The organism is Nocardia concava NBRC 100430 (assembly GCF_000308815.1).
GTDB lineage: Bacteria > Actinomycetota > Actinomycetes > Mycobacteriales > Mycobacteriaceae > Nocardia > Nocardia concava.
Genome location: NZ_BAFX01000080.1, coordinates 1 through 55,351 on the forward strand (window position 1 = coordinate 1; position 55,351 = coordinate 55,351).

The 55,351-nt window shown below is 68.3% G+C and carries 58 protein-coding genes (1 of these 58 cut by a window edge); 22 read left to right on the top strand and 36 right to left on the bottom strand.

What is annotated here, in order from left to right:
* Both ON43_RS18005 and ON43_RS18010 read right to left on the bottom strand, forming a co-directional pair.
* On the bottom strand, window positions 1–763 hold a 763-nt coding region (locus ON43_RS18005), incomplete at its 3' end, for an NrtA/SsuA/CpmA family ABC transporter substrate-binding protein (protein WP_040808954.1).
* 28 nt (window positions 764–791) lie between these two features.
* A complete protein-coding gene (locus ON43_RS18010; RefSeq protein ID WP_040808956.1) occupies window positions 792–1,808 on the bottom strand; it encodes an ABC transporter substrate-binding protein in 1,017 nt (338 codons plus the stop codon).
* 106 nt (window positions 1,809–1,914) lie between these two features.
* On the opposite strand from ON43_RS18010, the gene ON43_RS18015 reads away from it, so the two are divergent.
* Window positions 1,915–2,718 carry an IclR family transcriptional regulator gene (locus ON43_RS18015; protein ID WP_040808958.1) on the top strand — a complete coding sequence of 268 codons (804 nt, stop codon included), beginning with the start codon at window positions 1,915–1,917 and terminating at the stop codon, window positions 2,716–2,718.
* A gap of 12 nt (window positions 2,719–2,730) precedes the next feature.
* Here ON43_RS18015 and ON43_RS18020 read toward each other — a convergent pair whose 3' ends face one another.
* A complete protein-coding gene (locus ON43_RS18020; protein ID WP_040808960.1) occupies window positions 2,731–4,107 on the bottom strand; it encodes an ABC1 kinase family protein in 1,377 nt (458 codons plus the stop codon).
* Between the two features lie 102 nt (window positions 4,108–4,209).
* On the opposite strand from ON43_RS18020, the gene ON43_RS18025 reads away from it, so the two are divergent.
* Entirely contained in the window at window positions 4,210–4,857 is a 648-nt protein-coding gene (locus ON43_RS18025; RefSeq protein WP_040809123.1) for a TetR/AcrR family transcriptional regulator, read from the top strand.
* 20 nt (window positions 4,858–4,877) lie between these two features.
* On the opposite strand, the gene ON43_RS18030 is transcribed toward ON43_RS18025, so the two are convergent.
* Window positions 4,878–5,999 carry an esterase/lipase family protein gene (locus ON43_RS18030; protein ID WP_040808962.1) on the bottom strand — a complete coding sequence of 374 codons (1,122 nt, stop codon included), beginning with the start codon at window positions 5,997–5,999 and terminating at the stop codon, window positions 4,878–4,880.
* Window positions 6,000–6,251: 252 nt separating this feature from the next.
* Between ON43_RS18030 and ON43_RS18035 the strand changes: the two genes are divergently transcribed.
* Entirely contained in the window at window positions 6,252–7,265 is a 1,014-nt protein-coding gene (locus tag ON43_RS18035; RefSeq protein WP_040808964.1) for an FAS1-like dehydratase domain-containing protein, read from the top strand.
* Here ON43_RS18035 and ON43_RS18040 read toward each other — a convergent pair.
* Window positions 7,237–8,487, bottom strand: coding sequence for a PucR family transcriptional regulator (locus ON43_RS18040; protein WP_040808966.1), 1,251 nt, complete (start codon window positions 8,485–8,487; stop codon window positions 7,237–7,239). The genes ON43_RS18035 and ON43_RS18040 overlap by 29 nt on opposite strands.
* A gap of 307 nt (window positions 8,488–8,794) precedes the next feature.
* Here ON43_RS18040 and ON43_RS18045 point away from each other — a divergent pair, with 307 nt between their 5' ends.
* Window positions 8,795–10,489 (top strand): FAD-dependent oxidoreductase, encoded by a 1,695-nt coding sequence (locus ON43_RS18045; RefSeq protein WP_040808968.1) that lies wholly within the window; start codon window positions 8,795–8,797, stop codon window positions 10,487–10,489.
* Window positions 10,490–10,499: 10 nt separating this feature from the next.
* Here ON43_RS18045 and ON43_RS18050 read toward each other — a convergent pair whose 3' ends face one another.
* On the bottom strand, window positions 10,500–11,378 hold the full coding sequence (locus ON43_RS18050; protein ID WP_051178618.1) for an alpha/beta fold hydrolase: 879 nt from the start codon (window positions 11,376–11,378) through the stop codon (window positions 10,500–10,502).
* A 146-nt stretch (window positions 11,379–11,524) separates the two neighbouring features.
* On the opposite strand from ON43_RS18050, the gene ON43_RS18055 reads away from it, so the two are divergent.
* The 5 genes from ON43_RS18055 (at window position 11,525) to ON43_RS18075 (ending at window position 16,991) form a co-directional block, all read left to right on the top strand.
* Window positions 11,525–12,907 carry a TIGR01777 family oxidoreductase gene (locus ON43_RS18055; protein ID WP_040808972.1) on the top strand — a complete coding sequence of 461 codons (1,383 nt, stop codon included), beginning with the start codon at window positions 11,525–11,527 and terminating at the stop codon, window positions 12,905–12,907.
* Between the two features lie 186 nt (window positions 12,908–13,093).
* A complete protein-coding gene (locus ON43_RS18060) occupies window positions 13,094–13,954 on the top strand; it encodes a MerR family transcriptional regulator (protein ID WP_040808974.1) in 861 nt (286 codons plus the stop codon).
* The gene (locus tag ON43_RS18065) at window positions 13,951–14,760 is read left to right on the top strand and encodes a helix-turn-helix domain-containing protein (RefSeq protein ID WP_051178620.1); all 810 of its coding nucleotides are present in this window, start codon (window positions 13,951–13,953) and stop codon (window positions 14,758–14,760) included. The genes ON43_RS18060 and ON43_RS18065 overlap by 4 nt, the downstream gene beginning before the upstream one ends.
* A 45-nt stretch (window positions 14,761–14,805) precedes the next feature.
* Window positions 14,806–15,741 carry an SMP-30/gluconolactonase/LRE family protein gene (locus ON43_RS18070; RefSeq protein WP_157514097.1) on the top strand — a complete coding sequence of 312 codons (936 nt, stop codon included), beginning with the start codon at window positions 14,806–14,808 and terminating at the stop codon, window positions 15,739–15,741.
* 71 nt (window positions 15,742–15,812) lie between these two features.
* On the top strand, window positions 15,813–16,991 hold the full coding sequence (locus ON43_RS18075; RefSeq protein WP_083913507.1) for an AI-2E family transporter: 1,179 nt from the start codon (window positions 15,813–15,815) through the stop codon (window positions 16,989–16,991).
* A gap of 7 nt (window positions 16,992–16,998) precedes the next feature.
* Here ON43_RS18075 and ON43_RS18080 read toward each other — a convergent pair whose 3' ends face one another.
* Window positions 16,999–18,084 (bottom strand): NAD(P)H-dependent amine dehydrogenase family protein, encoded by a 1,086-nt coding sequence (locus ON43_RS18080; protein WP_040808978.1) that lies wholly within the window; start codon window positions 18,082–18,084, stop codon window positions 16,999–17,001.
* Window positions 18,084–19,085 (bottom strand): Rieske 2Fe-2S domain-containing protein, encoded by a 1,002-nt coding sequence (locus tag ON43_RS18085; protein ID WP_051178621.1) that lies wholly within the window; start codon window positions 19,083–19,085, stop codon window positions 18,084–18,086. Before ON43_RS18085 ends, ON43_RS18080 begins: the two co-directional genes overlap by 1 nt.
* Window positions 19,086–19,195: 110 nt before the next feature.
* Here ON43_RS18085 and ON43_RS18090 point away from each other — a divergent pair, with 110 nt between their 5' ends.
* Window positions 19,196–19,810: a TetR/AcrR family transcriptional regulator gene (locus tag ON43_RS18090; RefSeq protein ID WP_040808980.1), complete on the top strand. Its 615-nt coding sequence runs from the start codon at window positions 19,196–19,198 to the stop codon at window positions 19,808–19,810.
* Window positions 19,811–19,893: 83 nt separating this feature from the next.
* Here ON43_RS18090 and ON43_RS18095 read toward each other — a convergent pair whose 3' ends face one another.
* Together ON43_RS18095 and ON43_RS18100 are read right to left on the bottom strand one after the other, a co-directional pair.
* Window positions 19,894–20,214 (bottom strand): DMT family transporter, encoded by a 321-nt coding sequence (locus tag ON43_RS18095; protein WP_040808981.1) that lies wholly within the window; start codon window positions 20,212–20,214, stop codon window positions 19,894–19,896.
* 38 nt (window positions 20,215–20,252) lie between these two features.
* The gene (locus tag ON43_RS18100) at window positions 20,253–20,615 is read right to left on the bottom strand and encodes a DMT family transporter (protein WP_040808983.1); all 363 of its coding nucleotides are present in this window, start codon (window positions 20,613–20,615) and stop codon (window positions 20,253–20,255) included.
* A 137-nt stretch (window positions 20,616–20,752) separates the two neighbouring features.
* Between ON43_RS18100 and ON43_RS18105 the strand changes: the two genes are divergently transcribed.
* Window positions 20,753–21,202 carry a MarR family winged helix-turn-helix transcriptional regulator gene (locus ON43_RS18105; protein ID WP_040808985.1) on the top strand — a complete coding sequence of 150 codons (450 nt, stop codon included), beginning with the start codon at window positions 20,753–20,755 and terminating at the stop codon, window positions 21,200–21,202.
* Between the two features lie 39 nt (window positions 21,203–21,241).
* Here ON43_RS18105 and ON43_RS42585 read toward each other — a convergent pair whose 3' ends face one another.
* A complete protein-coding gene (locus ON43_RS42585) occupies window positions 21,242–22,126 on the bottom strand; it encodes an alpha/beta fold hydrolase (RefSeq protein ID WP_157514098.1) in 885 nt (294 codons plus the stop codon).
* A 65-nt stretch (window positions 22,127–22,191) separates the two neighbouring features.
* Complete coding sequence (locus tag ON43_RS18115; protein ID WP_083913508.1) at window positions 22,192–22,674, bottom strand: nitroreductase family deazaflavin-dependent oxidoreductase; 483 nt, start codon at window positions 22,672–22,674, stop codon at window positions 22,192–22,194.
* 407 nt (window positions 22,675–23,081) lie between these two features.
* Here ON43_RS18115 and ON43_RS18120 point away from each other — a divergent pair, with 407 nt between their 5' ends.
* Window positions 23,082–23,591 (top strand): hypothetical protein, encoded by a 510-nt coding sequence (locus ON43_RS18120; protein WP_157514099.1) that lies wholly within the window; start codon window positions 23,082–23,084, stop codon window positions 23,589–23,591.
* On the opposite strand, the gene ON43_RS18125 is transcribed toward ON43_RS18120, so the two are convergent.
* Window positions 23,588–24,853: a bifunctional cobalt-precorrin-7 (C(5))-methyltransferase/cobalt-precorrin-6B (C(15))-methyltransferase gene (locus ON43_RS18125; RefSeq protein WP_051178649.1), complete on the bottom strand. Its 1,266-nt coding sequence runs from the start codon at window positions 24,851–24,853 to the stop codon at window positions 23,588–23,590. The two genes, ON43_RS18120 and ON43_RS18125, sit on opposite strands and share 4 nt — an antisense overlap.
* Window positions 24,850–25,611: an SDR family NAD(P)-dependent oxidoreductase gene (locus ON43_RS18130; RefSeq protein ID WP_040808987.1), complete on the bottom strand. Its 762-nt coding sequence runs from the start codon at window positions 25,609–25,611 to the stop codon at window positions 24,850–24,852. The genes ON43_RS18125 and ON43_RS18130 overlap by 4 nt, the downstream gene beginning before the upstream one ends.
* 67 nt (window positions 25,612–25,678) lie before the next feature.
* Between ON43_RS18130 and ON43_RS18135 the strand changes: the two genes are divergently transcribed.
* Window positions 25,679–26,107, top strand: a complete 429-nt coding sequence (locus tag ON43_RS18135; RefSeq protein WP_040808989.1) for a PPOX class F420-dependent oxidoreductase — start codon at window positions 25,679–25,681, stop codon at window positions 26,105–26,107.
* Between the two features lie 125 nt (window positions 26,108–26,232).
* A complete protein-coding gene (locus tag ON43_RS18140; RefSeq protein WP_040808991.1) occupies window positions 26,233–27,390 on the top strand; it encodes a serine hydrolase domain-containing protein in 1,158 nt (385 codons plus the stop codon).
* Window positions 27,391–27,404: 14 nt separating this feature from the next.
* Here the strand turns inward: ON43_RS18140 and ON43_RS18145 are convergent, their stop codons facing one another.
* Window positions 27,405–28,535 (bottom strand): M24 family metallopeptidase, encoded by a 1,131-nt coding sequence (locus ON43_RS18145; RefSeq protein WP_040808993.1) that lies wholly within the window; start codon window positions 28,533–28,535, stop codon window positions 27,405–27,407.
* Between the two features lie 241 nt (window positions 28,536–28,776).
* Here ON43_RS18145 and ON43_RS18150 point away from each other — a divergent pair, with 241 nt between their 5' ends.
* The gene (locus ON43_RS18150; protein WP_040808995.1) at window positions 28,777–30,351 is read left to right on the top strand and encodes a deoxyguanosinetriphosphate triphosphohydrolase family protein; all 1,575 of its coding nucleotides are present in this window, start codon (window positions 28,777–28,779) and stop codon (window positions 30,349–30,351) included.
* A gap of 46 nt (window positions 30,352–30,397) precedes the next feature.
* Entirely contained in the window at window positions 30,398–31,366 is a 969-nt protein-coding gene (locus tag ON43_RS18155) for a 5'-3' exonuclease (RefSeq protein WP_040808997.1), read from the top strand.
* 20 nt (window positions 31,367–31,386) lie between these two features.
* Here the strand turns inward: ON43_RS18155 and ON43_RS42590 are convergent, their stop codons facing one another.
* From ON43_RS42590 to dop, 13 genes are all read right to left on the bottom strand, one after another.
* Window positions 31,387–31,794 (bottom strand): hypothetical protein, encoded by a 408-nt coding sequence (locus ON43_RS42590; protein ID WP_051178627.1) that lies wholly within the window; start codon window positions 31,792–31,794, stop codon window positions 31,387–31,389.
* Window positions 31,795–31,947: 153 nt separating this feature from the next.
* A complete protein-coding gene (locus ON43_RS18165; RefSeq protein WP_040808999.1) occupies window positions 31,948–32,658 on the bottom strand; it encodes a DUF4333 domain-containing protein in 711 nt (236 codons plus the stop codon).
* Window positions 32,659–32,712: 54 nt separating this feature from the next.
* Window positions 32,713–35,406, bottom strand: a complete 2,694-nt coding sequence (locus ON43_RS18170) for a DEAD/DEAH box helicase (RefSeq protein WP_040809001.1) — start codon at window positions 35,404–35,406, stop codon at window positions 32,713–32,715.
* Between the two features lie 3 nt (window positions 35,407–35,409).
* Complete coding sequence (gene tatC / locus ON43_RS18175; protein WP_040809141.1) at window positions 35,410–36,384, bottom strand: twin-arginine translocase subunit TatC; 975 nt, start codon at window positions 36,382–36,384, stop codon at window positions 35,410–35,412.
* A gap of 119 nt (window positions 36,385–36,503) precedes the next feature.
* Window positions 36,504–36,776 carry a Sec-independent protein translocase subunit TatA gene (gene tatA / locus ON43_RS18180; protein WP_040809003.1) on the bottom strand — a complete coding sequence of 91 codons (273 nt, stop codon included), beginning with the start codon at window positions 36,774–36,776 and terminating at the stop codon, window positions 36,504–36,506.
* Between the two features lie 87 nt (window positions 36,777–36,863).
* Complete coding sequence (locus ON43_RS18185) at window positions 36,864–37,883, bottom strand: 2-dehydropantoate 2-reductase (protein WP_245568653.1); 1,020 nt, start codon at window positions 37,881–37,883, stop codon at window positions 36,864–36,866.
* Between the two features lie 8 nt (window positions 37,884–37,891).
* A complete protein-coding gene (locus ON43_RS18190; RefSeq protein WP_281033322.1) occupies window positions 37,892–38,869 on the bottom strand; it encodes a helix-turn-helix transcriptional regulator in 978 nt (325 codons plus the stop codon).
* A gap of 149 nt (window positions 38,870–39,018) precedes the next feature.
* Complete coding sequence (locus ON43_RS18195) at window positions 39,019–40,011, bottom strand: helix-turn-helix transcriptional regulator (protein WP_040809145.1); 993 nt, start codon at window positions 40,009–40,011, stop codon at window positions 39,019–39,021.
* Window positions 40,012–40,232: 221 nt separating this feature from the next.
* Window positions 40,233–41,591, bottom strand: a complete 1,359-nt coding sequence (gene pafA, locus ON43_RS18200) for a Pup--protein ligase (RefSeq protein WP_187703011.1) — start codon at window positions 41,589–41,591, stop codon at window positions 40,233–40,235.
* Between the two features lie 224 nt (window positions 41,592–41,815).
* The gene (gene prcA / locus ON43_RS18205; protein ID WP_040809007.1) at window positions 41,816–42,586 is read right to left on the bottom strand and encodes a proteasome subunit alpha; all 771 of its coding nucleotides are present in this window, start codon (window positions 42,584–42,586) and stop codon (window positions 41,816–41,818) included.
* Window positions 42,583–43,443: a proteasome subunit beta gene (gene prcB / locus ON43_RS18210; RefSeq protein WP_040809009.1), complete on the bottom strand. Its 861-nt coding sequence runs from the start codon at window positions 43,441–43,443 to the stop codon at window positions 42,583–42,585. Before prcB ends, prcA begins: the two co-directional genes overlap by 4 nt.
* Window positions 43,440–43,634, bottom strand: coding sequence for a ubiquitin-like protein Pup (locus ON43_RS18215; RefSeq protein ID WP_040809011.1), 195 nt, complete (start codon window positions 43,632–43,634; stop codon window positions 43,440–43,442). Before ON43_RS18215 ends, prcB begins: the two co-directional genes overlap by 4 nt.
* 193 nt (window positions 43,635–43,827) lie before the next feature.
* On the bottom strand, window positions 43,828–45,327 hold the full coding sequence (dop, locus tag ON43_RS18220; protein ID WP_040809012.1) for a depupylase/deamidase Dop: 1,500 nt from the start codon (window positions 45,325–45,327) through the stop codon (window positions 43,828–43,830).
* A gap of 219 nt (window positions 45,328–45,546) precedes the next feature.
* On the opposite strand from dop, the gene ON43_RS18225 reads away from it, so the two are divergent.
* On the top strand, window positions 45,547–46,764 hold the full coding sequence (locus ON43_RS18225) for a DUF418 domain-containing protein (protein ID WP_083913520.1): 1,218 nt from the start codon (window positions 45,547–45,549) through the stop codon (window positions 46,762–46,764).
* A gap of 12 nt (window positions 46,765–46,776) precedes the next feature.
* Here the strand turns inward: ON43_RS18225 and ON43_RS18230 are convergent, their stop codons facing one another.
* Both ON43_RS18230 and ON43_RS18235 read right to left on the bottom strand, forming a co-directional pair.
* Window positions 46,777–47,100, bottom strand: coding sequence for a hypothetical protein (locus tag ON43_RS18230; protein ID WP_040809014.1), 324 nt, complete (start codon window positions 47,098–47,100; stop codon window positions 46,777–46,779).
* Complete coding sequence (locus ON43_RS18235) at window positions 47,093–47,821, bottom strand: TetR/AcrR family transcriptional regulator (protein WP_245568654.1); 729 nt, start codon at window positions 47,819–47,821, stop codon at window positions 47,093–47,095. The genes ON43_RS18230 and ON43_RS18235 overlap by 8 nt, the downstream gene beginning before the upstream one ends.
* 94 nt (window positions 47,822–47,915) lie before the next feature.
* Here ON43_RS18235 and ON43_RS18240 point away from each other — a divergent pair, with 94 nt between their 5' ends.
* Both ON43_RS18240 and ON43_RS18245 read left to right on the top strand, forming a co-directional pair.
* A complete protein-coding gene (locus tag ON43_RS18240; RefSeq protein ID WP_040809016.1) occupies window positions 47,916–48,836 on the top strand; it encodes an AurF N-oxygenase family protein in 921 nt (306 codons plus the stop codon).
* A complete protein-coding gene (locus tag ON43_RS18245; protein WP_083913510.1) occupies window positions 48,833–49,183 on the top strand; it encodes a DUF4873 domain-containing protein in 351 nt (116 codons plus the stop codon). The genes ON43_RS18240 and ON43_RS18245 overlap by 4 nt, the downstream gene beginning before the upstream one ends.
* A 21-nt stretch (window positions 49,184–49,204) precedes the next feature.
* Here the strand turns inward: ON43_RS18245 and ON43_RS18250 are convergent, their stop codons facing one another.
* Entirely contained in the window at window positions 49,205–49,894 is a 690-nt protein-coding gene (locus ON43_RS18250; protein ID WP_040809018.1) for a TetR/AcrR family transcriptional regulator, read from the bottom strand.
* Between the two features lie 126 nt (window positions 49,895–50,020).
* On the opposite strand from ON43_RS18250, the gene ON43_RS18255 reads away from it, so the two are divergent.
* Window positions 50,021–50,476 carry a nitroreductase/quinone reductase family protein gene (locus ON43_RS18255; RefSeq protein ID WP_040809020.1) on the top strand — a complete coding sequence of 152 codons (456 nt, stop codon included), beginning with the start codon at window positions 50,021–50,023 and terminating at the stop codon, window positions 50,474–50,476.
* 195 nt (window positions 50,477–50,671) lie between these two features.
* Here ON43_RS18255 and ON43_RS18260 read toward each other — a convergent pair whose 3' ends face one another.
* From ON43_RS18260 to ON43_RS18280, 5 genes are all read right to left on the bottom strand, one after another.
* The gene (locus tag ON43_RS18260) at window positions 50,672–51,034 is read right to left on the bottom strand and encodes an ArsC/Spx/MgsR family protein (RefSeq protein ID WP_040809022.1); all 363 of its coding nucleotides are present in this window, start codon (window positions 51,032–51,034) and stop codon (window positions 50,672–50,674) included.
* Window positions 51,035–51,080: 46 nt separating this feature from the next.
* A complete protein-coding gene (locus tag ON43_RS18265; protein ID WP_040809024.1) occupies window positions 51,081–52,574 on the bottom strand; it encodes a hypothetical protein in 1,494 nt (497 codons plus the stop codon).
* 275 nt (window positions 52,575–52,849) lie between these two features.
* Complete coding sequence (locus tag ON43_RS18270) at window positions 52,850–53,287, bottom strand: hypothetical protein (RefSeq protein ID WP_040809026.1); 438 nt, start codon at window positions 53,285–53,287, stop codon at window positions 52,850–52,852.
* Complete coding sequence (locus ON43_RS18275; protein WP_040809028.1) at window positions 53,269–53,553, bottom strand: hypothetical protein; 285 nt, start codon at window positions 53,551–53,553, stop codon at window positions 53,269–53,271. Before ON43_RS18275 ends, ON43_RS18270 begins: the two co-directional genes overlap by 19 nt.
* Before the next feature lie 72 nt (window positions 53,554–53,625).
* Window positions 53,626–54,405: a helix-turn-helix domain-containing protein gene (locus ON43_RS18280; protein WP_051178630.1), complete on the bottom strand. Its 780-nt coding sequence runs from the start codon at window positions 54,403–54,405 to the stop codon at window positions 53,626–53,628.
* A gap of 97 nt (window positions 54,406–54,502) precedes the next feature.
* On the opposite strand from ON43_RS18280, the gene ON43_RS18285 reads away from it, so the two are divergent.
* Window positions 54,503–54,913 carry a carboxymuconolactone decarboxylase family protein gene (locus ON43_RS18285; RefSeq protein WP_040809030.1) on the top strand — a complete coding sequence of 137 codons (411 nt, stop codon included), beginning with the start codon at window positions 54,503–54,505 and terminating at the stop codon, window positions 54,911–54,913.
* Between the two features lie 10 nt (window positions 54,914–54,923).
* Window positions 54,924–55,351, top strand: partial view of a nuclear transport factor 2 family protein gene (locus ON43_RS18290; RefSeq protein ID WP_040809032.1) — the 5' portion only. The gene runs 46 nt beyond the window's last position; 428 of the gene's 474 nt are visible here — the first part of the coding sequence; it begins with the start codon at window positions 54,924–54,926; its stop codon lies off the right edge, out of view.

Genomic DNA, 55,351 nt, shown 5'->3' on the forward strand with positions numbered 1-55,351 from the left:
GCTTCAGGCCCGCCTCGTGCAGATAGTCGTAGAACGCCTTCACCACGGCGGGATGCTGCTGCACGAACTCGTTGCGCACGGCCCAGATCGCGTAGTTCTGTGAGCCGATATCGCCGCCGCTGACCAGGAAATGCTCACCGGAATTGGCGCGCTCGGAAATGGAATAGGTCGACCAGGTCGCCCACGCGTCGACCTGCCCGGAGTGCAGCACCGCGGCACTCTGGTTGGGCTGCAGGTAGACCCGGGTCACCGCGGAGGCCGGGACATTGTCGCGGGCGAGGGCCTTGAGCAGCAGATACTCACTGGATCCGCCGTGCCACACGACGACCTTCTTGCCGGCCAGATCCGCGACGGTCTTGATGCCCGAGGAGTCCTTGACCAGGATGCCCTCCGCGACCTTGTCCGGTGCGACGGCCGCGAACAGCTTGAAGCCGGGCTTCTGCGCCAGCGCCGCGATGGCCGAAGTGATCGATCCTTGCGCGACGTCGAGCTGATTGTTGTCCAGTGCCTGCGCCGCCGGGGCGAACGGGCCGGAGGTGCCGGTCCATTCGACCTTCGCGCCGACCTTGGCCAGCGCGGCGTCCAGGCTGCCGTCCTTCTTGCCCAACGCCAGCGCGCCGGAGTTGCCCGGATCGGGAATTCGGATGGTGATGGCCGCATCCGCGGCGCCGCCCTTCGAGTCGTGCGCCGTGGAGCACGCGGAGGCGACGGCGGTGAGGGCGATGGCGGCCAGGACGAAGGTGCGTTTGACGAGTGCGGCCATGGGATTCTCCGAATAGTCGTGGGGCGGTTCAGCGTTCGGCGGCGCGGGCGCGCACCAGGGCGCGGGCGGCGGCCAGGGGTTCGGCGGCGGTCCAGGCGGCGATGTCCACCGGGTTCGCCAGGAAGCCGTGCTCGCGCAGGAACCTCTCCTGCCGGGAGAGCAGTTCCAGGCGGTCCTCGGACAGGTCCAGGCGCAGGTCGGCGCTGTCGGTCCAGGCGTAGGCCCCGGCGACTCCGGTTGCGCCCGCGCCGGTTTCGGCGGCCAGGATGCGCGAGACGTCGGCCGGATGCGCCGCGGCCCACTCGGCGGCCTCGATCAGTACCGCGAGGAAGCGCACCACGATCTCCGGATGCTCGTCGAGCAGGCGCTGGTGCACGGTGACCGGGCGCGGGGTGCCGTTGTTGATCCGGACCGTCCGATCCGGGAAGGAGTCCAGGTCGATCGCGATCACGGCGTCGTAGCGCGCGGCGGTCTCGACGGCCAAGGCGCCCTTGACATATACCGCGTCCACCCGCCCGGCGGTGAGCGCTTCCAATTCCGCGACCCACTGCGGCGCGTGCGGTGCCGCCTCGATATCGACGGGCACCACGTCGCCGAGTGTGAGACCGGCGGCCCCGAGCGCCCCGGCGAATCCGGCCAGCGCCATGGCCCGCCAGAAGTCGATGGCGATGGCGCGCTGCGGAATCGCGACCCGCGCGCCCGCCAGCTGTGCCGGTGCGGCGATGGCGCTGTCGCGGCGCACCAGGATCGCCTGCCGCTCCTCGATCCAGGTCAGACCGATCAACCGGGTCGGTTCGCCATTGCCGCGGGTCCACAGCGCCGGCACATTGCCGCCCTCCCGGAACAGGCCGGTGAGCGCATGGGTGAAGTGATCCTCGGGCGACCGGCCGCCACCCGCGTCCTGCAGCGAGCGCACCTGGATCCCGTCCGGAGCGAACTCCTCGGTGAACCAGCCACGATCCGCGGCGATACCGGTGGCGGTCGGCACCGGACAACGGGTGAACCACAGGGTGTCGAGCGTCGATGACAGAGCGGAAGCGGACATGGGGACGATGGTGCCATGCAGGCCAGATAATCCACGATATGGAATCAGTGGGATTCTTACTGCGAGACGGTTTTTCAATCCTTCCACATTGTGGAAGGATTGCGGCGTGACCACAGATACGGCCAAGCCCCGTGAGGGTGCCCAGGCGGTCCATCGGACGCTCGCGCTGCTGCGCGCGTTCGGGGACAGCCCGAACGACCTGTCGGCGTCGGACCTGGCGCGCCGCCTGGGGCTGGCCTTGTCGACGACCCACCGTCTCCTGCAAGCGATGACCTCGACCGGATTCCTCGAGCAGGACACCGACACCGCGCGCTACCGGCTCGGGCCGACCGTGGCCGAACTCGGCCGCGCCGCCTACTACCGTCGCGGATTGCACCGCGCCGAGCCGGAATTGGCCGAGCTGTCGCGCCGCACCGGCGTCGTCGCCGACCTCGCCGTGCGCGTCGGCGCACATGCGGTCATCCTGGTCGGCGGTTCGCTCGAGGGCGACAATCGCCGCACGCTGCGCCGCCCACTGCATTCGACCGCCCTGGGCAAGGTGCTGCTGGCCTGGTCGGATCTCACCGACGAACAGATCGCCGCCCTCTCACCGCTAACCGCGCTGACCGACCGCACCATCACCGATCCGCGGACCCTGCTCGACGAACTGACCACCGTCCGCGCCAACGGCTTCGCCCTCAACGACGGCGAATCAGCCTCGGGCGTCCGCTCGATCGCCGTCCCCGTCCTCGACGCCGACAACCACGCCCGCTTCGCCCTGGCACTGCGCTCCTCACCGGAAATCCTGATCGACACCCGACTGGACTGGTTCATCGAACAGGCCGCCGCCTGCGCGGCCGCCCTCGAAGTGGTCCTGCTCTCCCCCGGCCAACGCCGTTCCACCTCGCGCGTCCCGCTCACCCCGCACTGACCAACCGCAAGGTCAGCGGTCGCGATCGTTGCGCCATTGCTTGGTGACGCGGCCGATTTCGGTGACCGGGTCTTCCCCGTAGAGCCATTCGCGCGCGATTCGATGCCAGTTGTTGGTGGTGCGCAACTGGCCGAGCGCGGCGAAGGTGAAAAGGTCTGCGCGGCGGGAGAAGACGTGTTCGGGTGGCAGCAGTTGCCGACGCATGCCACGAAATTCGGCGGCTCTGGGGTCGATGGCCATGACCACCGCGCCGGTCGCCAGTTCCGGGGTGACCGTGATCTCCTCGTCCAGCAGATGCCATCCCGCTGCGGCCCAGACGTATTCGAGGCATTCCTCGGGTGTGACGCCCGAGGCGGGATCGATGATGCCGCGGCGTACCCAGTGTTCGAACAGGTCGTCGGTGCGGCGTTCGCACGCGGCGCGCAGGCCGGTGCGCTCGTATTCCACGTCGACAGCATCCATCCGGTGGTACAGCCCGAAATCGACGAAACCCACACGGCCACCGGCATCGAGCAGGATATTGCCGGGGTGCGGGTCGCCGCAGAATTCGCAGTCGGTGAAGAGTGAGGTGACATAGAAGCGGTAGACGAGTTCACCGATGTGATCGCGATCGGCGTCCGGCAGGGCTCGAATACCGTCGAAGGACTTCCCTTCCAGGAACTCGGTCACCAGAACGTGGTCGCCGCAATACTCTTCGACGCTGTCGGGCACCACGATGAACGGATGGTCGCGGTAGCGTGCCGCGACCCGATGCTGTGTCGCGGCCTCGCGCGCGTAATCGAGTTCACCGTTGATATTGCGGGCGATCTCGTCCAGTACGGCGGCGTCCCCGGCGCTGGGCAGCACCGATCTCAGTAGCCCGCTGAGCATTTCGAGATTGCGCATATCCGCCCGCACCGCGGCATCCACGCCCGGGTATTTCACCTTCACCGCCACCGCGCGCCCGTCCCGCAGCCGCGCCCGGTACACCTGCCCGATCGAGGCCGCAGCGACCGGTGTCTCGTCGAATTCGGCGAATACGCGCGCGAGCGGGCCCAAATCGCCCTCGAGGACCTTGCGCATCCCGGCGAACGGCACCGCCGGCGCACGGTCGCGCAGTTCGGCGAGCTTGGCGCGGAACAACTCCCGATGCGATTCCGGCACCAGGTCCAGGTCCAGTACCGACAGCATCTGGCCCAGCTTCATGGCCGCGCCCCGCATGCTGCCCAGCACGGTGACCAGCTGCTGCGCGGCCTGCAGGGCCGAGCGCTCCGCGAGAATCCGCCGAGCCTGTTCGGGCTGGCCGATCATCGACAGCCGCGTCCCGACTCCCCGGGCCGCCTGCCCGGCCGCCAGCCGTCCCAGCCGACCGCCGCGCGCGATCCGGCCCTTCGGCATCCTGTCGGCCATCCGAACCTCCCGGCCTTGTCGCGCAACAAGATACCCGACCGGGTTCGATCTTCGGTCGCTAAAATGAGGATCGCTCATTTTCTTCGCAGCAAGGAGGCCGCGATGCCGCCGAAGGCTGTGCGCCAACGCCGCCGACCCACCCAGGAACGGTCCAAGGCGACCCGGGATCACATTCTCGACACCGCCGCCAGGCTTTTCGGGGAGCGCGGCATCGCCGACACCTCGACCAATCGGATCGCGGCCGAGGCGAAGGTGAGCATCGGGACGCTGTACCGGTATTTCTCCGATCGCGGCGTCATTGTCGAGGAACTGCTCGACCGGCTGCTCGAGAACATCGAAATCCGCTTCACCCAATGGGTTTCGGGCGTCTCGCGGCAACCGCTGCCACAATTGCTGGCGTCGAAGGAGCAGGTCTTCACCGAATTGCTCGAGGTGTTCACCGAGGAACTGGTCGCGAACGCGAAACTGGTGCGCGCGCTGGTGGCGGGCGTGCAGTTCTACAGCAGCGGCCTGCCGGAATTCGAACCCCGCCTGCGGCTGCTGGTCAAGGTCCTGCTGATCCAGATACTCGGCCCGGGCGACGACCACAAATACGACACCATGACCTTCGTCCTGATCAACACCGGTTTCGCCAGCGTCCTGCGCGCCTCGGCACTCGAGGTCGGCAGCCAGGAGCGGCAGGACGCCATCGCCATGACCGCCCGGATGATCAGCACCTGGATCGAGGCCGAGCTGCGCGCGGCGGGGTGAACCCGCGACAGCCGGTGCGGTCAGAGCGATCCGCCGCCGCCCATGAGCCACGGGTTGAAGGTGCACTCCAGATTCGGATGCCCCGCCGGATCCAGGGCCCGCAGCGCGATCGACAGCGCCCGTGGCGAATACATCATCGTCAGGTGATCGGACAGGTCCTGCTCGCAGCCGTCCTGCAGCAGGATATTGGTGACCCGCGCACCCGGGCCCGCCTTCAGGAAGGTGAGGTCGACCGGGTTGGTGACCTCGTCGTAGCGGGTGCCCACAATGGTGTAGTCGATGCCGGGCACCGTATCCCCGTTGGCATTGAGCTTGTTCACGAAGTCCGAGCCGATGGTCTGCTGAATTCCCGCATGCCCCACGAAGATCTCGACGAACCCGAGCACGTCGATCCCGAAGTTGTTGATGGCCCGGCCCAATGCGCCGATGCCGTCGAGCGAGGTGCCGTGATGGGTCGCGCCGAAGGTGACCAGACTGTGCACCTTGGCCGCGCCGCCCTCGAACTTGGTGTACCAGTTCGACATCGCACCGCCTTGGGAGTGCGCGACCACATCGACCTGGGCCCCGCCGGTGGCGGCCAGCACCCGATCGACGAAGGCGGCCAGCTGTTTCGCCGAGTCCTGGATGTAGCCGGTGCCCATGGTGCCGGGCAGCACCGAGCCAAGGCCGCCGCCCTGGACCAGGTTGGAGCGCCCGTAATTGAAGGTGAAGGTGCAGAACCCGGCGTCCTTGATGGGCTGGCCCATGTAGGCGAAGCCGTTGTAGGCGTTCATCCAGGTGCCGTGGACCAGCACCACCGGCCGCGGGTGTTCGGCGCTGGGCTTGCAGTTCCAGTCGTTCGTACCGGGCGGCGCGGCATCGGGATTGAACAGCCCGTACGCGAAGGCCGCCAGCCACGAGGTCATGGCCGGTCCGGACCCATTGGTATCGGAGGCGTAGCCGCCCGAGAGCCCGGAGCTCGAGCCGGAGCCGCCGAAGCAGTCGCCGGAACCGTTGCCCGATCCGGCGCCGCTGCCGGAGGTACAGGCCGATCCCGAACTGGGCTCCGCGGTGGCGCCGGCGCCGGCGAATCCGACCGCCAGTAGCGAAACCCCCGTCAGGACCGCGGTTCTGACCGTCCTGCGGCGCGTACTTTGTCTCATTTCGTGCCTTCCTTCAGCGCGAGCTGGATTCGAGTTCCGCTGCCGCCGAATGTTTTCCGGCACCGAAACCGGGCTCAAACTAAGCCGCTCCCGGAAGGCCTCAGAAGGGCTCGCGCCGAACCCTGGATCAGCTCACCAATTTCGAGGCCGATATTCCGTGAGAACTTCCAGATATCGGTCGAATTCCGCGCACCCGGAAGCAGGGCGGAAAGACTCGGATCCGGAGAGGAAAGACTCCGGAGAGGAAAGACAATGAACCGTGACACCCTCACCGCCGGAGCCGAGCAGGCCCTGGCGCTCGTCGGACGGCATTACCGCTGCGCGGAACCCTTCCCGGTGGAGCGGGCCCGCATCCGCGAATTCGCCCGCGCCGTACAGGCCTTCCATCCCGCGCACTGGCAGGAGGCGGCGGCCGCGCGCCTGGGATTCGATGCCGTGGTCGCCCCGCCCACCTTCGCCGCCGTGGTGTGGCAGCGGGCGCGGCGCGAGGTCCTGGAGAAGCTGATCACCGGATACCGCCTCGACCGCGTCGTGCACGTGGACCAGACCCTCGACCTCGGCCGCCCGCTGCTGGCCGGGGACCTGCTCACCTGCGACGTGTACTTCGAATCCTTCCGGCATTTCCGATCTTTCGACGTCCTCACCCTCACCGCCGTCCTCACCGACCGGCACGGCGTCCAGGTCCAGACCGGCTCCACCGCGCTGCTGGCGCGCACCGGCAATCACGAGGACACCGGGGCCCGCGAGGCCTTCGCGCGCCCGGGCCGCACCGAGGCCGACGCCATGCTCACCGCCGCGCTGCGACACACCAGGCCGCCGCGCACCCGCATCGACTTCGACCGGCTCACCGAGGACACCCGGCTGCCCGCCGGGGGCGCCACCCTCAGGGCGCGCGATCTGGCGAATTACGCACGCGCCGTGGGTGGCCCGCACCCCGAGGACCTCCTGGTCCCCGATGCGCACGACCACCCGCGGACCGTGGTCGCACCCGGCATGCTGGTCCTGGCGCTGGCCGCCGGATACGTCACCTCCTGGACCCGGGACCCCGCCGCGGTGACCAAATATCGCGCCGAATTCGCCAACCACGTCCACTACCTCACCGTCCCCTGGGACGAGGACGCCGAGATCGAATTCACCGGCCGGGTCGTCGCGCGCGATGAGCGCCGCCGCACCGCCACCGTCGCGATCGAGGCGAAATCCCAGGGCCGCAGGCTCTTCGGCTACGCCAGCGCCGAGGTCAGCTTCGCGCCGCCGGTCGCGCGCTGACCCCGCGATCGGAGAACGAGCGCGCGATGAGCGCCGACCGCAACTGCCACAGATCGGCGGTGCGGGTGGGATCGAAACCGGTCAGCTGGCCTATGCGTTTCAGCCGATAGTCCACGGTGTTGGTGTGAATGTGCAGGACGCGGGCGGTGCGCTGGCGATTGAGATTGTTGCTGATATGGCATCGCAGGGTCTGCAGCAGTTCCGGATGCGCGTCCAGCGGATCCAGTACCGCGCCCAGGGTTTCGCGGCCCGGGCCCGGCCGGGTGAGCTGATATTCCAGGGCCATATCGGTGAACCGGTAGAGCCCGGCCACGCACTCGAGCCGCTGCACCATGTCCAGCAGTTCGTGCGCGCGGTCGGTCGCGGCCGGTATCGCCTCCGGGGCGGCGACCACCAGCGCGGCGGTGACGGGCACCCGCGCGGCCGCGGAGAGCCTGACGATCAGATCGTCCAAGCGCTCATCGGCGAGGGTCGTCGTGGGGATGAGGATGGTGCCGCCGTCCACGCTCAGCAGCGCCAGCGGCGTCTCACCGCAGCGGGTCGCGAGTTCGGCCTGCAGGCGGCGCAGTTTGCGGCGGGCCACCACCTTGCCGTCGAGCATCGGGTGCTGTTCGTCCGGATGCCCCGGAATCGCAAGGGCCAGCACGTAATACTCGGCCGCGATCTCGAGACCGCATTCGCGGGCCATGGTCGAGGTCGGATGCCCGCCCAGCAGCGCCGAGGTGAGCGTGTGCACGGCGGTGTGGTGCTCGCCGACCACGGCCTTGTGCTCGCGCACGTAGGCGCGGGCGACGGTCGCGCTGATCGTATCCAGCAGTGTCACCACGAGTTTCGCGCCGTCGATCAGATCCTCGTGATCCTGCGCGGTCGCCCGGGACATGACCCGATCCATGCCGATTTTGAAGCCCTCGTGGATGGAGTGCAGGACGGTGTCGATGGGCACGCCCTCGCGCGCCCATCCGGCCGCGGCCTCGGACAGCCTGCCGGTCTTGGCCGGGATGTCCCGGCCGTCGAGCATGCTCACCGCCAACTCCAGGCACACCCGGGTGACGGTGGTGACCTCACCGGAGATGAGGTCGCCGGGCAGGGTGGCGCACGGGATGACATGGTCGACGAAATGGCCTACCAGCTGCCGGGATACCGTTCGCACATCTTGCAGCGGGGTGGACATCGGCCGGCCGGAGACGGTCAGGCCCACCCGCGGCGTTCCGTCGGTTGTCATCGTCGACTTCCTTCCGATCTACGCACTTCATCGGTGGTTGCCGAACTCTAAGATGATCACGGGCTCACCTTCCACTCTCTTTCGCGGCGAGCGGTGCGCGACCGTGAATCGGCCGGATGAGCTGCGTGAACAAGCGATTGGTGTAACCGTCGGCGAACGGGCATCGACGAGTGTTGGTGAGATCCGCTCACTTTTCGGGAGAAGTCTCCAAAGCCGTGTCGCCGCGGCTGGTATCCGCCACAAAGACGTCCGGGAAACGCATCGGACCTCGAATTACGCTGTTACCGTCCGGGTTCGGAGGTGGACCATGGGTACATGCGAGGCCGACTACGACGTCGTGGTGGTCGGGTCGGGATTCGGCGGCAGCGTCACCGCGCTGCGGCTGACCGAAAAGGGCTACCGGGTCGGCGTCCTCGAAGCCGGACGCCGTTTCGCCGATGACGATTTCGCCCGCACGAATTGGGATTTCCGCCGGTATCTGTGGGCACCGCGGCTGGGCTGCTACGGAATTCAGCGGATTCACCGGCTGCGGGACTGCTTCATTCTCGCCGGGGCCGGAGTCGGCGGCGGATCGCTGAATTACGCGAATACCCTCTATCAGCCCGGCCCGGCGTTCTTCCGGGACCGGCAGTGGGCCGAAATCACCGACTGGGAGGCCGAGCTCGGCCCGCATTACGAACGCGCCCGGCGCATGCTGGGGGTCGTCACCAACCCGCGCCGCACCGACCCGGATCGGATCATCGCCGCGGTCGCCGAGCAGATGGGCGTCGGCGACACCTTCGTGCCGACACCGGTCGGGGTGTATTTCGGGGAGCCCGGAAAGACCGTCCCGGACCCGTATTTCGGCGGCGCCGGACCCGCGCGCACCGGCTGCCTCGAATGCGGCGAATGCATGACCGGGTGCCGGCACGGCGCGAAGAACACTCTCGTCAAGAACTACCTCGGGCTCGCCGAACGCGCCGGGGCCCGGGTGCATCCGATGACGACGGTCACCGCGCTGCGGCCGCGGCCCGACGGCGGCTGGCACATCGAGACCCGGGACACCGCGGCGCGAATTCGAGGCCGCCGCAGCGTCTTCACCGCCCGGCACGTGGTGCTCGCCGCCGGGACCTGGGGAACGCAACGACTGCTGTTCGCCATGCGCGACGCCGGGGTGCTGCCGGAGCTCTCACCGCGACTGGGCGTGCTGACCCGCACCAATTCCGAGGCCATCCTCGGGGCCGGGCGCACGACGGTCGATCCCGCCGTGGACCTCACCGGCGGGGTCGCCATCACCTCGTCGTTCCATCCCACCCCCGACACCCATATCGAACCGGTGCGCTACGGCAAGGGTTCCAACGCCATGGGGCTGTTGCAGACCTACATGATCGACGGCGACGGCCGGGTGCCGCGCTGGGTCAAGGTCGCGATTCCCGCACTGTCACACCCGATCCGGACCATGCGGCTGCTGCGCACCAAGCAGTGGAGCGAGCGGACGCTCATCCTGCTGGTCATGCAGAGCCTGGACAATTCGCTGACCACCTCCACCCGGCGCGGGCTCTTCGGCCGCCGCCGTTTCACCAGTGAACCCGGTTACGGCGCACCGAATCCCGGCTGGATCCCGGTCGGGCACGAGGTCACCCGCCGTGTCGCCGACCAGCTCGGCGCGACACCCGGCAGCACCTGGCCGGATCTGTTCAACCTGCCCATGACCGCGCATTTCATCGGCGGCTGCGTCATCGGATCGAATGCCGAGCAGGGTGTGATCGATCCGTATCACCGGGTGTACGGGTATCCAACACTCAGCATCGCCGACGGCTCGGCGATCTCGGCGAACCTGGGCGTGAATCCGTCGCTGACCATCGCGGCCCAGGCCGAACGCGCGGCCTCCATGTGGCCCGACAACGGCGACGCCGACCCGCGCCCGGAAATGGGCCAACCGTACCGGCGCATCGCACCGATCGCGCCCGGGCACCCGGTGGTACCCGAGCACGCACCGATCTTCCTTCCGATAGTCGGTTAGACCCCGGCCGTCAGCGGAAATGCTCGATCAGCAGCCGGCTGAGCGGTTCGGGGGCCTCCTCCGGAATCCAGTGCGACACACCGGGTAGCACCTCGAGTCGGAAGGGACCGTCGACATACCGGTCCGTCAATTTCACACCCGTGTCGAGGACCGCGGTGTCGCGGTCGCTCCAGATCTGCAGCACCGGGACATCGACGCGGCCGCGCAGCAGGCGCGGAGAGGTGAACGGCATCCCGCGATACCAATGCAGTCCCCCGCGCGCGATCACCCTGTCGCGCAACCGATCCGAGTCGCGACGGGCCACCTCCGGGGACTGTCCGGTCCGCCGCAGCAGTGTCGGGAACGCGGCCGTCCGCATCATGAATTCCGGAATCAGCGGCAGCTGAAACAGATACATGTACCAGGAGGCCACCCCTTGGCGGCTGGTGAGCATCGACCGCAGGAACGCGCCCGGATGCGGGACCGACAGCGCGGTCAGCGACCGCACCTGGCCCTGTGCGTGGATCGCCGCCGCCCAGGCCGCGGCCGCACCCCAGTCGTGGCCGACCAGGTGCACCGGCCGCCCGATCTGCCCGATCATCGACAGCACATCCCGGGCCTGTTCGTCGAGCCGATACTCCCAGCGCCAGCGGGGAGCCGCGGTGGCGCTGGCGCCCCGCAGATCCGGCGCGAAAGTCCGGAATCCGGCCTGGTTCAACAGTTCCGCCGTCGCCGCCCAACTGCGCGCGTCCTGCGGCCAACCGTGCAGCAGCAGGACCGGTTCACCCGCGAGCGGGCCGGAATCGACCACCGGAAATTCCAGCTCACCGCGGCGAAACGTGGCGATCCGCCCCGGATCGCTCCACACGCCACCGGACCCACCGGCGGATACGTTCGCCGTCGTCGACATCGGTACCTCCTGCGATCGCGCCATTGCCGCTCCAGCGTGTCACAGCGCCCACATTTCCGCTACCGACAGTTACACATAAATGGATCGAACGCATTGAACGATGCACAATCGTGGCACCCTTTTCTATGGGGGCCTAGAGTCAAGGCATGGGCATCGAGTGTTCGAGCGTCGTCTCCGCACCGCTGACCGACGTCTTCGACTGGTTCTCCCGTCCCGGCGCCTTCGCACGATTGGCACCACCCTGGCAACCGATCCGGCTGCTCGAGGAAACCCGTTCCCTCGCCGACGGACAAGCGGTACTCGGTTTGCCAGCGGGTCTGCGCTGGGTCGCCCGCCACGACCCGGCCGCCTACGATCCGCCGCATCGTTTCGCCGACGAGGTCGCCGCGGCGGGTCCCGCTTCCCGGCCCGCGGCGCTGTTGATGCGCTGGCGCCACATCCACGAGTTCGAAGCGGTGGACGCCGAGCACACCAGGGTGATCGACCGGGTGCACACGCCGGTGCCCGCCGCATTGCTGCGGGCCACCTTCGACTACCGCTATCGCCAGCTCGCCGAGGATCTCGCCGCGCACCGGCGAGCGGCCCGGGCCGGACTCGGTCCCCGGACCATTGCCGTCACCGGGGCCGGCGGGCTCGTGGGGTCGGCGTTGACGGCCTTCCTGAGCACCGGCGGCCACACCGTGGTGCGGCTGGTCCGCCGCACGCCACGCGAACCCGATGAGCGGCAATGGAATCCGGCCGCACCCGATCCCGCGCTGCTCGACGGCGTCGACGCGGTGATCCACCTGGCCGGGGCGTCGATCGCGGGCCGGTTCACCGAACGGCATCGCCGCGAGATCGCCGACAGCCGCGTCGGACCCACCCGAGCCTTGGCCGAGCTCGCCGCGCGCGCCGGGATCGGTGTCTTCGCCAGCGCCTCGGCGATCGGCTACTACGGATTCGACCGCGGCGACGAGGAATTGACCGAGGACAGCGGCCGCGGCGAGGGCTTCCTCGCCGATGTCGTCGCCGACTGGGAGGCCGCCACCGACCCCGCGGCCGAGGCCGGGATCCGGGTCGTCCGGGTGCGCACCGGCATCGTGCAGTCCCCCGCCGGCGGCACGCTGCGCCTGCTGCGTCCGTTGTTCGCGCTCGGGCTCGGCGGGCGCATCGGCGATGGCCGGCAGTGGATGTCCTGGATCGGCATCGACGATCTGGTCGACGTGTATCACCGTGCGCTGTGGGACGATTCGCTGTCGGGCCCCGTCAATGCCGTGGCACCCGCGCCCGTACGCAACAGCGATTACACCGCGACGCTGGCGGCCGCGCTGCACCGGCCCGCGCTGCTGCCGGTCCCCGGGTTCGGCCCCGCGCTGCTGCTGGGTTCCCAGGGCAACCGGGAACTCGCCGCCGCCAGTCAGCGCGTACTGCCAGCCGCGCTGACAGCGGCCGGGCATCACTTCCGCAATCCCGATCTCGACTCCGCCCTGCGCCACCTGCTGGGCGAGAATCCGCCCGCCGCACCCGAATCCGATACTGCCCAGCGGTGACCATCGCCCGCTACGCGCTCTCCACCGAAAGTCGCATCGTTAGTGCATCGTTTTGCTAGAATCGATCCGGTCCCAGAACACGGCGACTCCGGGAAACACGAGTAACGGCTGGGTGCCCGAAGCGTCGACGGTGTCGCAGCAGCGCCGCCCGCACATCGTCGACGCGGCCCGGGCACAATCAGGGTCATGTCACCACGCCCGACGACCACCCCGGATCAGGCCGGTTATTCCGTCCGCGTGGTCGCCGAGCGCCTCGGCATCCCGACCGCCACCCTGCGCAGCTGGAATCGCCGCTACGGCATCGGGCCTCGCCAGGATCGGCCCGGACGGCATCGGCTCTACTCCGAAGGCGATATCGCGGCGCTCGTGCGGATGCGCGAACTGCTCGACACCGGCATGAGCGCGGCCGCGGCGGCGGCCGCCATTCGCGGTCCGGCCTTGCCGCGCGGCGACCGGGCGGCGCTGCTGGCCGCCGCGTTCGCGCTCGACGAGCAACTGGTGTGCGGTCTGCTCGAACAGCATGTGCGCGCCCACGGCGTGGTCGAGACCTGGAATGGGTTGTGCCGCCCCGCCTTCGCGGAGGTCGTGGACCGTCAGCTGGGTGGCGACCGGTGCATCGATGTGGAGCACCTGCTGTCGTGGTGCCTGATCGCCACCCTGCACCGGCTCACGCCGCCGGTGCCCTCGCATCCCGCCCCGACGCTGGTGCTGGCCTGCACGAGCGGTGAAACCCATTCGCTGCCATTGGAAGTGCTGCACGCCGCGCTGTCCGAACGCGGGATCGGCGCACGCATGCTCGGCCCGGACGTCCCGACCGAGGCCTTGAGCGCGACACTGGACCGCATGCCCGCTCCCGCCACCGTCATGCTCTGGTCCCAGCGGGAGGCGACCGCGCTGACCTCGGCCGTGCGCGCCTGCCTGGCCGCCGACGCCCGCGTCCACGTGGGCGGGGACGGCTGGCAGGACGTGCTGCTGCCCGACTCGGTGGTCCGCCTGACCAGCCTCACCGACGCGGTCGAACGACTCGGCCACCCGGCGGCGCGATGACACGGCAACGCTCCGTCAACGAACTCGGCGAGTTCCTGCGCGCCTGCCGCGCGGCCGTGCGACCGGAAGAAGCCGGGCTGGTCGCGCACGGCCGCCGACGGGTCGCGGGATTGCGCCGCGAGGAAGTCGCGGAACTCGCGGGTGTGAACACGGACTACTACACCCGGCTCGAACAGGGACGCGAGCGCAACCCGTCGGCGCAGATGCTGGCGGCGTTGAGTTCGGCGCTGCGGCTGAACGAGGCGTTGCGCGAGCATCTGTATCGGCTCGGGGGCATCGCCGCGCCCGCGCGGATCGCCAGTGAGACGGTCGGTCCGACGGTGCGCGGCCTGCTCGACTCCTATCCGGCCGCACCGGCTCTGGTGTTGAATCCGGCGATGGACATCCTCGCCGCCAATGCGGTGGCCGAGGTCTTCTTCTCCGGATTCCCGCGCCTGGACAACCTGGCGCGCATGACCTTTCTCGAACCGGCGGCCCGCCGGTTCTGCATCGAGTGGACCTGGACCTGCCAGGCGATGGTCGCGGGCTTCCGGCAGGCGGGCGCGCTGTTTCCGGAGGACCGGCGGCTGCGGCAGGTGGTGGCCGAACTCCTCGACGCCAGTGCCGAATTCGCCGAGCTGTGGCAGTCGTACACGCTGTGCGTCGCGACGAGCGAGGCCAGGCGGTTCCGTCATCCCGAGCTCGGCGCGCTCGCGCTGACCTACGAAACCTTCGATGTGCGCGGCGCGGCGGGTCAGCGCCTGATGGTCTATCGGGCCGAGCCCGGCAGCGCCACCGCCGCGGCCCTGGCCGGTGCCGGGGTGTAGCGCACCCAGGCAACCGGGCGGCGCCGGTGCTTACCATCACCGACCGTGAAAACCTTCCCCCACAATCGCACTCGGTCCCGTCGCGGCGTGGCGGCGGGCGCGGCCCTGCTCGCGCTGGCGGCCGTCGGTGTCGCCGCACCGGCAACCACACTGGCGCAATCGGATTCGTGCCCGTCCGTCACCGTGTCCACGGTCGCCACCGCGGTGATCCCGTTCGTGGACTGGGCCGAGAATCTCGGGTTCGACGGGCAGGGCAATCTGTGGGTGGCGCGGCTCTACCGCAACGAGGTGCAGCGTTATGACTCCGCGGGCCGGGTCACCGCGACGGTGCCGGTGCCCTCACCGGGCGCGATTCGCCTGGGTCCCGACCAGCTGCTGTATGTGGTCTACGGCGACAACTCGCTGAACTTCGCACCCGGCGTGCACGACAGCGGTGTCGTCCGCTTCGATCCGGCAGCCGCCACGCCCGTCGCCGAACCCTTCGTCAGCGGTTTGACCATGGCCAACGGCGCCGCGTTCGATACCTCGGGCAATCTGTACGTCGCCGACACCGGAATCGGGGTACTGCGGGTCCGGCCCGACGCCACGATCGACACCGAGTGGTCCGCGCAGGCCAGGATGTTCGGCGTCAACGGCCTTGCCGTCCACGGCGATTCGGTCTACACCACCGTCTACCTCACCCCGCAGGGCCGACTGCTGCGCATCCCGATCGCCGACCCCGCCCGGCAGAGCACCACCGTGGAGACGGCGCTGGCCGACGATCTCGCGGCGGGCCGGGACGGATTCCTCTATGTGGCCTCCACCTCCGGCGCTCTCCTGCGCGTGGATCCCGATCCCGACACCCGCACCACCTGCACACTGCTGAACCGCGACCCCTTGGCGGCGGTGGCCGCGCTCCCGAACTCCGGCGACCTGATGGTCGCCACCGGCCGCGGGGACGTCCTCCGGGTTCACTTGCGAACCAGCGGCTCCGGCTCCTGAGCACCCGCCGACCGCGCAACACGCCCGATCCGGGCTGACGGATCGGGCCGCGACGCCGCTACGTTGGCGGTGTGCCAGACGAGACGACCACCAGCGCAGCGGACGAGCCAACTCCGGACGACGGCCCGCCGCCCCCGGACACCAAGGACGACACCGCGATCACGCCCGACCGGCTGGCCGCGGCGGTGCTCCCGGCCTGGCTGCCGCGCGCCTACCTGCTGGCGGCGGCCACGGTGGCGGGGGTCGTCATCACCTTCTGGGCATTGATGCGACTGCACGGGCTGCTGACGGTGCTGGTGGTGTCGCTGTTCCTGGCCTTCGCCATCGAACCCGCGGTGAACTGGCTGGCGGCGCGCGGCTGGAAGCGCGGGGCGGCGACGCTGTCGGTCTTCGTGGTGGTGACCGGGGTGCTGGTCGGATTCGTCTGGACCATGGGCGAATTGGTGGTCGGGCAGGTGACCATGCTCATCAAGAATCTGCCCCAGTACACCGAAAACACGGTCGTGTGGGTCAATACCTCGTTCCACACCGAAGTCTCGGTCACCGATCTGACCGATCGCTCCTCGGATCTGAGTTCGAAACTGCAATCGTGGGCGCTGAACCTGGCCGGGGATGTGTGGGGTATCGGCACCACCGCACTGGGCGTGCTGTTCCAGGGCCTGGGCGTGCTGCTGTTCACCTATTACTTCGCCGCCGATGGACCGCGCTTCCGCAATGCGGTGTGCTCGCTGCTGCCGCCGCGTCGCCAGCAGCATGTGCTGCGCGCCTGGGACATCGCGGTCGAGACGACCGGAGGCTACCTGTATTCACGTGCGCTGCTGGCGTTCTGCTCGGCGGTGGCGCACTTCGCCGCCATGCGGGTGCTGGACATTCCGTCGGCGTTCGCGCTCGCGCTGTGGGTGGGTGTGGTGTCGCAGTTCATTCCCACCGTCGGCACCTACCTCGCGGGCGCGCTCCCGGTGATGGTGGCGCTGGCGCACAATCCGCGGACGGCGCTGTGGATCCTCGGTTTCATCGTGGTGTATCAGCAGTTCGAGAATTACGTCCTGCAGCCGCGCATCACCGCCACGACCCTGGATATGCATCCCGCGGTCGCCTTCGGCGCGGTGCTCGCGGGCGCGGCGCTGTTCGGCGCGACCGGTGCGCTGCTGGCGATTCCGGTGACGGCCACCGCGCAGGCCTTCCTGTCGGCCTACGTCCGCCGCTACGACGTGCAAGATCCGGCGGTGGCGGCATCCGGCAAGGGGTGATCGGCGGTCAGCGTTTGAAGCGGCCGGCGAAGGCGCGCAACGGCAGATCGGCACTGGTGATGATGCCGGGGCGCGCCGCGACAACGGATTTGATCGCGTTCAAAGCCGGAAGGCCGGTGACGGTCATGCCGATGGAGGCGAAGTTCTCCGGATCGGACAGGTCGAAACCCTTGGGCGGCAGGATCATATGCTTGCTGTAGATCGTCGGATCCCCGATGACCTGGGTGATGTAGCAGCCCTTGATGTTCCACGACGGTTCGGTGTGCGGGGTCATCTGCCATTCGAGGTGGGTCTCCACGCGCGGCACGCCGTCGACCATGCCCTGGTATTTGATGTAGTTCGCCCCGAGTGAGCCCTTGGGCAGGACGTACCAGCCGAGATCGATGTCCTTGGTGCAGGCGCCGAGCTCGTAGCGGAAGGCCACCTCGTCGAGTTCGAGACCGAAGGCGTCGGCCATCAGGTAGACCGAGTCGGCGAAGACCGCGGTGTACTTGTGCAGTGACTCCGGGATGGTCGGATCGTCGATCGGGCGGCCGTAGCCCACGGCCTTCCAGGTGTCGACCGAATGGTGGCAGGACACGTCGACCGATTCGGTGACGGTGACATTCTCGATATCGGCGACGTCGGCGGTGTGCACGATGCTCAGGATCTGAGCCAGACCGGGATTCATGCCGGTTCCGTAGAAGGTGGAACCGCCACGCTCACAGGCGGATTGGATGACCTCGCTGACCTTGCGGCCCGAGGGATGCGGATGGTTGGTGTCGCGGTGGAAGCCGGTGATCCAGTCCGCGGTGGTGACCACGTCGATTCCGGCTTCCAGCACCCGCTCGTAGAGGTCCTCGTCGGGGAACACGCCGTGGAAGGTCAGGACATCGGGCCGGGCGTCGATGATCTCCTGCACCGAGCCGGTCGCGACCACCCCGATCGGACCGATGCCCGCGATCTCACCCGCGTCGCGGCCGATCTTCTCCGGCGAATAACAGTGCAGCCCGACCAGTTCCAGGTCGGGGTGATTGCGGATGCGGGCGATCATCTCGCTGCCGACATTGCCGGTGGCGACCTGGAAGACCCGGATCTTTGCCGCGTTGCTCATCAGGACAGGGCCTTTCGATCCTCGGTGGGGTAGAACTGGCTCGCCCAGGCGCGCAGCGCGGTGAAACCCTCGAATTCCTTGCGCGACAACGCCGGTGGGTCCGAGTAGCGCTGGTGCGCCCAGATGCGGATATCGGCTTCGAACTGCTCGATCACGTAGTCGGCCATCGCCTTGCCGTACGGGCCGAGTTCGAGGGAGTCGTCGCCGGGTTTGCGGCCGATCCACACGGTGAATCGGACATCGCAGGTGTGCTCGTCCACCGGTGTCACCGCCGGCATGGTGCGGTTGTCGACCATGCCCCAGCTCTTGGTGATCGAGCAGCCCAGCCCGGCATTGATCGATTCGACACCGCTGTGCACGTCATCCTGCGTCACCCCGGCGTCGAAGGCGATGGTGAAGTCGACATAGGACACCGGCCCGGAGAAGTCGTGGCGGGTGAACTCCGGCACGAACGGCGTCTTGTGCACGAATTTGAAGTGCGCGAAATCGACGCCGTTCTCGAGCACGTACTGCGGATGCAATTCCAGCCCCGGCCGATACAGCGTCGCCGTCGGGACCGGCGGATAGTAGTCGGCGGCGGTCTTGCCGTCACCGAAGGCCATGAACAGGTCCGGCACCTCGAAATACGGTGGCCTGCCATCGATATCGAACCAGATCCACACCGCCTCATTGCGTTCGACGACCGGATAGGAGCGAATGCGGCGGCCCTTGTTCGGGTGCGTCTCGTACGGGATGCAGACATTGCGTCCCTCGCGATTCCACTCCCAGCCGTGGAACGGGCACACCAGGTTCTCGCCCTCGACGTGGCCGCCGTAGCCGAGGTGCGCGCCGAGATGCTCGCAGTAGGCATCGAATACGGCGACCTGCCCCGAATGCGTTCGCCAGGCGACCATTTCGCGCCCGAAGTACTTCATGGAGTGCACGGCCCCGGCCGAAATCTCACTCCCCCAGGCCACCTGGAACCAGCCGGTCGGCTGCATCGGCAGCGGCGGTTTGGCCATTCGATCCTCCCGGGCCCATCGGTGTGATTCACGGTAGAAGCCGCGAACACGAAATACAAGAGCCTTCTATCAAACTTGATCTCCCAGGTCAGCGGCTACAATCTGGCCTCGTGACAGAGGCGGCAGGTACGCGGCGCGCGAACCGGCGCGGCATCCGATCCCGGGAGAGCATGCTCGAGGCGGCCATCGCCTCGCTCGCCACCGGTGATCCGGCGGCGGTGTCGGGCAACCGAATCGCCCGCGATATCGGCGCGACCTGGGGTGTCATCAAATACCAGTTCGGCGATATCGACGGCCTGTGGGCCGCGGTCCTGCGCCACACCGCCGACAAGCGCGGCGACCTGCCCGCCCGGCTCGCCCGCGAAGGCACCTTGAACGAGCGGGTGCGTGCCCTGATCCAGGCGATGGCCACCGGTCTGCGCCAGCCCGAATCGCTGGCGATCGAAACCCTGCGCGCCGCATTGCCGCGCGATCACGCCGAACTCGAACGCGACTTCCCGCTCACCGCTACCGAGCTCGCCTCCTGGAAACCCAACTGGGACAACGCCTGCCAGCACGCCTTCGCCGACCTCGAACTCGACTCGGTCAAGATCCGCAAGGTCGCCGCCCTCATCCCCGCCGCCATGCGCGGCATCACCTCCGAGCGCACCCTCGGCACCTACGGCGATCTCGACGACGCCCTCGACGCGCTCGTCGGCGGCATCGTCTCCTACCTCGAGCACTGACATTTCGACCCCGGATACGCCGAATCCGCGGCGGTGCGCCCGAAGGCAGTGCACCGCAGCGGATTCCCCGGCGGGTTCGGCGATCAGGCTCCGGCGGCCAGGCGCAGGACGAGGGCTCCGGCGATGATCGAGGCGAAGGCGACGACCTTCGGGGCGGTGATCTTCTCCTTGTAGATCAGCGCGCCGAGGACGACCGTGCCGATCGAGCCGATGCCGGTCCAGATCGTGTAGCCGACACCGACATCCAAGGTGCGCAGGGCCAGGCTGAGGGTGAAGATGCCGCCCGCGGCGGCGAGCAGGGTGAAGACCGAGGGCCACAGCCGGGTGAAGCCCTTGGTGGCGTTGGTGCCCAGCGCGAAGGCGATCTCGAAGACGGCGGCGATCAGCAGGTAGATCCAGGACATGATGGTGCTCCTCGAAACAGATTCGGGTGGAACGGATTTCAGGCGACGGGTGCGGCGTCGAGCTGCTCGGCGGGCGCGGCGGAGAGCTTGTCGGCGATCTTCAGGCCCAGCACTCCCCCGATGATCAGGACAAAGGCCAGCGCTTTGGCGGGGGTGACGGCCTCATGGAACACCACCGACCCGAAGACCACGGTGCCGACCGAGCCGATACCGGTCCACACCGTGTAGCCGACACCCACATCCAGCGACTTAAGCGCCAGGCTGAGGAAGAAGATGCCGCCCGCGGCCGCGGCGGCGGTCAGCAGCGACGGCCCGAGGACGGTGAAGCCGTGGGTGGCATTGGTCGCCAGCGCGAAGACGACCTCGAAGACGGATGCGATGAGCAGGTAGACCCAGGCCATGGGAATCGATCCCCTCAGTAGTTGTATGTATGTGCAAGTACTTCCTTGCGAGAAAGATCATGCATGTACATGTAAGCTTGTGTCAAGGCCGGTCCCGGAATCCCGTCGGGCCGCCCGTCAGTTCGAGGAGTGAGTCGATGTCATCGCAGGTAGAGGCCACGACCGTGCATGCCGACGCCACCGTGTGGAATCGCATGCTGATCCTGCACGCGCACGTGGAGAACCGGCTGTCGACCGCGTTGCAGCGTCGGCACGGGCTGGGTTTATCGGAGTATCGGGCGCTGAGCGCCCTCGACCAGGCCGAGAACGATGAGCTGCGCATGCAGGAACTGGCCGACAAGATCGGCCTGAATCAGAGTTCGGTCACCAGACTGGTCGGCCGCCTGAACGCGGCCGAGTTCACCTATCGCGACCTGTGCCCCGATGACAAGCGCGGCGTCTACACGGTGATCACCGACGCCGGGCGCACCCGCTATCAGCAGGCCCGCGACACCTACAACGAGACGCTCACCGCCGCCCTCGACGAGATCGCCGCCACCGATCCGGCAATCGCCGCGATCCTGGCCGCCGCGCGCGAAACAGCCTGATCCGCAGGCTTTTCCGACGACACCCGGCCGGCCGAGCGTTCAGTGCCGGTCGGTGCCGAGGGATGCCAGGATGTCGGCGGGGCGGTCGACGAAGAGGAGATGACCGGCCCCGGGGACGACGTGCAGACGGTTGTTCGGCAGTGCTCCGGCCAGGCGGTGGGCGTCGTCGACAGGGACGTTGCCGTCGGCGTCGCCGTGCCAGATCTGTACGGGGACAGCCACATCCGAGAGTTCGAAGCCCCAGTCGCGGGTGAAGACCAGGCGGATGTCGGTGGCAAAGCCGCGGCTGCCCTGTTCGAAGCTGCGGCGCAGGTTGTCCTCGAGTTTGGCGGTCAGTTCGGGATCGCTCTCGACGCGTTCGCGGTCGACGGGGGCCATCTGGGCGACGAGACCGGCGACGCCCTTGTGGCGGCGGATGACCAGGGACATCTCCATGGCCATCGGGTGGACCAGGAAAGGTACGCGGCGCAGGACATTCAGTCCTCGGCGACGCCTGCGCGCCACGGGATCCAGCTCGGCGGCATCGGTCTGTTCACCGGCCGGGGCGGGCGCGGAGACGAGCGCGACACCGGTGACCCGTTCGGGCAGCCGGGCCGCGATGGCGAGCGCGTACGGCCCGCCGCCGCTGACCCCGATCACCGAGAAGCGCGGCAGCGCCAATCGATCCGCCAGCGCGGCCACGGTGTCGACCCAATCGGCCACCCGCTCCCCCGCCGGGAGCGAGGATTCGGCCATTCCGGGCCGGTCCACCGCGATCACCCGTATACCGGCGGCGATCCCGGCTTCGTCGAAAGCCTCACCCTCCAAATGTGTTCCGGGTACGCCGTGGCAGTACAGCACCGGCATTCCCTGTCCCGCACCGTACTCGGCGTAACTCACCCGGCAGTGCGGCAAAGCAATCGTTCGCGACGCGGCGGCACTCACGCCGACCACCCTAGGCGAAACCGGCCGCCAACAGGTCAAACAACCATGTTCCAAACGTGGTGGCGCTAGCGCGGTTCCAGAATGACGACCGGTATGGTCCGCGACGCGGCACGCCGCTGATAGAACTCGAAGTCGGGCACCATCGCCACGAATCGCGGCCACAGCCGGTCGCGTTCGGCCTCGTCCGCCACCCGCGCGCGCACCGCCCGCACCTCACCACCGAGCTCGATGGTGGTCTCCGGATGCGCGAGCAGATTGTGATACCACCCCGGATGCTCCGGTTGTCCCGCCTTCGACGCCGCGACCGCCACCGTCGCCCCGTCGGCCACGTACATCAGCGGCGAGGTCCGCCGGATCCCGCTCTTGGCTCCCACGTGCTCGAGCAACAGGATTCGCCCCTGCGGGTGCCCGGGCATTCGTCCGCCCAGCCGCCCGCGACTCCAGCGATACACGCGCGCATGAATCTTGGTCGACCGCCGCCCCGCGTACACGCCCCGGCTGTTCGCGAATTGCGAGACAGCCGAGACGAACCGGCCCAGTAATGCCATAGAGCCAGTAAACCGCACCGGGGCCTGTTCCATGGGCGAGAGTCGTGCGCCGAAAGAGTGCTCAGACCAGTCGGTCTTGATAGAGCGATCGCTCGGCTACGCCGCTGCGACCGTCTGACCAGTGTCGTTGCCAGGGTGCGCGAATTTCTGGAGTATCGAAGGGGATCGGCTGCGGCCGATCGAGATGTGTTGGGGCAGGGTGGCCGACGGTGGTCGTGTGGCGAACATCGATGGGCCGCCCTGTGTGTCGCGCTTGCGCTGGGCCATGGCGTGGACACACAGTGAAAAGGTCGCGTCGCCAGATTGAGCGAATACACGGCAACCGTCGTGGGAGGGCTTCCTTCTCCGGTTCGCTCCGCGCCCAACACCGATTCCAGATGGATTTCGGCACGGAAGGATCGAAGGCGATGACAGACCTGATGATTGACCCGGCGGCCGCCCGGACGCAGTTCGCCCAGACCGCGGCCATCCCGGTACCGCAACCGCGGCAGTATTCGCCCGCGGCGCGGATGTGGCTCGAAGCCAAGACGGTACTGGTGACCAGAGCCGTCGGCCCGCGGCAACTGGTGACCACGCCGCGGCTGGTGGTGCCGATCGGCGACAACGGGCTCGCGTTCCGGACCTCCTCGTACGCCGCGGAATCCGAGCAGCTTGCGCACGACGGCCGGGTACTGGTGCAGCCCGGGGACTGGCGGGGCAATCCCGTGGTCGGGTCCCGTCAGTTGCAGGGGCTGGCGCGGCTGGTCAGCACGGGCACACTCGTGCCGCGTGTGCAGGCCGAGATCGAGGCGAAATACAGGTGGCGCACCTCGCTCGCGCGCATGGCGCACCGAATGGCCAACGGCTCGGCCCCCTATGGCAACCTCGTGGTGCTGGTGACGGTATTCGAACCCGGTCCCCTCGCCCTCCCCTATTAGCCCTGCGCCATCGGCTGTTTCACCACCGACCACTGGGTGACCGGCAGCTGCGGACGCCAGGCGGTGAATCCGCCCAGCGGCTCGGCGCGGTAGATCTGGAAGCGGCGCAGCGCACCGCCGTGGCGTTCGGCCAGGCGCAGCAGCAGCGCATCGGATTCGGCGGTGACCGCGCTGGCGACCAGTCGCCCGCCGGGCCGCAGCCGCTCCCAGCAGGCCTCGAACATGCCGTCCTGGGTGAGCCCGCCACCGATGAAGATCGCGTCCGGCACCGGAGCTCCCGCGAACGAATCCGGCGCACCCTCGCGCACCTCGATACGCGGCACGCCGAGACTCGTGGCGTTGGCGGCGATCTGCTTGCGGCGCGCCTCCATTCGCTCGAAGGCAATGGCGTGGCAGGCAGCATTCGTGCGGCACCATTCGATGGCGATGGTGCCCGACCCACCGCCGACATCCCAGAGCAGTTCCCCGGGCGCGGGCGCGAGCGCCGACAGCGTGAGGGTGCGCACCTCGGATTTGGTGAGCTGGCCGTCGCCGCCGTACGCCTCGTCGGGCAGGCCGGGAATCCGCGTCAGCCGCGGTGCCGCCGGGTCGGCGACACAGTCGACGGCGACGATGTTGAGGGCGTCCCCGGGCGCGTGGTCCCAGCCCGAGGCGGTGCCGCTCAGCATGCGTTCACCCGGCCCGCCGAGCTGCTCGAGCACCGTCAGCGCCGAGTCGCCGAACCCGTTGCGCACCAGCAGATCCGCCAATTGCGCGGGCGTGTGCTCATCGGAGCTCAGCACCAGAACCCTGCGCCCGCCGGACAATTCGGGAAGCACGGTCTCCACGGGACGGCCGACCGCGCTCACGACCGGTGTCTCGTTGAGCGCCCACCCCAGCCGCGCGCACGCCAGCGATGCCGAGGAGGGTTGCGGCAGCACCCGCAGTGCCTGCGCGCCAACCAGTTTCGTCAGTGTGACCCCGATGCCGAAGAACATGGGGTCGCCGCTGGCGAGCACACCGATCCGGCGTCCGGCGTAGCGTTCGAGCAGTCCCGGCAGTGCGGGCACCAGCGGCGAGGGCCACGGCACCGGCTCGGCCGACGTCATCCCCTCGGGAATCAGCGCCAATTGCCGTGCGGAGCCGAGCAATACCTCGCAGTCGGCGATTTCGCGCCGTGCCGCGCCGCCCAGGCCGTCCCAGCCGTCGGCCCCGATCCCGACTACGACCAGCGGCCGCTCGGGTCCGTATCCGCCGACAGCCTGTCTCGGGGTACCGCTCATCGCCGCGCCCGCCGCCACAGCGCGTACGGCGTGAACCGCATCGCCGTGAACAGCAACCGAATCCGGCGCGGCACATCGACATTTCGCGCCCGCCGGTACAGCCCGGACACCACGGCGTCAGCGACCGAGTCCGGGGTGCTGGACATGATGGCCGGCTTCATCCCCGCCGTCATGCGCCCGATCACGAATCCCGACCGCACCATCAGCAGGTGAACTCCGCTGCCGTGCAATGCCATCTGCAGCCCGGACGCGAACCCGTCCAATCCGGCCTTGGCCGAGCCGTACACGTAGTTCGCGCGCCGCACCCGCACGCCCGCGATGGAGCTGAACACCACGATCTGCCCGTCGCCCTGCTCGCGCAGCAGATTCGCCAGGCTGGTCAGCACGCTCACCTGCGCCACGTAGTCGGTGGTCACGATCTCGACCGCGTGCGCCGGATCTTCCTCGGCGCGCGCCTGATCGCCCAGGATCCCGAACGCCACCACCGCGACCCCGATGCGCCCGTGCTCGGCGACGATCTTCTCCAGCAGCGGCTGATGGCTGCCCATATCGTCGGCGTCGAACTCCACGCAGTGCACCGCCGCCGCCTCGGCGATCACCAGTTCGCGCGCCTGCTCCTGTAACCGGTCGCTGCCCCGCGCCGCCAGAATCACCACCCGGCCGGGCGACAACCGTCGCGCCACCTCGAGGCCGATCTCACTGCGTCCACCCAGCACCAGCACGACGCCCTTGTCGACGTCCCGCGATCCGAAACCCATGGCCCACAGTGTGCCACCCGGGCACCGCCGTCCGGTGCGCCCGACCGGGGATTGCTAGCGTCGAATCATGACCAGCACCGCCGCCCGCCCCGAACTGTCCCCCGCCGCCGCCGACTTCGTCACCGAGCGTCACCTGGCCACCCTCACCACCCTGCGTGCCAACGGCACCCCGCACGTGGTCGCGGTCGGTTTCACCTGGGATCCCGAGGCCGGGATCGCGCGCATCATCACCAACGACGGCTCCGTCAAGGTCAACAATGTCCGCCGCTCGGGCTACGCCGCGGTCAGCCAGGTCGACGGTCCGCGCTGGCTCACCCTCGAGGGTCCCGCCACCATTCTCGAGGATCCGGCCTCGGTCGCCGACGCCGTGGAGCGCTACGCGGGCCGCTACCGCCAGCCCCGTGAGAACCCGACCCGTGTCGTCATCGCCATCGACGTCCAGCGCGTGCTGGCCAGCAGCGTCTTCAAGACCGACGCCCCCGCCGCTGATCACTGACCCCCGCCCGGAATCGGTTGCGCCGATCAGTTTGCGGCGCAACCGATCAGTTCGGGGTGCTGCCGATGAGTTTCGGGCGCAGAGATCGTCACCTCTCCCGAGTGCGCACGAGGGAAGGTAGAACCATGTCCACGCTTCGAGAGGTGTTGCAGGCACACGTCGACGACGGTGGCGTACCGGGTGCGGTGGGGCTGCTCGCGCGCGGCGATCGAGTCGAGCTCGCCGCGGTCGGCCTCGCCCACACCGGTGGCACGGTGCCGATGGCGGCCGATTCGCTGTTCCGCTGGGCGTCGATCACCAAACCGCTGACCGCGGCGGCCCTGCTCATGCTGGTCGAGGACGAGGTCCTCGGCCTGCACGATCCGGTCGCGCCCTGGCTGCCCGAGCTCGCGCACCCGATGGTGGTGCGCACCCCGGACAGCCCGATCGACGAGGTGGTGCCGGCGCATCGCCCGATCACGGTCTTCGACCTGCTCAGCTCCCAGGCCGGGTACGGCTGGGCCTCCGATTTCGAACTCCCCGCGATCCAGGCGCTGTTCCCGGTGCAGCGCGACGGGCGCGAACCGCGGAGCTATCCGGCGATGGACGCGTGGCTGCGCGAACTCGCCGCGGTGCCCATGCTGGCCCAGCCGGGCACCGCGTGGCTCTACGACACCTGTTCGGTGCTGCAGGGCGCGCTCATCACCCGCGCGTCCGGCCGCGCTCTGCCCGAGTTCCTCACGGAGCGGATCTTCGAGCCACTGGGCATGTCCGACACCGGTTTCAGCGTTCCCGACGCCAAGCGCGATCGCTTCACCAGCTACTACCGCCGTGCTGCCACCGGCTTCGAACTCGCCGACGCGCCCGATGGCCAGTGGAGTACTCCGCCCGCGTTCGCCCTCGGCCACGGCGGTCTCGTGGGCACCGCTGTGGACTGGCTGCGCTTCGCCCGCATGCTGCTCGCCGACGGTGCCACCCCGGACGGCCGGAAACTGCTCTCCGCCAACTCCGTTCGCCTGATGACCACCGACCACACCACCCCGGCCACGCGCGCCTACGGCGACCTGTTCCTGGGCGGGCAGGGCTGGGGCTGCGGCGGCACGGTGGATATCGCCACGATCGAAGCGTGGAACGTCCCCGGCCGCTACGGCTGGGTCGGCGGCACCGGAACCTGTGCGTACCTGGTCCCGTCCACCGGCAGCGTCGCCATCCTGCTCACCCAGGTGGGCGTGGACAGCCCGACCCCGGACACGACCATGCGCGACTTCTGGCGCTACGCGGCCGATTTCGACGCGAGCGCCTGAAGTCCCCGTGCGCGTCAGCCCAGGCGGGTCAGCCCATGCGGCCGCTTGTTCATCGATTCGCAGCCGTCCTCGGTGACGATCACGATGTCCTCGATGCGCGCACCCCAGTTGCCCGGGAAGTAGATGCCCGGCTCGATGCTGAACGCCATGCCCGGCTCGAGCACCAGGTCATTGCCCGCGACGATGTAAGGCTCCTCGTGCACAGACAGGCCGATGCCGTGGCCGGTGCGGTGCACGAAGTAGTCGCCGAGACCGGCGGCCACCAGCACGTCGCGGGCGGCGGCGTCGATGGATTCGGCGGTGGCGCCGGGCCGGACGGCGGCGACCGCGGCGGCCTGGGCACGTTCCAGCTCCGCGAACTGGGCCGCGACCTCCTCATCGGGCTCGCCCAGCACGTAGGTGCGGGTGGAATCGGAGAAGTAACCGGGCTCGACCGGGCCGCCGATATCGATGACCACCACATCACCGGACTCGATCACGCGATCCGACACCAGGTGGTGCGGGTCCGCGCCGTGCGGGCCGCTGCCCACGATGACGAAATCGGCCTCGGTGTGGCCCTCCTCGACAATTGCGGCGGCGATATCCGCGCCCACCTCGGCCTCGGTGCGGCCGGGGCGCAGGAACTCACCCATCCGGGCGTGCACCCGGTCGATCGCCGCGCCCGCGCGCCGCAGCGCCTCGATCTCGCTGGGATCCTTCACCATTCGCAGCTCCCGCAGCAGCGGGGTGGCCGAAACCGGCAGCGAGCCAAGCTGTTCGGCGATGGGCAGCAGGTGCAGGGCGGGCATCACATCGGTGACCGCCACGCGCGCACCGGCATTGAGCACGCCGCGGACGATGCGGTAAGGGTCCACCCCGTCCACCCAGTCCACGATCTGCAGCCCGAGCTCCCCGGCGGCCGACCCCTTCAGGGAGGCCAGCTCCAGCTTCGGGATCACCACCGAGGGCGTCTCCCCGCTCGCCGGGATCACCAAACAGGTCAGCCGCTCGAAGGATTGGGCCCGCGATCCCATCAGGAACCGCAGGTCAGGCCCCGGTGTGATGAGTAGCGCGTCCAGATGGGCATTGCGCGTCAACTCCGCCGCCCGCTCCAATCGCGCCCCGTAGACCTCCGCCGCGAACCGTGACTCGTCATGAGAGCTCATGCCGTCCGACGCTACTCCCCGACCCCCGCCACCCTCCAGCCACCGACGAACTTCGCACCCCCACTGCCGAGTCACCCACCCTGACAGCGCACCGACCCCACTGCGCCACAGAACCTTTCATCACGGCGTCCCGAACACTGTGTCCTTCACCGCAGCACCGCACCGCGACAACCTCGCGCCAGGCGAGCACGCTCGCCCGAGCAGCCACTTCGGAGCGACCCGATGCGGCTAGGGTCGAACCATGATTGGTGATAGCCCGGACCCACGGACAGTTCGGCGCTGGCGCGGCTCCGCCGATTCCGCGCACCCGACGACCGCTGATCTCGCCGCGAGCCCGTATCGGGTGGATCGCGACCGCATCGTGGCCTCGCCCTTCTTCGCCCGGCTCGGCGGCGTCACGCAGGTGGTGAGCGCCAGCGGATCCAGCCTGCTGCACAACCGTTTGACCCACAGCCTCAAGGTCGCTCAGGTGGCGCGGGCGATCGCGGAACGCCTGTCGGCCGACGACCGGCTGACGCCGCTGCTGGACGCGCTCGGCGGCTGCGATCCGGACGTGGTCGAGGCCGCCGGACTCGCGCACGACCTCGGTCATCCACCGTTCGGACACCTCGGTGAGCAGGTGCTCGATCGCCTGGCCAGGCACCGATTCGGCCTGCCGGACGGTTTCGAGGGCAATGCCCAGAGCCTGCGCATCGTCACCACCGCCGATACCGGCGGGCCCAGCGGGATCGGGCTCGACCTGACCGCCGCGGTCCGCGCTGCGATCCTGAAATACCCGTGGACTCGCCTGACGCATCCCGACCCGCACCCCCGTCACCTGGCCGAACCGCCCCGGGGCGCGTCCGAGCCCAGCGATGCTCCGGGCACCGGCTCGAGCAAGTTCTCCGTCTACATCACCGAGTGGGACGAGATGGCGCAGGCCAGAGCCCCGTTCGACGGGAAACTCGCCTCCTGGCAGCAGACGGTCGAGGCATCGGTCATGGATATCGCGGACGACATCGCCTACGCCATCCACGATCTCGAGGATTTCCACCGCATCGGGGTGCTGCAATACGCGCCCATCGCGGCCGAGCTCGACCAATGGCGTTCCAGCCGTGGCGAACTCGCCGAACTCGACCGCGCCGAACTGGCCAAGCGGTCGCGGCGGCCCGGTTGCTCGCTCGAACTGCTGCGCCGCCGGCTCCACCACCGCGATTCCTGGATCGTGGACGACGACGCCTTCGCCGCCGCCGTGGCGCGGGTGTCGGCCGAACTGGTCGACGGGCTGCTCGCCACACCCTTCGACGGGTCGGCCGAGGCCGAGCAGACCGTCGGCAGGTTCTCCGCCGGTTGGACAACGAGATTGGTATCCGGCATCACCGTGGTGCCGGACCCGCCGACTCGATCCGGGCATGTGATGCTCGGTCCCGCGCAGTGGCACGAAGTCCAGGTGCTCAAGTTCGTCCACAAGCAATTCGTCTTGCTCCGACCGGATCTCGCGCTACACCAGCGCGGGCAGGCCCAGCTGATCACCGCCCTCGTCGAGGCCCTCGACCACTGGCTCGAAGACCGCTACGAGGCCAAACGGCTGCCGCACCGGCTGCAGGACCTGGCCGAACGCGCCGAAGAGGAATACAGCGCCCTCGCCGCCACCGACCTGTCCGTCATCGGCCTCGCGGATGAGATTCCGCGCGGCATGGAGCGAATCCGCAAGCTGGCGCGGGGACGCGCGGTCATCGATTTCGTCGCCTCGCTGACCGACGGCCAGGCCGCCGCGCTGCTCGACGCCCTGTCCGGCCGCAGCTCCCAACCGTGGTCGGACATGTACGTGCTCTAGCCGCCGTGCGCCTGGATGTCGGCCGGTCCCGGTAGGGTCGTGCGCTATGAGCAACCCTGCCGCCGGTCCGCTGTTGCTGCTCGATGGGGCGAGTCTGTGGTTCCGGGCGTTCTACGCGATCCCGGACAAGATCACCGCACCCGACGGGCGACCGGTGAATGCCCTGCGCGGCTTCACCGATATGGTCGCGGCCCTGGTCAAGCAGCATGCGCCGAGCCGGTTGGTGGTGTGCCTGGACCTGGATTGGCGGCCGCAGTACCGGGTCGATCTGGTGCCCTCCTACAAGGCGCATCGCGTCGCCGAGGAGGGCGGCGTCTCGGCCGACGGGGTGGAGCTCGAGGAAGTGCCGGACACGCTGACGCCGCAGGTCGACATGATCATGGAGGTGCTGGAGGCCGCCGGTATCGCGACCGCCGGGGCCGTGGGCCTCGAGGCCGATGACGTGATCGGGACGCTCGCCACCCGTGAGAGCACCGACGAGGTGATCGTGGTCAGCGGCGATCGGGACCTGCTGCAGCTCGTACGCGATACCCCGGCCCCTCCGGTGCGCGTGTTCTACGTCGGCCGCGGCCTGGCCAAGGCGGAGCTGTGGGGCCCGGCCGAGGTGTCCGCGAAATACGGTGTGCCCGAACAGAACGCGGGCCCGGCCTACGCCGATATGGCCACGCTGCGCGGCGACGCCTCCGACGGCCTGCCCGGTGTCGCGGGCATCGGCGACAAGTCCGCCGCTCAGCTGATCTCCAAATACGGTTCTGTCGAGGACTTGCGCGCCGCGGCCGCCGACCCGGACTCGGATATGGCCAAGGGCGTGCGCGCCAAACTCATTGCCGCCGATGATTATCTGAAGGCCGCGGCTCCCGTGGTCCGGGTGGTCCGCGATGCCCAGGTCGACTACTCCGGCCCGGACCTATTGGCCCGCCTCCCGGCCGATCCGGATCGACTGGCGCAGTTGGCCGTTGCCTACAACGCCGAGAGCCCGGTCAAGCGCCTGATCACCGCCCTGGCCAAGCGCTGAGGACGACACCCGAGGGCCGGTCAGTGCCGTAGCGGCCCGACCGGCCAGGTTTCAGGCTTGCCGTCGAGATCGGTGATGGCCGCCTCGGTGAAGAATCCGTCCTGCAATTTCCGCAGCGTGATGTGGGTGCCGCCGCTGGCCAGCTTCCCGGCCGCGCAACTCGGCTGACAGACCCGCCGGTACTCGGTGCCGTCGCCCTCGGCGGTATCGGGTCCCCAACTGCTCCAGGTGATATCGCGGACGCTGAGCCCGCCGTCCCCGCAGGCCAGCACCATGCTCGACGGCTGCACGTCGGTCTTGCCGCTGATGCAGTCATTGACCATCGGGGTCGCACCCTCGGCCCCGGCGAACGGTGCCGACGCCAGTCCGGCGGCGGCCACCGCGGCCACGGTCGCGGTCCAGCCGATGGTTCGAACTGTCAGGTTCATAACTCCCCCCGATCACGATCAAGTAGAGAATTTCCGCCCACTGTACTCGCGACAGGAAACGAGACAACCCCCGGCAATCGCGAAGGCCCGGCCGCGATCTCATCGATCACGCCCGGGCCCAACACAATTGGCCGTCAAGCTACCGGCGAGAAATCAGCTCGGACGGCCGACCTCGTAGGTGCCGTCATCCTTGGTGATCTTGATGGTCACCTTCTTGGCCTCGCCGCCCACCTTGAGGGTGCAGTCGAAGGTCTTGTCGACCTCGACCTTCTCCCCCGACGGGCAGCTCACGTCCTGGACGTCGTCGATGCCGTAGGAGTCCTTGAGCACCTTCTGCACACCGGTCGCCACGGCCTTGTTGTCCAGCTGGTCCTTGCTCAGCAGCCAGGCCAGACCACCACCGGCCGCGGCCAGCACGACCACGACGGCAGCCACGATGCCGATGATCAGGCCGGTCTTCTTCTTGGCGGGCGCCTGCTGCTGCGGCCACTGCTGACCGGGCTGCTGGTTCCAATCCTGCTGACCGGGCTGACCCTGCTGCGGCCACTGCGGCTGCGACTGCCCCCACTGCTGCACCGGCTGCTGCGGCTGGCTCTGACCCCAGGGCTGCTGGACCGGCTGCTGCGGCTGGGACTGTCCCCACGGCTGCTGCTGCGGTTGCTGCGGCTGGCTCTGCCCCCACGGCTGCTGTTGCGGCTGTTGCTGGGACGGATCGCCCCACTGCGTGGTCGGCTGCGCGGGCTGCTGGCCACCCCATTGCTGAGTCGGTCCGGCGCCGGGCGCGGGCTGCTGCCCACCCCACTGCTGCGTCGGATCGTTGCCTCCCCCTTGAGGGGCGTCATTCGGTCCGTACGGGCCGCTCATTGCTTGCCTCCACTCGCAAATCCGTTGCTCTTTATCAAAGCACAGTCGTATCTACTACGCCGCGTCCACGGCAACGACACCCCGGCGGATGGCCCGCACGGCCTTGCTCGCGGTGGCCGCCACCTCGACATCGTCGGCGGTGCTGTGAATCTGGTCCAGCAGATCGATGACCTGACGGCACCAGCGCACGAAATCGCCCGCCGAGAGCGGGTTTCCGCGATCACCGCTGGCGAGCAGCGCATCAGCTAGATCGTCGCCGCGCGCCCAGGTGTAAACACCGGTGACGAAACCCAGGTCGGGTTCGCGGGTGGGCGCCAGCCGGTGCCGCGACTCGTCGGCGCGCAGCTGCGACCACACCCCGATGGTGGCGTCCACGGCCCGGCGGATCGGCGCGGTCGGTCCGGAGGCGCCCAGGTAGCCGCCCTCCTGCCGCGATTCGTACACCAGGATCGACACCACCGCCGCCAGCTCGGCCGGTCCGAGCCCGCGCCACAGTCCCTGCCGAAGCGCCTCGGCCACAACCAGATCCGCCTCGGCGTAGATGCGCGTCAGCCGGCGACCGTCCTGGGTGATCTCGCCGTCGGCGACGTAGCCGCGTTCCTCGAGCAGCCCGATGATCCGGTCGAAGGTGCGCGCCAGGGAGTTGGTGGTGGCCGCGACCTGCTGGCGCAGGTGCTCGGTCTCCCGGTCGATGCGGTTGTAGCGTTCCCCGATGCGCGCCAGCTGTTCTCGATCCGGCCGCGAGTGCGCGGGATGATTGCGCAGCGCGCGCCTGAGCGTTTGCAGATCGCGGTCGTCGGCGGCCTTGGACTTGCCGCCCTGGCGGCCGCGCCGGGGCGCGGTGATGCCGGTGCTGCGCAGCGCCGAGGCCAGATCCCGGCGCACCCGCGCGGTGCGGTGGTCGACATGCTTCGGAAGCCGCAGCCGCCCCAGCGATTCGGCCGGGGTCGGGAAGTCGGCGGCCGAGACGCGCCCGGCCCACTTGTCCTCGGTGAGGACCAGCGGACGCGGATCGCCCGGTGTCTGATCGGGTTCCAGGATCACGGCCAACCCCTGACGGCGACCCGACGGGATCGCGACCACGTCACCTCGACGCAGCGCGGTCAACGCCGCCACGGCCGCCTGCCGGCGGTCGGTGCGACCCTGCCGTTCGATGTGCCGTTCGCGTTCGCGAATGCGTTCGCGCAGTTGGATGTACTCGAAGAAGCTCTCGTCGCCGAGCTGCGAGCGCAGCTTGCGCATCTGGGCCTCGTTGCGTTCGATGCCCCGCACCAACCCCACGACCGACCGGTCGGCCTGGAACTGGGCGAAGGACCGCTCCAGCAACGCCCGGGATTCCACCGCGCCCATGCGATCGACCAGGTTGATCGACATGTTGTAGCCCGGCCGGAACGAGGACCGCAGCGGATAGGTCCGCGTCGAGGCCAGGCCCGCCACCGCGCTGGTGTCGACCTCGGGCTGCCACAGCACCACCGCGTGGCCCTCGACATCGATGCCGCGTCGGCCCGCGCGGCCGGTGAGCTGCGTGTATTCCCCCGGCGTCAGCTCGGCGTGGCTCTCGCCGTTGAACTTCACCAGCCGCTCGAGCACCACCGTCCGCGCGGGCATGTTGATGCCCAGAGCCAGTGTCTCCGTGGCGAATACCGCGCGCACCAGCCCGCGCACGAACAGCTCCTCGACCGTGTGCCGGAACGCGGGCAGCATGCCGGCGTGGTGCGCGGCGAACCCGCGGTGCAGCGCCTCGCGCCATTCCCAGTACCCGAGCACCTCGAGGTCGCTGCGCGGCAGGTCCCCGGTGTGCTTCTCGATGATCGCGTCGACTTCCTCGCGGTCGTCGTCGCGGGAGAGATCCAGCCGGGAGCGCACGCACTGGGCAAGCGCCCCATCGCATCCCGCGCGGCTGAAGATGAACGTGATCGCGGGCAGCAGCCCCTCGTCGTCGAGTTTGGCGATCACCTCCGGCCGCGGCATGGGCCGGAACGAGCGCCGCGGCCCGCCCCGCCCGCGCCCGGGCACGGCCCAATTGTCCATCCGGTCAACGGATTCGCGGTGCTTGATGTAGCGCACCAGATCCCCGTCCACGATCACCTTGGCATCGCTGGACTTGGAGTCGAACAGGTCGAACATGCGCTTGCCGACCATGACGTGCTGCCACAGCGGCACCGGCCGGGTCTCGTCGACGATGACGGCGGTGTCGCCGCGCACGGTCTCCATCCACGCGCCGAACTCCTCGGCATTGGAGACCGTCGCCGACAGGCTGACCAGGCGCACCTCGGGCGGCAGGTGCAGGATGACCTCTTCCCACACCGCGCCGCGGAAGCGGTCGGCCAGGTAGTGCACCTCGTCCATGACGACATACGAAAGCCCGCGCAGCGCATCCGAACTCGCGTAGAGCATGTTGCGCAGCACCTCGGTGGTCATCACCACCACCGAGGCGTCGGGATTGATGGACTGGTCGCCGGTCAGCAAGCCGACCTCGTCGCGACCGTAGCGTTCGGTGAGATCGGCGAACTTCTGATTCGACAGCGCCTTGATCGGCGTCGTGTAGAAGCATTTGCTGCCCGAGGCCAGCGCCAGGTGGACGGCGAATTCGCCCACCACGGTCTTGCCCGCGCCGGTGGGCGCGCAGACGAGCACACTGTGCCCGCCCTCGAGCGCCACACACGACTGCCGCTGGAACGGATCGAGCTCGAATTTCAGTTCGGCGGCGAATGCCGCCAGTTCGCCAGTAAGCGACCTTGATGTCACTTTTCAGAGAGTATCGGAGTAATCCGACACAGTTCCCGTGGTTTTCTCCACCGGTGTGGCGGCCACCGGTTCAGCGGTCGGCACCGGAGTCGGGGCATCGATGCCGCCGGGTGAGGTATCCAAAGGCGATGCCTGGTCGTCGGTGAGGTTGTCCCAGTTCTCGGCATTGCGGGCGCGCCGCTTGTCGTTGAACCGCGCCACCTGCACCGCGATCTCGAACAGCAGCGTCAGCGCGAGCGCCAGCGCCAGCATGGAGATCGGGTCCTGCGGGGTCACGATGGCCGCGAACACGAACAGGCCGAAGATCAGCCCGCGCCGCCACTTGGTGAGCCGCGCGTAGGTCAGCACCCCGAGGAAGTTCAAACCCACGATGAGCAACGGTGTTTCGAAGCTCACACCGAAGATCACCAGCAGCTTGATGATGAAGCTGAAGTATTGCGCACCGCTCAGGGCGGTGATCTGCACGTTGTTGCCGATGGTCATCAGGAAGCTGAGGGCATGGGCGACAACCCAGTACGCCAGCACCGCACCCGCGACGAACAGCGCCGCGCCCGCGGCCACGAAGGAGATCGCGTACTTGCGCTCCTTGGCGTACAGGCCCGGGGTGATGAACGCCCACAGCTGATACAGCCAGAACGGGCTGGCCACAACGACACCCGCGGTCGTACCGACCTTCAAGCGCAACGTGAACTGTTCGAACGGCGCGGTCGCCAGCAACCGGCAGGCGCCGTCGGCGCTCAGATTGGCCCGCGAGGACGCGGGCAGATCACAGTATGGGCCGCGCAGGATCTCACCGAGGCTCTCGATCCCGAAAAAGGAATGCGAGTACCAGAAGAACCCGAACAGGGTGCCGATCGCGATCCACGCCAGCGCGACGAGCAATCGCTTGCGGAGCTCCGACAGGTGATCCACCAGGGACATGGTGCCGTCGGGGTTCGTGCGGCGCTTGCTGCGCCGGGGATCGAACGGGATGCGTATACGCATGTGTGTGTGACTGCCTCCGCCTTGCGGCCGACAAACCGGAGCCTTGCGGCCACCCGGACCCGGACAACGACCGACCCGGGATGAGACCACTCATCCCGGGCAAAAACGTGGTCTCAGGCCTTCTGCTGGTCGTTCGGCTGCGGCGCGGGCTGCGGCGCCGGCTGGGCCGGGGGCAGTTGGGCCGGCGGCTGCACCGGCTGGGCCTGGGCCTCGGGAGTGGCCTCACCCGTCTTGCCCTCGTTCTGCATCTGGCTGACCTCGGTCTTGAAGATGCGCATCGAGCGTCCGAGGCTGCGGGCAGCATCGGGCATGCGCTTCGAACCGAAGAACAGCAAGAAGATCAGCACGACGATCAGCAAGTGCCACGGGCTGATGGCGCCTGTCATTCCATTACCTCCAAAGACTCTGGTGAGTCCGACTCTACCGGACCCGCATATCGCGAAGCTTCTTGTCAACCCTTGTTCGCCGCGCCGTCACCCGCGGCCGCCGCTCCGGTTGGTCGCCGCGGCCGTGAGTTGTGCGAGCAATTCCGGGCCCGACCAGGTGCGCCGGTCGCCGTTCTCCGCGGCTGTCACGAGGTCGATCAGCTTTTGGTTCACCGGCGTGGGTATTCCTACCATGGCGCCGAGGCTGACGATTTCACCGCACAGCCAAGGGATTTCGGTTTTGCGCCCGGCGGCGAGGTCGTCGGCCATGGACGAGCGGGCCACCGGATCGACTGCCAGCACTTTCGCGGCAACCCTGCGGAACACGCCGTCGGGGACGGTCAGCAGCCGGGCCATCGCTTCCGGGGGCAGCGGGGTGAGCCGGGCCGGGCGGATGCGGGCCGCAGCCATGGCCGCGAGGGCCTCGCGCTGGGCCAGCGACAGGCAACGGCGATAGTCGCGGGCGCCCAGTTCCTCGCGCAGCGGGCGGCCCGAGAGCGCGTTGATGGGATTGTTCAGGTTCAGCAGCAGCTTGGCCCATTGCACGGGCAGCAGGTCCGGGTGCCGTTTGAAGCCGAGACCGGACTTGCCGAGGATCGGGGCGAAGCGGTTGAGGACCGGGTCGTCGGCGATGTCGACGGTGCCCGCGGTGCCGCGGTGGAAGCGGCCCTGGCCGTGGTGGACGACATTGAACATGACCATGCCCGCGAGCACCACGCAGGTGGGCAGGATCTCCCGGATGACCGCGTCGTTGCCGATGCCGTTCTGCAGGCTGACCACGACCGTGCCGGGCTTGACCAGACCGGCCAGTTGCGCGGCGGCGGTCGCGGTGCCCGCGGATTTCACCGTGATCAGCACCAGATCGGTGTCGCCGGTCGGCTCGGTCGCGGTGTGGAAGGCGCTCGGCTCGATCGTCGCGCTGTTCCCGTCGAGATCGGTGAGCCGCAGGCCGTAGGTGCGCAGTTCGTCGAGCACGCGCGGGCGGCCGACGAAGGTGACCTCGGCCCCCGCCGCGGCCAGCCTGCCGCCCACATAGCATCCGATACTGCCCGCTCCCAGTACGGTCACGCGGAAACTCAAGCGGGACCGACCCCCTCGAGGCCCGGGGTGAAGGCATTGTCCTCGGCGGCCGCGGCATAGGCCGACAGCGCCGAGCTGGAGCGTTCCCGAACCGCGGTGACCAGTTCGGCCGGGCCGAGCACGGTCACGCCCGCGCCGAAGCCGAGCAGCAGCCGGGCCATCCAGTCCAGGGTGGCGAAGCGCATGGTCGCCTCGACGCTGCCGTCGTCGTGGGTGGTGACCTTGTGCATCGGGTACTGCTCGAGCACCCAGGCGTAGTCGGGGCGAATCAGCAAGCGCGCCAACGGGACCGCGGGATCGTCGACGAACAGGTCCAGCGCGGCGGTCTCGTCCGCGGCGGCGTCGGCGGGCGGGCGCGCGGGTTCGTCGAGTTCGGTCGCCTCCTCGATGCGGTCGAGGCGGAACAGCCGGACGCCCTCGGCTTGCCGGCACCATGCCTGCAGATAGCTGTTGTTGTCCACCAGCACGATTCGGATCGGGTCCACGACACGCTCGGACACCACATCGCGGCTCGCCGAGTAGTAGACCAGGCGCAGGGCGTGGTCGTGCTCGAGCGCGGACCGGACGGTCGCCACGGCGGGCGCCTCCACCGGCACCGGCTGGGTCGGGCCCGCGAATTCCACTCCGGAGATGGCGGATTCGATCTTCGCGGTGGCCGCGTGCGCCGCGCTCGGATCCACCATGCCGGGTAGGTCGGCGATGGAGCGCAGCGCCACCAGCAGGGCGGTCGCCTCCAGCGAGGTGAGCCGCAGCGGCCGGTCGATGCCCGCGGAGAAGGTGACCTCGATGCTCTCCTCGGAGAACGACAGGTCGATGAGATCACCGGGACCGTAGCCGGGCAGGCCGCACATCCACAGCTGGTTCAGGTCGGTCATCAGCTGTTTGGTGGAGACGCCGAGTTCGGCAGCCGCCTCCGCCGCGCTGATGCCCGGATTGGCCTGGAAGTAGGGGACCATGTTCAGCAGCCGGGCCAGGCGGGTCGAGAGCCGACTGGTGGCGGCCGCACTCCCCCGCCGGTCCTTGGCGCCGTCGGAAGACCGTCCGCCATCGGAGTTTCCGCCCTTGCGGCCACTGTTCGTGTCGGTCACGTTGTCTCCCCGGCGTTTCCGCGCCCCCGACTCGCTCACGCGCTGACCTCCGTCCGTTCCAGCACCGACTTCAGGCGCGCGATCACATTGTCGCGCAGTTCTTCCGGCGCGAGCACCAGGGCGTCCGCGCCGAGTCCGGTGATGAGCCGGGCCAGCCAGTCGCGCGAGCGGATGGGCACCTCCACGATCGAACCCTTGCGGCCGCCCAGGGTGCGCTCCTCCATGATCGGACCCAGGCGGCGGATCTCCTGCCCGCGCCCGTCGGCCACCCACACCGTGGCCGATCCGGTGATCGGCGTCTGCGCGGTAACCTCGGCGACCACCGCCCGCAGGTCCAGGTCCTCGGGCTTGTGCACGGCATTGGCCGGGCCGTATTCGACGATGTCCTCATCGATTCGCGAGATCCGGAAAACGCGGCGGTCGTCGCGCATGTTGTCGTGCCCGACCAGATACCAGCGCCCGTGATGAGTGACCACACCCCACGGCTGCACATCGCGCTCCACCGGATCCCCGTGCGACTGACGGTGTTTGAACTTCACCGACCGTCCAGCATCGATCGCGGCGAGCAGCTTGCCCAGCACCGGCTCCGAACCGCGCGTACGCGCCGGGACCGCGGGCACCGCCGACACCCCGGCGTCGGGCTCCACGTGAATCCCGGCCGCGCGCAGCTTGAGCAGCCCGCTCTCGGCGGCCGCCGCCAGCTCCGGCGACTCCCACAACTGCACCGCCACCGCCACCGCGGCGGCTTCCTCACTGGTCAGGTCGATATCGGGCAGTTCGTAGGCATCCCGGTTGATCCGGTAGCCCTCGACGCTCGAATACCGGCTCACCGGACCGATTTCCAGCGGAATGCCCAGATCGCGCAGCTCGTTCTTGTCCCGCTCGAACATGCGGCTGAACGCCTCGTCGCTCGCGGACTCCTCGTACCCGGCCACACTGTCGCGGATGCGCTCCGCGGTGAGGAACTGCCGGGTGGACAGCAGCGCGATAACCAGATTCATCAACCGCTCGACCTTGGATATCGCCACCCGATAGAGAGTAATGGGCGCGTCGCCGGTGTGGAGCATGGGCGGTCGCGTTTTCCCACCGGCGTTCCCCGGACAGACGGACGGGCCGCGAACCGAGGGGCGGTTCGCGGCCCGTCATCCGGTACCTACGCGGAGGCCGGTACCCGGGTTCATCCCTGGGTCGAGGCGATGAGCCGACGACGTCGGGGCGATGAGCCGACTACATCGAGGCGATGAGCCGACTACATCGAGGCGATGAGCCGATCCACTCGTTCGTCGACCGAGCGGAACGGGTCCTTGCACAGGACCGTCCGCTGGGCCTGGTCGTTGAGCTTCAAGTGGACCCAGTCCACGGTGAAGTCGCGACCAGCCTCCTGCGCGGCGGTGATGAAATCGCCGCGCAGCTTGGCCCGGGTGGTCTGCGGCGGCGTGGTGACCGCGGCATCCACCGCCTCGTCCTCGGTGACCCGTTTGGCCAGACCCTTGCGGGCTAGCAGGTCGAAGACGCCGCGGCCGCGCTTGATGTCGTGGTAGGCCAGGTCCAGCTGGGCGATCTTGGGATCGGACAGCTCCATGTTGTAGCGGTCCTGGTAGCGCTGGAACAGCTTGCGCTTGATGATCCAGTCGATCTCGGTGTCGACCTTGGCGAAGTCCTGCGCCTCGACGGCGTCGAGGGTGCGGCCCCACAGATCCACCACCGCGTCGACCTGCGGATCGCGATCGCGGTTGCGCAGATGCTCGACGGCGCGGGCGTAGTACTCGCGCTGGATGTCGAGCGCGGAAGCCTGACGGCCCCCGGCCAGCCGCACCGGACGGCGCCCGGTGAGATCGTGCGACACCTCGCGGATGGCGCGAATCGGGTTGTCCAGAGCGAAGTCTCGGAACGCGACCCCGGCCTCGATCATCTCGAGCACGAGCGAGGCCGTGCCCACCTTGAGCATGGTCGTGGTCTCGGCCATGTTCGAGTCGCCCACGATCACGTGCAGGCGCCGGTACTTCTCGGCATCGGCGTGCGGCTCGTCGCGGGTGTTGATGATCGGCCGCGACCGGGTGGTCGCCGAGGAGACGCCCTCCCAGATGTGCTCGGCCCGCTGCGACAGGCAGAAGGTGGCGGCCTTGGGCGTCTGCAGCACCTTCCCGGCCCCGCAGATCAACTGCCGGGTAACCAGGAACGGCAACAGCACATCCGAGATCCGCGAGAACTCCCCGGCACGCACCACGAGGAAGTTCTCGTGGCAGCCATAGGAGTTGCCGGCGGAGTCGGTGTTGTTCTTGAACAGATAGATATCGCCGCCGATACCCTCCTCCGCGAGCCGCTGCTCGGCGTCTATGAGCAGATCCTCGAGGACCCGCTCGCCGGCGCGGTCGTGAGTGACCAACTGCACCAAGCTGTCACATTCGGCCGTGGCGTACTCCGGATGGGAACCGACATCGAGGTAGAGCCGGGCACCATTACGAAGGAACACGTTCGAGCTACGGCCCCAGGAAACTACCCGGCGGAACAAGTACCGGGCCACCTCGTCAGGACTCAACCGACGGTGACCGTGGAACGTGCACGTCACCCCGAATTCGGTCTCGATCCCCATGATTCGTCGCTGCACCCTATCGACATTACAGCGCTGAAGTCCCCGGTAACCGGCTTGTCGGACAGCTCATGCAAACGTATTCACAACGATTTAGCACGGGCTGCAACGCCGCACGCGTCTTACCCTGCGAAAAAGCAAGGCTCCTTTGCACTCTGCTATTGAGAGTGCAAAGGAGCCTTATCCCGAATAGCGGGATTTCGCTGGAACCGTTGCGGGCCCTTACTCGACCTTCCGGGGGCCTAGGAGGGGTCTCCGCTCGACGGCTTCTCGGCCTCGGCGGCCGCTTTCGCGGTGGGCGCCTTGCCGGTGATCAACTGCGACAGCGCCGCGCCCTGGATGCGGCGGAACGCCCGCCGCGGCCGGGACTGCTCGAGGGTTGCCACCTCGAGCGAGCCCGAGTTCAGGGTCCGGGCCTTGTCCTTGTCGCCCTCGGGGACGGCCTTCTGCAGCGCGGCCACCGCCGTGGCGATCGCCGAATGCAGGTCCATGCCGGGCTTGTAGGAAGCCTTGAGGGCGGTGGTGATCGGGTCGGTGTTGCCGCCCATCACCACGAATTCCCGTTCGTCGACGATGGATCCGTCGAAGTTGATGCGATACAGCACCGAGTTGGTGGACTGCTCCGGGTAGCCCACCTCCGCGACGCAGATCTCCACCTCGTAGGGCTTGAGCTGGTCGGTGAAGATGGTGCCGAGGCTCTGCGCGTAGAGGTTGGCCAGGAAGCGGCCGGTCACGTCGCGGCGGTCGAACTGGTATCCGCGCAGGTCCGCCTGCAGGATGCCGCCGCGACGCAGCGCCTCGAACTCGTTGTACTTGCCGACCGCGGCGAAACCCACCCGGTCGTACAACTCACTGATCTTGTGGAGGGTGGCCGAGGGGTTCTCGGCCACGAACACCACGCCCTTGTCGTAGACCAGCACGACGACACTTCGACCGCGCGCGATGCCCTTGCGCGCGAGCTCGGTCTTGTCGCGCATGATCTGTTCGGCCGACGCGTAATACGGCAGTGTCATGCTTCGCCGATCCCCTCTGCCGCCTGCGCGGCCCGCTCCTCCACCATGGCCCGGGTGATCTCCTTGAGCCGCTCCTCGGTCACTTCCTCGGAGCCCTCGGCGTCGATCACGATCGCCGTCGGGTAGATGTTGCGCATGGTGTCCGGCCCGCCGGTGGCGGTGTCGTCATCGGCGGCGTCGAAGAGCGATTCGATCGCGATCCGCAGCGCCCGGTCCTGATCGATACCGCGCGCGTAGGTCTTCTTCAGCGACGACTTGGCGAACAGTGAACCCGACCCCACCGCGGTGTACCCGAAGCGCTCCTCGCTGCGACCACCGACCACGTCGTAGGACACGATGCGCCCGGCCTTGTCCGGGTCCAGCGCGTCCGGGTCGTAGCCGACCAGCAGCGGCACCACCGCGAGACCCTGCAGGGCCGCGGGGAGGTTGTCGCGCACCATCTTCGACAGCTTGTTGGACTTGCCGTCGAAGGTGAGGGGAACGCCCTCGATCTTCTCGTAGTACTCGAGCTCCACCGCGAACAGGCGGATCATCTCGATCGCCATGCCCGCGGTGCCGGCGATGCCGGCCGCGGAGAAGGTGTCGGTGATGTACACCTTCTCGATGTCGCGCTGGGCCAGCAGGTTTCCCTGGGTGGCGCGGCGATCACCCGCGATCAGCACACCGCCGCGGTAGCTGACCGCGACGATGGTGGTGCCGTGCGGGGCGATATCCGACGGCACGCCCGGATTCGGGTGGGTGCCGCCGGATCCGATCACGTTGCCGGGCAACAGTTCCGGAGCGTGGAGACGCAGGTACTCGGAGAAAGAGGATTGGGCGAACCCCAACTGGAGCCGCAGGGGGTCACCTTGGGTCACTGGCCGCCCTTCTGCACGTATGCCCGGACGAAGTCCTCCGCGTTCTCCTCGAGCACGTCGTCGATCTCGTCGAGCAGGTCGTCGGTTTCCTCCGCGAGCTTCTCGCGGCGTTCCTGTCCGGCAGCGCCGGTTCCGTCCGGGCCCTCATCCTCGTCGCCACCACCGGCGCGCTTGGTCTGCTCTTGTGCCATAGCAGCCGACCTCCTCTGTGATCATCGGCGAGCACCGGAGAAGATCCGATGCTCGTCCCCCAACACTACCCATCAGCCCGGACAACATGCCGGATTAAACGCCATTGTGCTGTCCCCGCGATCTCTCCGCCGCCATGTCGAGGACATGAAAAAGGGGCACACGGTTTGCTCCGTGTACCCCTTTTCACACTCGTCAGTGGGTGAGTTGCTGCACCAGCTCCGAGGCGGTGTGCACGCCGTCGAGCAACTTCCCGACATGGGACTTGGTGCCGCGCCGGGGTTCCAGCGTGGGAATCCGGACCAGGGAGTCGCCGCCCAGATCGAAGATGACCGAATCCCAACTGGCGGCGGCGATGTCCGCGCCGAAGCGGCGCAGGCACTCGCCGCGGAAGTAGGCGCGGGTGTCGGTGGGCGGGTTGGTCATGGCGTCCATCACCTGCTGCTCGCTGACCAGACGCTGCATGGAGCCGCGCGCCACCAGGCGGTTGTAGAGGCCCTTGTCCAGGCGGACATCGGAGTACTGCAGGTCGACCAGGTGCAGCTTCGGGGCCGCCCAGGACAGGCCCTCGCGGTTGCGCATGCCTTCCAGCAGGCGCAGTTTGGCGGTCCAGTCCAGCAGGTCCGCGGTTTCCATCGGGTCGCGCTCGAGCAGGTCGAGGACGTGGGCCCACTTCTCGATGACGTCCTTGGTGCGAGCGTCATCGTTTCCGTTGCGGTCCATGAACTTCTCGACGCGGTCGAGGTAGATGCGTTGCAGCGCAAGGCCGGTCAGTTCGCGTCCGTCGGAAAGGGCAACGGTGGCACGCAGAGTCGGGTCGTGGCTGATGGTGTGCACGGCCGTCACCGGGCGGGCCAGCTGCAGATCGGAGAGGTCCTCGCCGGCCTCGATCAGGTCCAGCACCAGGGCGGTGGTGCCGACCTTGAGGTAGGTGGACCATTCGGCGAGGTTGGCGTCGCCGATGATGACGTGCAGGCGGCGGTACTTGTCGGCGTCGGCGTGCGGTTCGTCGCGGGTGTTGATGATGCCGCGCTTGAGCGTGGTCTCGAGCCCGACCTCGACCTCGATGTAGTCGGCGCGCTGGGACAGCTGGAAACCGGGCGTATCGCCGGACTGGCCGATGCCGACCCGGCCGGAGCCGCAGATCACCTGGCGCGAGGCGAAGAACGGGGTGAGCCCGAGAATGATCTGGTTGAACGGGGTCTCGCGGCTCATGAGGTAGTTCTCGTGGGTGCCGTAGGAGGCGCCCTTGCCGTCGACATTGTTCTTGTACAGCTGCATCCGGGCCGCGCCGGGCACGCTGGAGGCGTAGCGGGCGGCGGCCTCCATGACGCGTTCGCCGGCCTTGTCCCAGATCACGGCGTCGAGCGGGTCGGTGACCTCGGGCGCGGAGTATTCGGGGTGGGCGTGGTCGACGTAGAGGCGAGCCCCGTTGGTGAGGATCATGTTCGCCGCCCCGACCTCGTCGGCGTCGATCACCGGCGCGGGCCCGTTGAGCCGCCCGAGATCGAATCCGCGCGCGTCGCGCAGCGGTGATTCCACCTCGTAGTCCCAGCGTGTGCGCTTGGCGCGGGGCACGCCCTCGGCCGCGGCGTAGGCGAGCACCGCCTGGGTCGACGTGAGAATCGGGTTGGCCGACGGCTCGGTAGGCGTCGAAATGCCGTACTCGACCTCGATTCCGATGATGCGCTGCATGGCTTCGAGCCTAGGCGAAGGGCACGCCCGGACGCGGGTGGACTGTCCGGGTTGGGCGTACTTCCGCATTCGCTCCAGCCATGCGCGCAGCTGAGGACGGCTACGCCGACAGCGCCCATCGTGTCATTCGCGAGTCCGCCGAGGTCATTCGCGAGTCGTATGCCGCATCGTCCTCGCGGGCGATCCGCGCCGGACGGGCGCCACGGAACAATGACCGACATGGTCGAATCGGCTTCCCTGCCCCGCCCGCCACATCCGGACGGCACCGTTGCCGACCCCTCGAATCCGCTTCCCGCCCAGTCGCCTTCGGCCCGCGTCGCCGCGCTGGACGTGTTGCGCGGCATCGCGATCCTGGGCACGCTGGGCACCAATATCTGGATCTTCACCAATGTCGAAGGGCTGCTCGGCTATATCGGGCGCAGTGACGAACCGCACGGCGCGTGGCTGTGGATCGAGAAATTCCTGCAGCAGTTGGCGCAGGGGAAGTTCCTGGGGCTGCTGACCATCATGTTCGGCATCGGGCTGGCTATTCAGCAGCGATCGGCGGCGCGGGCGGGACGGGCGTGGCCGGGCGGGTATCCGGTGCGGGCGGGGCTGCTGTTCCTGGACGGGCTGGTGAACTTCTTCCTCGTCGCCGAGTTCGACGTGCTGATGGGGTATGCGGTCACCGGCCTGGTGGTGGCGTTCATCCTGGCGACGAGCCCGAAGGCGCAGCGGCGCTGGCTGATCGCGCAGGCGAGCATTCATCTGACCATGCTGACGCTGTTCGCGGTGGCGATCACGTTCGGGCCCAAGGATTCCGGCGGCGGTCACGAAACGCTGGATCCGAATCCGTATGCGGACGGGTCGTTCTGGGATCTGGTGGTGTTCCGGTGGGAGCACCTGCTGATGTTCCGGCTCGAACCACTGCTCATCTTCCCGATGTCGATCGCGTTGTTCCTGCTCGGCGCGCGGCTGTTCCGGGCCGGGATCTTCGAGCGCGACGGTGCGCGAATCCGCAAGCGGCTCATGGTGATCGGCTTCGCGGTGGCGGCTCCGATCGATCTGGTACTGGGGATGATCGGCGGCGATCTCATCGTGCTGACCCGCTACGGCACCGCTCCCCTGGTCTCCCTGGGCATTCTGGCCCTGGTCGCCGAGGTCTACGCGCACCGGCCCGGGCCGGGCTGGGTGGGTCGGCGGTTCAGCGAGGTCGGCCGAATGGCCTTGAGCTGCTACATCCTTCAGAATCTTGTAGCCGGATTTCTCTGCTACGGATGGGGTCTGGGTTTGGCGAGCCTGGTGTCGGCCAACTCCCGGGTGCCGTTCACCGTCGGTATCTATGTGCTGGTCTGCGCGCTCATGCTCAGCTTCGCGCACTTGTGGCTGCGGCGCTTCGAGCGCGGGCCGGTGGAATGGCTGTGGAATCGCAGCTACCGCATGCTGACCGGCGCCTGAGCAGTCCGGCAGCTACTCCACGTCGTCGATGGAGCGCAGGTAGGGCGATTGGCCGTCGATGCAGCTCGACAACCGATACAGGCTGTGCGCCGGAACGATATCGATGAACTGCTCGCTGCCCGAAGTAGGGCCGCCGTCGAAGTCGCTGTACACGCACTCCATGTAGCCCGAGACCACATAGTCGTGGTCGGTGTCGTTGCGGCAGTCCAGGGTGTCGCAGCTCAGGCCCTCCGGCAGCACGGCATCCGCGGCCGCGGCGCCCGGGACCAGCAGCGCTCCGCCGAAGCCCGCCACCACGGTCGCGCGAAGCACTGCCGCACCCAGGGATTCACGCACGCGCGGCCTCCGTCCGAGAGAACAAGTCGGCGACCACCGTATCGCGCGTCAGCGGCACGTCCAAGCTGCGCGCATTGCCCTCGAGCAGCGCGAGCACCGATTCGACGAGGATGCCCTCGACTTGCTCCGATGTCAGGGTGGGGGCGGCGCGCCAACTGTTGACCACCCCGTCGACGAAGCCGACGGTGCCGAAGGCCATGGGGCGGGCACGGTTCCGATCGATGCCGAAGCGCTGCAGGGTGTCGGCGAACAGGTCGGCCAAGTGGCCGCCGATGCGGTCGCGGGCTCCGGCCAGTGCGGTGGACGAGTCGCCGTGCGGGTCGGCGGCGGCCAGGAAGCGGTGCAGATTCGGATGCAGTTCGATCCAGCCGACGTAGGTGCCGACCGCGCCGCGCACCAGATCGCGGACGGTGCCCTCGGGGTGCAGACGCGGAAGCAGTTCGGCCATCAGCGATTCCAGGATGTGGCGGCGGATGGCGTCGTCGAGGTCCGAGCGACCGTCGAAGTGCCGGTACACGACCGGGCGCGGGACGTGCAGGCGGTCGGCGATCTGCTGTACGGAGATCTCGGTGCCGTTCTCCTCGATGACGGCCAGTGCGGCGTCGAGCATCTCGGTGCGGCGCTGTGCCTTGTGGCCGTCCCAGCGGGTGCTGCGGCCGTCGGCGGCGCGCTCTCGGTCCCGGGAAGCGGGCTGCGCGATTCTGCGTCGGGTGCCGGTCACTCGGCTCACGATACTCACTCCATCGTTGACCGAGACAGCATGTACCACTAATCTGAGTGTAACAGCCTGTACCAGTAAAACGTCAGGAGCTGTCATGGGTGACAACGCCGTCTCCACTCCCACACCCGCCGTACTCTCCCCGCGCGAGTCGTTCGCCGCGCGCTTGCTGACCGGATCGGTGAAGAAGTCCTACGACCCCGTGGTCGATATGGACTGGGACGCACCGCTGGATCCGGACAAGCTCTTCCTGCCGCCGGAGGTCATCTCGCTCTACGGCACGCCACTCTGGGACGCGATGACGCCGCAGCAGCGGCGCGATCTGTCCCGCGAAGAACTGGCCAATGTGCTGTCGGTGGGCATCTGGTTCGAGAACCTGCTCAATCGACTGCTGTTGCGCGAGCTCATGTCCGGCGATCCCACCTCGCGGCACTCGCACTACACGCTCACCGAGATGGGTGACGAGTGCCGGCACATGATGATGTTCGGCAAGCTCATCGACCGGATCGAGGCACGGCCGTACTGGCCGAACCGGTGGGAGCGCTGGACCATCAGCTCGCTGCAGCTGTTCCTGCAGGGGTCGATGGTGTGGGTCGGGGCGCTGGTGGGCGAGGAGATCTTCGACGCCATCCAGCGTCGCACCCTCGAGGATCCGCAGTTGCAGCCGCTGGTGGCGCGGGCCATGCGGATTCACGTCACCGAGGAGGCGCGGCACATCGGGTTCGCGCGCGATGCCCTGGCGTATCGGGTGCCGACCATGTCCAAGGCCGAATTGCGGTACACGCGACTGTGTGTCGCGGTGGCGGCGCCGCTGTTCGTGCATCTGATGACCAACTGGCACATGTACGCCCGGGCGGGTGTCGAGGACGGGCGGGCGGCGCGGAGGCTGGCGCGTGCCAATCCGCACTCGCGGCGGGCGCTCGGGCTCGGGGCCGCGAATCTCGGTGCGTTCCTGGACAAACAGGGGTTGATCGGGCCGATCGGGAAGCGGATCTGGCGGCGGCGAGGGCTGCTGTGAGGTTCCGGCGGGCCCGGCGCACCGAGCGTGCGGCGGTCGACCCGCGGGCGGAGTTCACCGATCCCGAACCGGCGCCGGACTATTCGGGGCCCGCGCTGCTGGACGCGCCGGGTATCGAGGTGGCGGTGCGTGTTGCCCTGACCGGGCACATGGATCCGACCGATGGCCAGTTTCACTGGTACGGAAGGGTTTCCGCGACGGACGGGGTCGAGTTGCCCGATCCGGGGCGGGGGCAGGTGTTTCTCACACTACCCGGTAGCGCGCCGGTGCCCGGGGTGCTTCAGGAGCGCGATCCCTGGGGGAATCTGCGTATCGTCGGCGTCGGTGCGCCGCCGTTTCCGCTGTAGCGCAGGGCGATTCGTATCGAGCTAGCGCGAGAGTCCGATGAAGTCGGCCATGGCCTCGACGGAGTAGGCGAAGAATGGTCCGGCGGGGTCCATGCTGTTGTCGAGTTGGCCGAAGAGTTCGAAGGTCACCGCACCGTAGAGCTGCGTCCAGGCGATTACGGCGCGGGCGACCGCCACCTCGGGTAGGCCGGGCGCGATCTGGGCTGCGATGGCGGCGGATTGGGCGGCCAGTTCCGGGCCGACGGTGTCGTCGGCGGGTTTGAGCGTTCCGTTCTCCAAGGCGCGATGCACGACGCCGAGCGCCGCGATCGGTATCCGGGAGGCGGGCCCGATGGTGGTTTCCGGGGCGTCGTAGCCGGGCACCGGGGAGCCGTAGACCAGTGCGTATTCGTGGGGATGTGCGGTTGCCCAGTCCCGCACGGCATTTGCGATGCCGCGCCATTGTGCGCGGGGGGTGTCGGCGGCGGCGACGGCGTTCTCGACTGCCTCGCCGATGGCGTTGTAGGCCTCGATGATCAGGGTGGTCAGCAGCTCGTCGCGGCTCGGGAAGTAGCGGTAGAGAGCTGAACTCACCATCCCGAGTTCGCGGGCGATGGCTCGGAGGGAGAGGGCGGGGGCGCCGGATTCGGCTAGTTGGCGGCGAGCGGCGTCGGTGATTTCGCGGGTGATTTCGGCGCGGGCCCGTTCGCGGGCGGTGCGAGGGACGCTCATGGGGACAGTGTGCCACGAATCGGATCGGTGACAAATTTCGAGAGCACTGCTCTTGACAGCTGCGGCGAGATGCGCGCACACTGTTCTCAACAGAGAGCACCGCTCTCCAGGAGAAAAGGAATCATCATGGACGCCCACTCCGCCGCCACCCGTTACATCGGCCCCACCGGGCTGGATCCCTACATGAACCGGTTTTTCAACCTGCTTCCGAAGCTGGGGATCAGCGTTGCCGGGTCCCGACTGCTGGCGGTTCGCGGGCGCAAGTCCGGTGAATGGCGGACCACCATGGTCAATGTGCTGACCACCGAGGATGGGCGGCGGTATCTGGTGGCGCCGCGTGGGCATACGCAGTGGGTTCGCAATCTGCGGGTCTCCGGTACCGGCGAACTCCGGCTCGGGCGCAAGACTGAGGCCTTTGTCGCCAATGAGCTGCCCGACGAGCAGAAGCTGCCGGTTCTTCGCGCCTACCTCGACCGGTGGGGGTGGGAGGTTGGGCGATTCTTCGAGGGGATCACGAAGGACTCCAGCGATGCGGAGTTGGTTGGGATTGCGCCGGGGTTTCCGGTTTTTGCGTTGGAGTGAACTGTGGGTGGGACTCGGGCGGCCCGGGTGGATGGTTGAGGGCCGCTGGTGGTTGCGGCGTGCCTAGATAAAGAGACAAAAACTGCCCCGTGGATTCGCTTCCGGGCAGTTTGGGGAGAGTTTCAAGATCAACATGCAATGGCGGATGGGTTTTGTCCGGTTTGTCGTGCCTGATTGCATGTTGATCTTGGTGGGTCAGCGGAGTTCGTCGAGGGAGGCGGTGTCGCGGGCTACGAAGGCGCGGCCGTCGGCGGTGAAGACTATGGGGCGCTGGATGAGGCGGGGGTGGGTTGCGAGGGCTTCGATCCAGCGGTCGCGGTCGGCCGGAGTCTTGGCCCAAGTGCTGACGCCGAGTTCCTTGGCTTCGGGTTCGGCGGTGCGGGTGATGTCCCAGGGCTCCAGGCCGAGTTTGGTCAGGGCCGAGCGGATTTCGGTGGCCGAGGGCGGGTTGTCGAGGTAGCGGCGTTCGATGTAGTCGGTGCCGGATTCGTCCAGGACGCCCTTCGCGGTGCGGCTCTTCGAGCACTTGGGGTTGTGCCAGATTTCCGTAGCTGCCATGCGGTCAGCCTAGGTGGCGACCGCGGGGCTACCGGTCACCGGCATGTCAGACCCAGTCGATGACCCAGGGGTAGGGGCGCATCCAGTAGAGGCCGCCGTCGGGAATGGGCTGGCCCCAGCGCTGTTCGGCCTGGGTGAGTTGCCAGCGGTATTCGGGGGCGGGTTCGCCGGCGTGGATTTCGTAGAGGTGGCGGCGCCAGGTGTTGATCATGGCGGGGACAGCCTGGGGGTCGTTCTCGTAGGCCCAGTCCAGGTTTCGGGTCATGAGGGAGTCGACGGCGTGGTTGGCGGCATTGGGGTCGCCGGTGCTGAGGGAGTGCAGGAAGGCCGCGACCAGGTTGTAGGCGATGGCGTCGTGGACGGAGGTCTGACCATTTTCCAGGGACCAGATGCCCAGGTAGGTAGGGCCGTGTTCGTCGATCCAGACCGAATGTGCCTCGCCGACACGGTTGTCGAAGATGAGGGCCGTGAGGAGGCCGAGGGTTGCCTTGCCCATGATCAGCGGGTCGGGTCTGCCGGTGCCGACGGCGTCGTCGATGAGGGCGCGGTAGGCCGAGGCGGCGATCCCGGGTCTATTGGCGTCCATGAGGGCGTCGGCGGTCTCGCCGCCTGCGATCTGCTCGGCGGGCGGCTGCTGCGGGCCGGCGGCGGCATGCGGGGCGCCGTCACCGACGCGCAGGTACTGGGTCTGCATGGAATCCGGTGCGGCGAGCGAATCCGACAGCGGCACATCGCTTCCCGCCGCCCCGGGAGGCGCACCATGGTCCGACAACGCCGGGGGCGGAAAACCGCTGGTCGATGCTCCGGGCTGCGCCGCGCTGCCGCTCAATGGATCCGGCGGCGGCGCGCCGTTGCCCAGCGGGTTGGCGAGATCGAGGTTGACGATGAGGGGTTCGCGCAGGGCGGGGGCGTTTTCCAGGTATTCCAGTGCCACCCGGGCGAATTCGTTGTCCTGGCTCTCGAGCCATTCGCGGCCGGCGCGGAGGGTGTCGACGAGGTGGGCGCCGACGCCGGATTCGATGGCGGCGCACAGCGCGTAGTACCCATATCCGCGGTAGTCGTCGTGGCCGACGCCCTCGGTGATCAGCAGCTGCGCGTATCTGCTTGCCAGGTCATGTCTTTCCATGTCGCCGAGCAGGGTGCAGGCGGTCATGGCGGCCATCAGCACCTCGGCGTGTTCGCCGTGCGAACGTCTGAGCTCGATGCAGCGGTCGGCCATGGTGACGGCGCTGTCGGGCAGGCCCTGCTGGGTGGCGGCCTCCACGGCCATGGAGTACATGGTGGCCATGGTGGCGGGCGGGATGTCGGCGGGGAATCGGGCGGGGCCGCGTTCGGCCAGGTGCAGGGCTTGCGCGTAATCCCCGGCGGCGAAGGCGGATCGGAAGCGGTAGGAGACGATCCAGCCGTAGTCCTTGGGTTCGGGCGCCACGTCCAGGCCGTCGTCGAACGCCGTCAGCCGTGCCAGCGCCTCGTCCGCCAGCCCGGCCTCCAACATGCCGCTCGCCTCGTTCATCACTTCGACGAACGCATTTCGATCCATGGCCTACTCGCCTTCCCGCATATGTCAGCCCCGGATCGTATGACCGCACCACGACCCCGCGCGGCCAGTGAGGGCAAGGTCATAGTTTGAACCCACCCCACATGACCACGCGTTGTCATCTCGCGTGGCACGTTGTGTCACAACGGTATTCCCGCACCGCCACGCGAACCCGCCTCCCTGCGGGTCCATCTCGCGTAGCGACCGATCCGTTCGCCCCAATCTAACGACAACACGCCCGCCCGACACGCATCCACCCCTCGGCGCGTCGGGCTCGATCACAGTGGGATGATGCGCACCGCATCGCCGCACAGCGCCCGCATGTCCTCCGGATCCGAGGTCATCAGGACCACCGGTTGCGGCTGCCGCGTCGCCATCTCCGCCACGACCGCGTCGATGGCGTATTTGTGCCCGTGCAGCCCGTTCTCCAGCAATAGCGCGGACGCCGCTCGGGCGTCCGCCTCGGAGACCGGTTCCACTCGAAGGATGGACAGCAGCCAGGCCAGGCGCGGCATATCCGTTTTCTGGTGCGTCGCTTCGATGATCGCGAGGGCGCTGATCACCACTTCCATTCGACGCCTGCGGGCCTCCGCGACCAGCGCGACGATCGCGGCTTCCTCGGCTACCAGGCCCGCGAGACCCTGGCAGTCGAGCACCGCGGTGCCCTGCGTCGACGGTCGCGAGCGCGCCGCGGCCTTCAGCTTTCGTCCGGCCATGAGGCCTCACCCGTGAGCGCTTGTTCGAATCGATCGAAGGCGCGCTGACGGTCCGTGTCCGACAATTCGCCGTGGCGGCGCTCGTAATCGGCCAGATACTCGTCGAGCAGCAGGCCCCGCAGCTCGCGTTCGACCGCCGAGGTGACGAACGCCGAGAACTCACGTTTGCCGACCCGCCGACGAACGGCTTCCGCTGTCCCCTCGGGTAGCGACAGACTCACCCGCGTCGCGGGTCCCTCGCCGATTTCATACATGGGCTGCGCCATGTCGCCAGTTTATCAATTGAAGTAGGAAACGCGGGACTGTTTCTCGCCACGGCTACTCTCCGGACACGGCTCCTACAGGGCGGGGAGGGTGGTGGCGGGGTCGGGGGTGAAGGTGACGATGCGCTGGCGGGGGTCGCCGGGGAGTTCGAGGTTTTCGTAGGAGAAGCGCAGGGTGCCGGAGTGGGGGTGGGCGATGAGTTTGGTGCCGTGGGTGCGGAGTTCGACGTCGCCGGTGCGCCAGAGGGCGGCGAATTCTGTGCTGCCGGTGGCTAGTTCGTCGATCAGGGCGATCGTGTCCGGGTCGTTCGGGTAGAGGCCGGTGACTCGGCGTAGCTGGGCTACGGTGGCCGCGGCGACGGAGTCCCAGTCGAGGTAGAAGTCGCGGGCGCCCGGATCGAAGAACAGTGCGCGGGCCATGTTCTTGTCGGCCATCGAGCCGAAGACGTAGTGCGCCAGCGGGTTCGCGGCCAGGACGTCGAACAGGTCGGTGATGACGACGGCGGGGGCCTTGTCGATGAGGTCGAGCATGCGCAGCAGTTCCGGACGTGGTGTGGGAGCGGCGGATTCGACCGTGCGGGGCGGGTGGGCCAGGGCACGCAGGTGCTCGGTCTCGATGTGGTTGAGCCGCAGGGCCGTTGCCAGCGAGTCGAGGACCTCGGCCGACGGGTTGGCGGCGCGGCGTTGTTCGAGGCGCTGGTAGTACTCGGCGCTGATGCCCGCCAAGTGGGCCAGTTCGGAGCGGCGCAGGCCGGGTACCCGCCGCATGCCGGAGGGCGGCAGCCCGGTGTCTTGCGGATCGATCCGGGCGCGCCGAGACTTCAGGAATTCCGCCAGGTCCTCACGTACCGCCATGTCCGCAGTGTGGCACAGCGTGGCGGTGGGTGGCCCTGGGAGTACGAGGCACCGCGTGAGCTGGTTAGGGGCTTTCGGGGCCAGCAAGCTCGAAGTCGTGAACGAGAGATTCCAGCGAGGAGCCGCCAGGCAAGCCGAACTCGGTGGGGCGGGCGGTGTTCGGGCGCGTGTCTATGACGAGCTGGCCGACATCGCACCGGACCTGCACCGGTTCGCGGTCGAGTTCGCCTACGGCGATATCCATTCCAGGCCCGGCCTGGACGCCGGTCGCCGTGAGCTGGTGATCATCGGCGTGCTCATCGCACTGGGCGATACCCGGCCACAGTTACAGGCGCACCTCGGCTCCGCGCTGAATGCGGGTGTCTCACCTGCCGAGATCGTCGAAGCGATCCTGCAGGCCCTCCCCTACGCGGGTTTTCCCCGCGTGCTCTCGGCCATGTCCGTCGCGCGCGGCGTCCTGGCCGCCCGCGATCTGCTTCCCGTCCGCACCGATTCCATTGCACCGTAGGAGAATTGCCATGCCCGCCACCGCCCAGCAGCGCGCCGACATCATCGAAGCCGCCACCCGCCTGTTCTGGTACATCGACATTCGCGACTGGGACACCTTCCCCGGTGTCTTCGCCGACGAAGTGACCCTGGACTATTCGAGCATCTGGGGCGGCGAGCCCTCGACCGCCACCCCGGCGCAGATTCGCGCCGACTGGGAGAAGCTCATCGGCGCCTTCGACGCCACCCAGCACCTGCTGGGCAATCACCTCGTCACCGTCGACGGCGACCGTGCCGAACTCACCGCCGTCTTCCAGGCAATCCACTTCCTGGCCAACCGTTTCGGCTCGCCGCGCTGGACCCTGGGCGGCACCTACCGGATCGGCCTGCACGTGGTCGAGGGCGAATGGAAGATCGACACCGTGGTGATGACGGCCCAGTGGGCCGACGGCAACAAGGA

Excerpts from the sequence above, each read along its gene's own strand:
- ON43_RS18150 (WP_040808995.1), top strand. The coding sequence starts at position 28,777 with ATGATTGGTGATAGCCCGGACCCACGGACAGTTCGGCGCTGGCGCGGC.
- ON43_RS18280 (WP_051178630.1), bottom strand. The coding sequence starts at position 54,405 with ATGGCGGTACGTGAGGACCTGGCGGAATTCCTGAAGTCTCGGCGCGCC.
- tatA (WP_040809003.1), bottom strand. The coding sequence starts at position 36,776 with ATGACAGGCGCCATCAGCCCGTGGCACTTGCTGATCGTCGTGCTGATC.
- ON43_RS18145 (WP_040808993.1), bottom strand. The coding sequence starts at position 28,535 with ATGAGCTCTCATGACGAGTCACGGTTCGCGGCGGAGGTCTACGGGGCG.
- ON43_RS18225 (WP_083913520.1), top strand. The coding sequence starts at position 45,547 with ATGGTCGAATCGGCTTCCCTGCCCCGCCCGCCACATCCGGACGGCACC.
- ON43_RS18050 (WP_051178618.1), bottom strand. The coding sequence starts at position 11,378 with ATGTCGACGACGGCGAACGTATCCGCCGGTGGGTCCGGTGGCGTGTGG.
- ON43_RS18095 (WP_040808981.1), bottom strand. The coding sequence starts at position 20,214 with ATGTCCTGGATCTACCTGCTGATCGCCGCCGTCTTCGAGATCGCCTTC.
- ON43_RS18105 (WP_040808985.1), top strand. The coding sequence starts at position 20,753 with ATGTCATCGCAGGTAGAGGCCACGACCGTGCATGCCGACGCCACCGTG.
- ON43_RS18265 (WP_040809024.1), bottom strand. The coding sequence starts at position 52,574 with ATGGATCGAAATGCGTTCGTCGAAGTGATGAACGAGGCGAGCGGCATG.
- ON43_RS18270 (WP_040809026.1), bottom strand. The coding sequence starts at position 53,287 with ATGGCCGGACGAAAGCTGAAGGCCGCGGCGCGCTCGCGACCGTCGACG.
- ON43_RS18065 (WP_051178620.1), top strand. The coding sequence starts at position 13,951 with ATGACACGGCAACGCTCCGTCAACGAACTCGGCGAGTTCCTGCGCGCC.
- ON43_RS18035 (WP_040808964.1), top strand. The coding sequence starts at position 6,252 with ATGAACCGTGACACCCTCACCGCCGGAGCCGAGCAGGCCCTGGCGCTC.
- ON43_RS18140 (WP_040808991.1), top strand. The coding sequence starts at position 26,233 with ATGTCCACGCTTCGAGAGGTGTTGCAGGCACACGTCGACGACGGTGGC.
- ON43_RS18055 (WP_040808972.1), top strand. The coding sequence starts at position 11,525 with ATGGGCATCGAGTGTTCGAGCGTCGTCTCCGCACCGCTGACCGACGTC.
- ON43_RS18045 (WP_040808968.1), top strand. The coding sequence starts at position 8,795 with ATGGGTACATGCGAGGCCGACTACGACGTCGTGGTGGTCGGGTCGGGA.
- ON43_RS18155 (WP_040808997.1), top strand. The coding sequence starts at position 30,398 with ATGAGCAACCCTGCCGCCGGTCCGCTGTTGCTGCTCGATGGGGCGAGT.
- ON43_RS18275 (WP_040809028.1), bottom strand. The coding sequence starts at position 53,553 with ATGGCGCAGCCCATGTATGAAATCGGCGAGGGACCCGCGACGCGGGTG.
- ON43_RS18240 (WP_040809016.1), top strand. The coding sequence starts at position 47,916 with ATGGGTGACAACGCCGTCTCCACTCCCACACCCGCCGTACTCTCCCCG.
- ON43_RS18125 (WP_051178649.1), bottom strand. The coding sequence starts at position 24,853 with ATGAGCGGTACCCCGAGACAGGCTGTCGGCGGATACGGACCCGAGCGG.
- ON43_RS18115 (WP_083913508.1), bottom strand. The coding sequence starts at position 22,674 with ATGGCATTACTGGGCCGGTTCGTCTCGGCTGTCTCGCAATTCGCGAAC.
- ON43_RS42590 (WP_051178627.1), bottom strand. The coding sequence starts at position 31,794 with ATGAACCTGACAGTTCGAACCATCGGCTGGACCGCGACCGTGGCCGCG.
- ON43_RS18010 (WP_040808956.1), bottom strand. The coding sequence starts at position 1,808 with ATGTCCGCTTCCGCTCTGTCATCGACGCTCGACACCCTGTGGTTCACC.
- ON43_RS18165 (WP_040808999.1), bottom strand. The coding sequence starts at position 32,658 with ATGAGCGGCCCGTACGGACCGAATGACGCCCCTCAAGGGGGAGGCAAC.
- ON43_RS18040 (WP_040808966.1), bottom strand. The coding sequence starts at position 8,487 with ATGACAACCGACGGAACGCCGCGGGTGGGCCTGACCGTCTCCGGCCGG.
- ON43_RS18025 (WP_040809123.1), top strand. The coding sequence starts at position 4,210 with ATGCCGCCGAAGGCTGTGCGCCAACGCCGCCGACCCACCCAGGAACGG.
- ON43_RS18255 (WP_040809020.1), top strand. The coding sequence starts at position 50,021 with ATGGACGCCCACTCCGCCGCCACCCGTTACATCGGCCCCACCGGGCTG.
- ON43_RS18135 (WP_040808989.1), top strand. The coding sequence starts at position 25,679 with ATGACCAGCACCGCCGCCCGCCCCGAACTGTCCCCCGCCGCCGCCGAC.
- dop (WP_040809012.1), bottom strand. The coding sequence starts at position 45,327 with ATGCAGCGCATCATCGGAATCGAGGTCGAGTACGGCATTTCGACGCCT.
- prcA (WP_040809007.1), bottom strand. The coding sequence starts at position 42,586 with ATGACACTGCCGTATTACGCGTCGGCCGAACAGATCATGCGCGACAAG.
- ON43_RS18100 (WP_040808983.1), bottom strand. The coding sequence starts at position 20,615 with ATGGCCTGGGTCTACCTGCTCATCGCATCCGTCTTCGAGGTCGTCTTC.
- ON43_RS18030 (WP_040808962.1), bottom strand. The coding sequence starts at position 5,999 with ATGAGACAAAGTACGCGCCGCAGGACGGTCAGAACCGCGGTCCTGACG.
- ON43_RS18060 (WP_040808974.1), top strand. The coding sequence starts at position 13,094 with ATGTCACCACGCCCGACGACCACCCCGGATCAGGCCGGTTATTCCGTC.
- ON43_RS18250 (WP_040809018.1), bottom strand. The coding sequence starts at position 49,894 with ATGAGCGTCCCTCGCACCGCCCGCGAACGGGCCCGCGCCGAAATCACC.
- ON43_RS18260 (WP_040809022.1), bottom strand. The coding sequence starts at position 51,034 with ATGGCAGCTACGGAAATCTGGCACAACCCCAAGTGCTCGAAGAGCCGC.
- ON43_RS18215 (WP_040809011.1), bottom strand. The coding sequence starts at position 43,634 with ATGGCACAAGAGCAGACCAAGCGCGCCGGTGGTGGCGACGAGGATGAG.
- ON43_RS18080 (WP_040808978.1), bottom strand. The coding sequence starts at position 18,084 with ATGAGCAACGCGGCAAAGATCCGGGTCTTCCAGGTCGCCACCGGCAAT.
- ON43_RS18085 (WP_051178621.1), bottom strand. The coding sequence starts at position 19,085 with ATGGCCAAACCGCCGCTGCCGATGCAGCCGACCGGCTGGTTCCAGGTG.
- ON43_RS18120 (WP_157514099.1), top strand. The coding sequence starts at position 23,082 with ATGACAGACCTGATGATTGACCCGGCGGCCGCCCGGACGCAGTTCGCC.
- ON43_RS18130 (WP_040808987.1), bottom strand. The coding sequence starts at position 25,611 with ATGGGTTTCGGATCGCGGGACGTCGACAAGGGCGTCGTGCTGGTGCTG.
- ON43_RS18020 (WP_040808960.1), bottom strand. The coding sequence starts at position 4,107 with ATGGCCGACAGGATGCCGAAGGGCCGGATCGCGCGCGGCGGTCGGCTG.